Annotated in this window: 51 protein-coding genes and 1 pseudogene (2 of these 52 cut by a window edge); 32 read left to right on the top strand and 20 right to left on the bottom strand. The window is 62.9% G+C overall.

Annotated elements, in window-relative coordinates; genetic code table 11:
- Positions 1-16, top strand: partial view of a DMT family transporter gene (locus HWX91_RS34375; protein ID WP_028197324.1) — the 3' end only. Its footprint begins 872 nt before the window's first position; 16 of the gene's 888 nt are visible here — the last part of the coding sequence; its start codon lies beyond the left edge, outside the window; the stop codon is at positions 14-16.
- A gap of 137 nt (positions 17-153) precedes the next feature.
- Positions 154-1,059, top strand: coding sequence for a sap1 transcriptional regulator SapR (gene sapR / locus HWX91_RS34370; protein WP_028197325.1), 906 nt, complete (start codon positions 154-156; stop codon positions 1,057-1,059).
- A 36-nt stretch (positions 1,060-1,095) separates the two neighbouring features.
- Here sapR and HWX91_RS34365 read toward each other — a convergent pair whose 3' ends face one another.
- The 4 genes from HWX91_RS34365 to HWX91_RS34350 form a co-directional block, all read right to left on the bottom strand.
- The gene (locus HWX91_RS34365) at positions 1,096-1,836 is read right to left on the bottom strand and encodes an ABC transporter ATP-binding protein (protein ID WP_028197326.1); all 741 of its coding nucleotides are present in this window, start codon (positions 1,834-1,836) and stop codon (positions 1,096-1,098) included.
- Positions 1,837-1,857: 21 nt separating this feature from the next.
- Positions 1,858-2,700 (bottom strand): ABC transporter ATP-binding protein, encoded by an 843-nt coding sequence (locus tag HWX91_RS34360; RefSeq protein ID WP_028197327.1) that lies wholly within the window; start codon positions 2,698-2,700, stop codon positions 1,858-1,860.
- A gap of 10 nt (positions 2,701-2,710) precedes the next feature.
- Positions 2,711-4,534: an ABC transporter permease gene (locus tag HWX91_RS34355; RefSeq protein WP_028197328.1), complete on the bottom strand. Its 1,824-nt coding sequence runs from the start codon at positions 4,532-4,534 to the stop codon at positions 2,711-2,713.
- Positions 4,535-4,637: 103 nt separating this feature from the next.
- Complete coding sequence (locus HWX91_RS34350) at positions 4,638-5,834, bottom strand: ABC transporter substrate-binding protein (RefSeq protein WP_028197329.1); 1,197 nt, start codon at positions 5,832-5,834, stop codon at positions 4,638-4,640.
- A gap of 350 nt (positions 5,835-6,184) precedes the next feature.
- On the opposite strand from HWX91_RS34350, the gene HWX91_RS34345 reads away from it, so the two are divergent.
- The 12 genes from HWX91_RS34345 (at position 6,185) to HWX91_RS34290 (ending at position 18,034) form a co-directional block, all read left to right on the top strand.
- Positions 6,185-7,171, top strand: coding sequence for a LysR family transcriptional regulator (locus tag HWX91_RS34345; RefSeq protein ID WP_028197330.1), 987 nt, complete (start codon positions 6,185-6,187; stop codon positions 7,169-7,171).
- Entirely contained in the window at positions 7,168-8,679 is a 1,512-nt protein-coding gene (locus tag HWX91_RS34340) for an NAD(P)-binding domain-containing protein (protein ID WP_081833101.1), read from the top strand. Before HWX91_RS34345 ends, HWX91_RS34340 begins: the two co-directional genes overlap by 4 nt.
- 15 nt (positions 8,680-8,694) lie before the next feature.
- On the top strand, positions 8,695-9,255 hold the full coding sequence (locus tag HWX91_RS34335) for a CMD domain protein (RefSeq protein WP_028197331.1): 561 nt from the start codon (positions 8,695-8,697) through the stop codon (positions 9,253-9,255).
- Positions 9,252-9,866, top strand: coding sequence for a peroxidase-related enzyme (locus HWX91_RS34330; RefSeq protein ID WP_042275352.1), 615 nt, complete (start codon positions 9,252-9,254; stop codon positions 9,864-9,866). Before HWX91_RS34335 ends, HWX91_RS34330 begins: the two co-directional genes overlap by 4 nt.
- A 112-nt stretch (positions 9,867-9,978) precedes the next feature.
- On the top strand, positions 9,979-10,284 hold the full coding sequence (locus tag HWX91_RS34325; protein WP_028197333.1) for a hypothetical protein: 306 nt from the start codon (positions 9,979-9,981) through the stop codon (positions 10,282-10,284).
- Between the two features lie 246 nt (positions 10,285-10,530).
- Entirely contained in the window at positions 10,531-11,142 is a 612-nt protein-coding gene (locus HWX91_RS34320) for a GNAT family N-acetyltransferase (RefSeq protein ID WP_028197334.1), read from the top strand.
- 251 nt (positions 11,143-11,393) lie between these two features.
- Positions 11,394-12,245 carry a MerR family transcriptional regulator gene (locus HWX91_RS34315; protein WP_028197335.1) on the top strand — a complete coding sequence of 284 codons (852 nt, stop codon included), beginning with the start codon at positions 11,394-11,396 and terminating at the stop codon, positions 12,243-12,245.
- Positions 12,246-12,355: 110 nt separating this feature from the next.
- Positions 12,356-13,354, top strand: coding sequence for a sulfonate ABC transporter substrate-binding protein (locus HWX91_RS34310; protein WP_030100831.1), 999 nt, complete (start codon positions 12,356-12,358; stop codon positions 13,352-13,354).
- 165 nt (positions 13,355-13,519) lie between these two features.
- Positions 13,520-15,124 carry a flavin-containing monooxygenase gene (locus HWX91_RS34305; RefSeq protein WP_028197337.1) on the top strand — a complete coding sequence of 535 codons (1,605 nt, stop codon included), beginning with the start codon at positions 13,520-13,522 and terminating at the stop codon, positions 15,122-15,124.
- A gap of 48 nt (positions 15,125-15,172) precedes the next feature.
- Positions 15,173-16,081: an SDR family NAD(P)-dependent oxidoreductase gene (locus HWX91_RS34300; protein WP_028197338.1), complete on the top strand. Its 909-nt coding sequence runs from the start codon at positions 15,173-15,175 to the stop codon at positions 16,079-16,081.
- A 91-nt stretch (positions 16,082-16,172) separates the two neighbouring features.
- The gene (locus tag HWX91_RS34295; protein ID WP_028197339.1) at positions 16,173-17,054 is read left to right on the top strand and encodes a metal-dependent hydrolase; all 882 of its coding nucleotides are present in this window, start codon (positions 16,173-16,175) and stop codon (positions 17,052-17,054) included.
- Positions 17,051-18,034 (top strand): alpha/beta fold hydrolase, encoded by a 984-nt coding sequence (locus HWX91_RS34290; protein WP_028197340.1) that lies wholly within the window; start codon positions 17,051-17,053, stop codon positions 18,032-18,034. The genes HWX91_RS34295 and HWX91_RS34290 overlap by 4 nt, the downstream gene beginning before the upstream one ends.
- On the opposite strand, the gene HWX91_RS34285 is transcribed toward HWX91_RS34290, so the two are convergent.
- Positions 18,009-18,563: a putative glycolipid-binding domain-containing protein gene (locus tag HWX91_RS34285; protein WP_028197341.1), complete on the bottom strand. Its 555-nt coding sequence runs from the start codon at positions 18,561-18,563 to the stop codon at positions 18,009-18,011. The genes HWX91_RS34290 and HWX91_RS34285 overlap by 26 nt on opposite strands.
- Before the next feature lie 272 nt (positions 18,564-18,835).
- Here HWX91_RS34285 and HWX91_RS34280 point away from each other — a divergent pair, with 272 nt between their 5' ends.
- The 3 genes from HWX91_RS34280 to HWX91_RS34270 are packed head-to-tail and all read left to right on the top strand — an operon-like array spanning position 18,836 to position 20,857.
- On the top strand, positions 18,836-19,801 hold the full coding sequence (locus HWX91_RS34280) for an urea transporter (protein ID WP_042275356.1): 966 nt from the start codon (positions 18,836-18,838) through the stop codon (positions 19,799-19,801).
- Between the two features lie 45 nt (positions 19,802-19,846).
- Positions 19,847-20,623, top strand: coding sequence for a class II aldolase/adducin family protein (locus HWX91_RS34275; RefSeq protein WP_028197342.1), 777 nt, complete (start codon positions 19,847-19,849; stop codon positions 20,621-20,623).
- Positions 20,624-20,857, top strand: coding sequence for a 4-oxalocrotonate tautomerase (locus tag HWX91_RS34270; RefSeq protein WP_255246789.1), 234 nt, complete (start codon positions 20,624-20,626; stop codon positions 20,855-20,857).
- A gap of 112 nt (positions 20,858-20,969) precedes the next feature.
- Here the strand turns inward: HWX91_RS34270 and HWX91_RS34265 are convergent, their stop codons facing one another.
- The 7 genes from HWX91_RS34265 to garD form a co-directional block, all read right to left on the bottom strand.
- On the bottom strand, positions 20,970-22,181 hold the full coding sequence (locus tag HWX91_RS34265) for a porin (protein WP_028197344.1): 1,212 nt from the start codon (positions 22,179-22,181) through the stop codon (positions 20,970-20,972).
- A gap of 73 nt (positions 22,182-22,254) precedes the next feature.
- Positions 22,255-23,607 carry a TRAP transporter large permease gene (locus HWX91_RS34260; protein WP_028197345.1) on the bottom strand — a complete coding sequence of 451 codons (1,353 nt, stop codon included), beginning with the start codon at positions 23,605-23,607 and terminating at the stop codon, positions 22,255-22,257.
- 7 nt (positions 23,608-23,614) lie between these two features.
- A complete protein-coding gene (locus HWX91_RS34255; protein ID WP_028197346.1) occupies positions 23,615-24,094 on the bottom strand; it encodes a TRAP transporter small permease in 480 nt (159 codons plus the stop codon).
- A 142-nt stretch (positions 24,095-24,236) separates the two neighbouring features.
- Complete coding sequence (locus HWX91_RS34250; protein WP_028197347.1) at positions 24,237-25,229, bottom strand: TRAP transporter substrate-binding protein; 993 nt, start codon at positions 25,227-25,229, stop codon at positions 24,237-24,239.
- A 630-nt stretch (positions 25,230-25,859) separates the two neighbouring features.
- Positions 25,860-26,789 carry an SMP-30/gluconolactonase/LRE family protein gene (locus HWX91_RS34245; protein ID WP_028197348.1) on the bottom strand — a complete coding sequence of 310 codons (930 nt, stop codon included), beginning with the start codon at positions 26,787-26,789 and terminating at the stop codon, positions 25,860-25,862.
- Positions 26,786-27,628, bottom strand: coding sequence for an NAD-dependent epimerase/dehydratase family protein (locus HWX91_RS34240; protein ID WP_028197349.1), 843 nt, complete (start codon positions 27,626-27,628; stop codon positions 26,786-26,788). The genes HWX91_RS34245 and HWX91_RS34240 overlap by 4 nt, the downstream gene beginning before the upstream one ends.
- Before the next feature lie 52 nt (positions 27,629-27,680).
- Positions 27,681-29,270, bottom strand: coding sequence for a galactarate dehydratase (garD, locus tag HWX91_RS34235; protein ID WP_028197350.1), 1,590 nt, complete (start codon positions 29,268-29,270; stop codon positions 27,681-27,683).
- Between the two features lie 237 nt (positions 29,271-29,507).
- Between garD and kdgD the strand changes: the two genes are divergently transcribed.
- From kdgD to HWX91_RS34220, 3 genes are all read left to right on the top strand, one after another.
- A complete protein-coding gene (kdgD, locus tag HWX91_RS34230) occupies positions 29,508-30,425 on the top strand; it encodes a 5-dehydro-4-deoxyglucarate dehydratase (RefSeq protein ID WP_028197351.1) in 918 nt (305 codons plus the stop codon).
- Positions 30,426-30,639: 214 nt separating this feature from the next.
- Positions 30,640-31,992: an MFS transporter gene (locus tag HWX91_RS34225; RefSeq protein WP_028197352.1), complete on the top strand. Its 1,353-nt coding sequence runs from the start codon at positions 30,640-30,642 to the stop codon at positions 31,990-31,992.
- Positions 31,993-32,190: 198 nt separating this feature from the next.
- Positions 32,191-32,934, top strand: a complete 744-nt coding sequence (locus HWX91_RS34220) for a FadR/GntR family transcriptional regulator (protein WP_028197353.1) — start codon at positions 32,191-32,193, stop codon at positions 32,932-32,934.
- Between the two features lie 122 nt (positions 32,935-33,056).
- Here the strand turns inward: HWX91_RS34220 and HWX91_RS34215 are convergent, their stop codons facing one another.
- On the bottom strand, positions 33,057-34,640 hold the full coding sequence (locus tag HWX91_RS34215; protein ID WP_028197354.1) for an aldehyde dehydrogenase (NADP(+)): 1,584 nt from the start codon (positions 34,638-34,640) through the stop codon (positions 33,057-33,059).
- Positions 34,641-34,867: 227 nt separating this feature from the next.
- On the opposite strand from HWX91_RS34215, the gene garL reads away from it, so the two are divergent.
- The 3 genes and pseudogenes from garL to HWX91_RS34200 all read left to right on the top strand — a co-directional run.
- Complete coding sequence (gene garL, locus HWX91_RS34210) at positions 34,868-35,668, top strand: 2-dehydro-3-deoxyglucarate aldolase (protein WP_028197355.1); 801 nt, start codon at positions 34,868-34,870, stop codon at positions 35,666-35,668.
- A gap of 11 nt (positions 35,669-35,679) precedes the next feature.
- Positions 35,680-36,594, top strand: a complete 915-nt coding sequence (locus HWX91_RS34205) for a 2-hydroxy-3-oxopropionate reductase (protein WP_081833102.1) — start codon at positions 35,680-35,682, stop codon at positions 36,592-36,594.
- Between the two features lie 72 nt (positions 36,595-36,666).
- Positions 36,667-37,032: pseudogene (locus HWX91_RS34200) on the top strand (endopolygalacturonase); the annotation flags it as partial.
- 105 nt (positions 37,033-37,137) lie between these two features.
- Here HWX91_RS34200 and HWX91_RS34195 read toward each other — a convergent pair.
- Positions 37,138-38,430, bottom strand: coding sequence for an MFS transporter (locus tag HWX91_RS34195; RefSeq protein ID WP_028197358.1), 1,293 nt, complete (start codon positions 38,428-38,430; stop codon positions 37,138-37,140).
- A gap of 29 nt (positions 38,431-38,459) precedes the next feature.
- Positions 38,460-39,284, bottom strand: coding sequence for an NAD-dependent epimerase/dehydratase family protein (locus HWX91_RS34190; RefSeq protein WP_028197359.1), 825 nt, complete (start codon positions 39,282-39,284; stop codon positions 38,460-38,462).
- Positions 39,285-39,569: 285 nt separating this feature from the next.
- Between HWX91_RS34190 and HWX91_RS34185 the strand changes: the two genes are divergently transcribed.
- The gene (locus tag HWX91_RS34185) at positions 39,570-40,241 is read left to right on the top strand and encodes a DUF2867 domain-containing protein (RefSeq protein WP_244144175.1); all 672 of its coding nucleotides are present in this window, start codon (positions 39,570-39,572) and stop codon (positions 40,239-40,241) included.
- Positions 40,242-40,249: 8 nt separating this feature from the next.
- Here the strand turns inward: HWX91_RS34185 and HWX91_RS34180 are convergent, their stop codons facing one another.
- The 4 genes from HWX91_RS34180 to HWX91_RS34165 all read right to left on the bottom strand — a co-directional run bounded on the left by HWX91_RS34180 (position 40,250) and on the right by HWX91_RS34165 (position 44,908).
- On the bottom strand, positions 40,250-41,011 hold the full coding sequence (locus HWX91_RS34180; protein WP_028197361.1) for an IclR family transcriptional regulator: 762 nt from the start codon (positions 41,009-41,011) through the stop codon (positions 40,250-40,252).
- Positions 41,012-41,029: 18 nt separating this feature from the next.
- Positions 41,030-42,196, bottom strand: a complete 1,167-nt coding sequence (locus HWX91_RS34175; protein WP_028197362.1) for an acyl-CoA dehydrogenase family protein — start codon at positions 42,194-42,196, stop codon at positions 41,030-41,032.
- An 86-nt stretch (positions 42,197-42,282) separates the two neighbouring features.
- Positions 42,283-43,584, bottom strand: coding sequence for a CitMHS family transporter (locus HWX91_RS34170; protein WP_028197363.1), 1,302 nt, complete (start codon positions 43,582-43,584; stop codon positions 42,283-42,285).
- 178 nt (positions 43,585-43,762) lie between these two features.
- Positions 43,763-44,908 carry a CaiB/BaiF CoA transferase family protein gene (locus HWX91_RS34165; protein WP_028197364.1) on the bottom strand — a complete coding sequence of 382 codons (1,146 nt, stop codon included), beginning with the start codon at positions 44,906-44,908 and terminating at the stop codon, positions 43,763-43,765.
- A gap of 420 nt (positions 44,909-45,328) precedes the next feature.
- Here HWX91_RS34165 and HWX91_RS34160 point away from each other — a divergent pair, with 420 nt between their 5' ends.
- From HWX91_RS34160 to HWX91_RS34145, 4 genes are all read left to right on the top strand, one after another.
- The gene (locus HWX91_RS34160) at positions 45,329-46,741 is read left to right on the top strand and encodes a cytochrome ubiquinol oxidase subunit I (RefSeq protein WP_028197365.1); all 1,413 of its coding nucleotides are present in this window, start codon (positions 45,329-45,331) and stop codon (positions 46,739-46,741) included.
- A gap of 26 nt (positions 46,742-46,767) precedes the next feature.
- Complete coding sequence (gene cydB / locus HWX91_RS34155) at positions 46,768-47,772, top strand: cytochrome d ubiquinol oxidase subunit II (protein WP_028197366.1); 1,005 nt, start codon at positions 46,768-46,770, stop codon at positions 47,770-47,772.
- Positions 47,747-47,941, top strand: a complete 195-nt coding sequence (locus HWX91_RS34150; protein ID WP_028197367.1) for a hypothetical protein — start codon at positions 47,747-47,749, stop codon at positions 47,939-47,941. The genes cydB and HWX91_RS34150 overlap by 26 nt, the downstream gene beginning before the upstream one ends.
- A 342-nt stretch (positions 47,942-48,283) precedes the next feature.
- Positions 48,284-49,042, top strand: coding sequence for a response regulator transcription factor (locus HWX91_RS34145; RefSeq protein ID WP_028197368.1), 759 nt, complete (start codon positions 48,284-48,286; stop codon positions 49,040-49,042).
- 68 nt (positions 49,043-49,110) lie between these two features.
- Here the strand turns inward: HWX91_RS34145 and HWX91_RS34140 are convergent, their stop codons facing one another.
- Positions 49,111-50,892: an ATP-binding response regulator gene (locus HWX91_RS34140; protein WP_028197369.1), complete on the bottom strand. Its 1,782-nt coding sequence runs from the start codon at positions 50,890-50,892 to the stop codon at positions 49,111-49,113.
- A gap of 376 nt (positions 50,893-51,268) precedes the next feature.
- Between HWX91_RS34140 and HWX91_RS34135 the strand changes: the two genes are divergently transcribed.
- The 4 genes from HWX91_RS34135 to HWX91_RS34120 form a co-directional block, all read left to right on the top strand.
- Positions 51,269-52,060 carry a hypothetical protein gene (locus tag HWX91_RS34135; RefSeq protein ID WP_028197370.1) on the top strand — a complete coding sequence of 264 codons (792 nt, stop codon included), beginning with the start codon at positions 51,269-51,271 and terminating at the stop codon, positions 52,058-52,060.
- Positions 52,061-52,267: 207 nt separating this feature from the next.
- Positions 52,268-55,678 carry an alpha/beta fold hydrolase gene (locus HWX91_RS34130; protein WP_028197371.1) on the top strand — a complete coding sequence of 1,137 codons (3,411 nt, stop codon included), beginning with the start codon at positions 52,268-52,270 and terminating at the stop codon, positions 55,676-55,678.
- Positions 55,679-55,875: 197 nt separating this feature from the next.
- Positions 55,876-56,658, top strand: coding sequence for a substrate-binding domain-containing protein (locus HWX91_RS34125; RefSeq protein ID WP_028197372.1), 783 nt, complete (start codon positions 55,876-55,878; stop codon positions 56,656-56,658).
- A 135-nt stretch (positions 56,659-56,793) separates the two neighbouring features.
- On the top strand, positions 56,794-57,501 hold the 5' portion of the coding sequence (locus HWX91_RS34120; protein WP_028197373.1) for a hypothetical protein. Its footprint extends 69 nt past the window's final position; the window shows 708 of its 777 coding nt (coding positions 1-708); the start codon lies at positions 56,794-56,796; the stop codon falls past the right edge of the window.

Raw genomic sequence — 57,501 nt, 5'->3', positions numbered from 1 at the left:
GCGGCCGGCCGTCTGAGCGGAGCCTCGCCGGTGGCTCGTCCACGCGTGCGCATCCTCATTTTCAGGACGGCGCAAAGGCCTGACTATTCGTTGAATGCGGGTTGAATATGTCATCATCCCGATGATCGATCCACTACCCGCACCGCGACTACGATGCCGACCGCTTTTGCACAAACCGTCGAAGCCCGCTTTGCCGAACTCACACCGACCTCCAAGCGTGTCGCCAGTTACATGCTGGCGAATCTCGAACGGCTCGGCCTCGAAACCGCCGACCAGATCGCCCAGCAAGCCGGCACCAGTGGCATTTCGGTGGGCCGGTTCCTGCGCAGCATCGGCTACCAGAATCTCGACGATCTGAAGCGCGAACTGCGTGGCGCCCAGGAGCGCCCGTGGCTGATCACCGACCGGCTCGACGCGTTTCGCCGCACCGCCGGCCAGCACGGCGTAACGCCACCCGCGGCAAACGGCCCTGACGTCGCCCACGCTGCCCCGAACCCGGCTCTCGCCCACTCGCTCGAGCTTGAAATCGGCGCGATCCAGCATGTCTATCAGCTCGCGCAGTCGCCGGTGTTTGCCCGCGTGGCCGAACGCATTTCGAATGCGGACGCCGTCTATATTCTCGGCATTCAGTCCACGCGCGGCATCAGCAACGCGTTCTACAGCTACCTCGAGTACATCCGCCCGCGCGTGTTCTATTCCGACGGCATGTCGGGTTCGTATGTCGATTCGCTGAACTCCGAGTTCAAGTCGCCCTATCTGATCGTCACCGATACGCGCGCCTACTCGATGATCGCGCGCCGTTATTGCGAAGCCGCCACGCGCCGCGGCCTGCCCTTCGCGCTCGTCACCGATATCTACTGCCCGTGGGCTCGCGAGTTCGACGGCGATCTTCTGCAGGTGAAGACCGATGTCGGCCAGTTCTGGGATTCGCTGGCGCCGCTCACCTGCCTGTTCAATCTGCTGATCTCGGCGATTGTCGAACGGCTCGGGCCGGGTATCGACGAACGCGTTGCACGCAATCGCGAACTGCAAAGCGAATTCGATCAGTTCGATCTTTGAAGCGGCTGTCACCGTACTCGCGTACGTCGATCGCCGTCAGGATGCCGTCGTGGCCGCCGCTTCACCGCCGAGATACGCGTCGCGAATCCGCTCGTCGCCGAGCAGCGATTCGGCCGTGCCTTCGAGTACGACGCGGCCGGTCTGCAACACATAGCCGTAATGCGCGATCTCCAGTGCGAGGCTGGCGTTCTGCTCGACCATGAAAAAGGTCACGCCCTGCCGGTTGATCGTATCGATCAACTCCAGCACCTTGTCGACGTAGAGCGGCGACAAACCCATGGTGGGTTCGTCCATGCAGATCAGCTTCGGCCGGCTCATCAGCGCACGCGCCATGGCCAGCATCTGCTGTTCGCCGCCTGAGAGCGTGCCGGCCTTTTGCGTCAGACGCTCTTTCACGCGCGGGAAAAGACCCAGCACGCGCTCATAGTCTTCGTCGATCGCCGCGCGGTCGCGCCGCGTATAAGCGCCCATCAGCAGATTTTCACGCACCGTCATGTCGCCGAACAGCCGCCGCGCTTCCGGCACCGAGCCGACACCGCGCCTCACGATCTGCGGCGTGCTGAGGCCGCCGATCGCCTCGCCTTCGAACGTGATGCTGCCGGCACGCGGCTTGTGCAGACCGAGAATCAGCTTCATCGTGGTCGACTTGCCGCTCGCGTTGCCGCCGAGCAGGCTCACGATCTGCCCGCGCCGCACTTGAAAATTGACGTCGAAATGCACCTGCACGGGGCCGTAGAACGTTTCGATATGTTCGAGTTTCAGTAAAGCATCGCTCATCGTCGATATTCCAGCAAAAGTTCAGGCGGCCACGCGCACGGTCGCCGCGCCGCCGACATTGCGATGGCCCAGATAGGCTTCGATCACACGCGGATCGTTGCGCACCTCGCGTGGCAGGCCTTCGGCGATTTTCCCGCCGTTGTCGAGCACGATCACGCGATCCGACAGCCGCATCACCATGTCGAGCTTGTGTTCGATCAGCAGGATCGTCAGCCCGCGCGCTTTCAGTTGCTGAATCAGCACCAGCATTTCGGCGGTTTCGGACTCGTTCATGCCGGCCGTCGGCTCGTCGAGCAGCAGAATGCGCGGATGCAACGCGAGCGCGCGGGCAATCTCGACCCGCCGCCGGTTCGCATATGACAGGCTATGAGCCGGATGATCGATGCGCGGCGTCAGGCGTTCACCGAACCCGGCAATGATCTCGCGCACTTCGTCGCGCAGCGCCGCATCCTCACGGCGAACCGCAGCCGGTCCGAAGAGCGCGCGCGCGACTTCGGCAATGGCGCCCACGATCGGCCAACCCGTGCGGGTGACACGCAAACGCGCATGCGCGCCGATCAACACGTTATCGAGCACGCTCAGATTGCCGAATACCCGGCCATGCTGAAACGTCCTCGCCAGTCCGAGTGCGGCCAGCTTTTCCGGCCGCATGCCGGTAATGTCGCGACCGTCGAAACGCACGCTGCCCGCGTCCGGCGTATCGAGCCCGGTGATCAGATTGAACAGCGTCGATTTGCCCGCGCCGTTCGGTCCGATCACGCTGATCAGTTCACCTTCCGAAATCGATAGATCGACTCCGTTCACCGCGGTCAGTCCGCCAAAGCGCCGCGTCACGCCGCGCACGTCGAGAAGAGTCTGTGTCATGTGCGCTCCGTCATACCGTTCCCAGCAAACCCTGCGGCCTGAACCGCACGAGCAGCAGCAATACCAGCCCGTAGATCAGCATCCGGTAGTCGGCGGCCCAGCGGAAAATCTCGGGCAACCCGATCAGCGCCACCGCGCCGACAATGCCGCCCAGCACGTTGCCGAGCCCGCCGAGAATCACCATGGTCAAGGCGAGGATCGACACTTGCGAGTCGAAGGTCTGGTTGTTGATGTAGCTATACAGATGCGCTGCGATCCCGCCGCTGATCCCGGCGGCCAGACCGCCGAACGCAAACGCGATCGCCTTGTAGCGGTTCGGGCGAATTCCGTGCGAACGCGCCGCCACTTCGTCTTCGCGAATCGCACGCAGCGTGCGGCCCAGGTGCGAGCTCAACAGCCGCGTTTGCAGCAGTGCCAGCACGATCAGCACGCCTAGCGCGAACCAGTAAATCGCGCGGGCGCTATCCGGCGTCCAGCCGAACACCGACAGCGGCGCAATGCCCGCGATGCCGAGCGGACCACGCGTCAGGCTGTCCCAGTTGAGGATCACGAGGCTCACGACTTCGCCAATGCCCAGCGTCGCGATCGACACGTAGTGGCCGCGCAAACGGAACGCCGGATAGACCAGCAGCGTGCCGAGTGCGGCGGTGATCAACCCGGCGCAAAAAATCGTCACGACCGGCGACCAGCCGAGGTTCATCGACAGCAACGCCGACGCGTACGCACCAATCACCAGCAATGCGGCATGGCCAAGCGAAATCTGTCCGACCGTGCCCGCCACCAGCGTCAGGCTCAACGCCAACATTCCGTACAGCCAGGCATTGGTGAGCGTTTGCAGGAGATAGGACGACGTGGCGACGAACGGCAACGCGAGCGCGGCCAGCGCGAGAACGATCACCACGGCGCGCGGTACTTTTACCGCTTTGCCTGCGGACAGGAAGGTGCCGGTCATCGGCTCCGGCGGCAAACGGCGGCTGCCGCTAAAGAGTCCATTGGGACGCCACACCAGAAACATCAGGAGCAGAACGAACGCGAACAGATCGCGGTAACTGGTGCCGAAGATCGCTACGCCATAGCTCTCGACCAGGCCCAGCAGCAGGCTGCCGACAATCGCGCCCGGCACATTGCCCAGACCGCCGATCAGCAACGCCACCACGCCCTTGAGCGTGGCCTGGAAGCCCATCGCCGGATCGATGCTGTTGTAGTACATACCGACCAGCAGGCCGCTCACGCCGCCGAGCGCGCATGCGATCGCAAATACCGCCTGATTGACGCCATTGACGTTGACGCCCATCTGCTGCGCGGCGTCGCGGTCCTGCGCCGTTGCGCGTACTGCCCAGCCCAACCTGGTGAAACGCAAAAACACATAGAGCACGGCTGCCGCCGTCACGCCGATGCCGGCAATCAGCAGGTCCAGCGAGCCGATCGTCGCACCGCCAAGCCGAAAATGCCAATCGGGCAGCGTGCTCGGCACCGGCCGGGGATCGGCGCCGAACAGCAACTGCGCGCACTGATCGAGCACGAAGCTGATGCCGATCGTGGCGAGTAACGGAGCGATGCGCGCGGCGCCCTGCAGCGGCCGCAAGCCGATCCGCTCGATCGTGATGCCCAGCAGCCCGCAGCCGAGCACCACCGCCAGCAAGGCGAGCGGCAACGGCAACCCGAGCCGCGTCAGACACAGCCAGCCGATGAAGCTGCCGATCATGTACACCGAGCCGTGTGCGAAGTTGATCAGATGCGACACGCCGAAGATCAGCGCGAGCCCGACCGCCAGCAATGCGTAGATATTGCCGACGATCAGTCCATTGATCGTGTAGTCGAGCCATGAGGCCATAGCATTCAGATCCGGTGAAAACAGACAAACAGGCGGACACACAAGCCGACACGTAAGCGTCGCTTAGGCGTTACCTGTGCGTTGCCTGTGCATTGCCGAAGTGTTATTTCGAAGCGACCAGTGGCTTCGCACCGTCCCATTGCGTGAACTGGTTGTCCTTGACGACCAGATACACGCTGCGCGCGCCGGCCACGCGGCGTGTCTGCGGATCGAACTGCACCTTGCCGAAGATCAGGCTCGGCACATCCCTGATCTGCTTCAGACCGTCGTGCACCGCCTGACGGGTCACGCCGTAGCGGCGCATGACTTCCGCCGAGACGATCATCGCGTCGTACGCACGCGCGGCGAACGTATCGGGCTCACCGTTGTACTTCGCGCGATAACGCTGCACAAAGTCCTGTACTTCGGGCCGCTTGTCGCCTGGGAAGAAATTCGACTCGGTAAACACGCCGTTTACGGCCTCGCCGCCGAGTTCGAGAAATTTCGGCGAATAGACCGAGCCCACGGCCGCGATCGGCTGCGTCAAACCCGACGAACGCGCCTGGCGCACGATCTGCGCACCGTCCGCGTAGTACGAGATCAGCACGAGCGAATCGGGTTTCGCTTCGTTCACCCGCACCAGCGTCGCGCGAAAATCTTTTTCAGTCGGCTGATAGCCTTCTGCCGCGACGACCTGTGCGCCGTCCTGCGCCGCGGCCTTCGCGAAAATGTCCTTGCTGGTGCGGCCCCAGTCGGTATTCAGATAGAGCACCGCGATGCGCCTGAAGCCGAGTTCCTTCGTTGCGTAGTGCGCGAGCAGCGGTTGCTCCTCAGCCTGGCTGAGCGCGGTGCTCCACATGTAGTCGCCACCCTTCGTGAAGTCCGGGTGCGAATTGGTGAAGCCGAATTGCACGAGTTGTCCGCGCTGATAAATCGGCGAGGCCGCCATCGAAGTCGTGCTTGAGAGATCGCCTAACTCCAGCAGAATGCGCGGGTCGCCGACAAACTTCTGTGCGATCGAGACCGCCTGGCGCGGGTCGCCACGGCTGTCCTCGAAGTCGTAAGCGAGCGGCCGGCCCTTGATGCCGCCCTGGCTGTTGATCTGCTCAAGCGCAAGATCGAAGCCGCGCTTCCACTGCGTGCCGTATTGCGCGTCCTGTCCGGTGAGCGGCCCACTCACACCGATCAGATACGGCTCGCCCGCCGCGGCGCCGGCATGAGCCGGCAAGCTTGCGGTGAGTCCCATTACTGCGGCGAGCACCGGCAGCGTTTTCAGCCAGCGCGACCAGTTGGTTCGCGACGATTTGGATACGTGTTTCATGTTTGCCCCGACTGTCATCTTCAAAGTGAGGCCATGTAACCACGGTGAATTCCGGCAGCCCAACGAAGTTTTGGGAATATGGTTATCACGTCGACGAGCATGCCTCCGCTCGCGCAAGGCAACCCGGCAGACGAGCATTCACTGTCACTCGCCGAGTCGCGCGGGCATCTCATTGACGCAATTGATTTTTCTTCTTTTTGACAGACGCCGTGGGGAAGAAAACTCGAGGCGCCACGCGCTCGCACACCGATTCCCTTCGCATTTTTTCCGCTGTCGATATCGAAATTCATTATATAAATCGCGCATTCAGACGACCCTACAATGCGCAGATCGAATTGCCAGGGCGCGTCATGGAGCTGCATCAACTCGAAGCCTTTTCGGCGGTCATGTCCGCCGGCAGCATCACCGGTGCGGGACGTTTGCTTGAACGCTCGCAGCCGGCCGTCACACGCCAGATTCAGGAGCTCGAAGCGGATCTCGGCTATGCGCTGTTCAATCGCAATGGGCCGCGTGTCACGCCGACGCATCGTGCGTTTCTGCTTTACGAAGAAGTCGAGCGTTCGCTGGTCGGGTTGAAGACCATCGAGCAGCGGGCGCGCGCCATCGGTCTCGGCGAAGCCGAACCGCTGCGTGTAGCGGCCACGCCCGCGCTGGCCGCGTCGATCGTGCCGCCTGCCATCGCGATGCTGCCGCCGCTCGGGCACGCACCGCAATTCCAGTTGCGCAGCCTGTCGGCTGAACACGTCGTGCATGAAGTGCTGACCCGCACCGCGGATATCGGTCTGGTCACATTGCCGATCGGGCATGCGGGACTCGACATCCACTGGATCGCCGAGGCGCCTTGCGTGGCACTGATGCAGAGCGGCGACCCGCTCGCCACGCTGCCGCATATCACGCTGCGCGATCTCGCGAAACGGCGCATCGTCACCGTGGCGAACCGTTTCCGGCTACGGCATCGGATCGACGCAGCGTTCGCGGCCGCGCACATCGCCGCCGACGTATTTCTCGAAACCAATGCATCGCTGAACGCGGTGATGGCCGCTCGCGCGGGCGCCTGCGTCGCAATCGTCGACCCCGCCACCGGACTCGGCCTGCCCATCGAAGGCGTCACGGCGCGGCCGCTCGATTGCGCGATTCCTTTCTTCTTCGGCGCCGTCACGCCGGCGGGCAAACCGCGCCGCGCCGCCGTCGACGCGTTGCTGCAAGCCATCGAACATGCGACCCGCGAACTACTCGACGGCGTGGTTCTCCATCCGCCCCAGCAGCACGACGCACTGCTGCAACGCGAAACGCGTGCCCCTCGTACGCGCACCAAACATCCGGAACACACAGCATGAATCGCCTTGCCGATCTCGAAGCCCGCTTGCGTGAAGATCTGCGCTGGCTGGAATTACCCGCGCCCTCCTGGGTCCCGCCACGTTTCGCCGGTGCCGAACGCGTACTCGATGTCGCGGTGATCGGCGGCGGCATGGCGGGGCTCGCCGCGGCGGCGGAATTGCGCTGGCTGGGCGTCGACAATCTGCGGGTATTCGATCGCGCAGCACCGGGACGCGAAGGTCCGTGGGTATCGTTCGCGCGCATGGAAACGCTGCGCTCGCCCAAGCAGCTCACGGGTCCCGCGCTGCGCATGCCGGCTCTCACATTTCGCGCGTGGTACGAAGCGCAATTCGGCGAACCCGCGTGGGAGGCACTCTACAAGATTCCGCGCACCCAATGGATGGACTATCTGCGCTGGTATCGCGAGGTGCTCGATCTGCCGGTGCAAAACGACACCGCGCTCACCTCGCTGCGTCCGCGCGACGACGGTCTGCTTGAACTCGATCTGCACGATCTCGGGAAAGCAGGCGCACGGCGCACGCTGCTCGCGCGGCATGTCGTGCTCGCCACCGGCCGCGACGGATTGGGCGGCCCATTCGTACCGGTGATCGCCAATACGGTTGCGCGCCGCTACTGGGCGCATTCGGCGGAGGCTATCGATTTCGCTGCGCTGGCCGGCAAACGTGTCGGTGTTGTCGGCGCGGGAGCGTCCGCCTTCGACAACGCCGCGACCGCGCTCGAAGCGGGGGCGGCCGGCGTCGATCTGTTTATCCGCCGCGACGACATTCCACGCGTGAACAAGCTGACCGGCATCGGCAGTCCGGGGCTGGTGCATGGTTTCGCCGATCTCGACGACGCATCGAAGTGGCGCTTTCTGCACTATGCACAGACCGAGCAGACGCCACCGCCGCGAGACAGCGTGCTGCGGGTTTCACGCCATGCCAATGCCCGCTTTCATGTCGGTAGTCCGGTGGCGGCGCTCGACGAACTCGACGGCGCGCTCGTGGTAACAACACCCAAGGGCCGTTACGTGGTGGACTTTCTGATCTTCGCGACCGGCTTTCACTCGGATATCGCCACGCGTACCGAGTTCGCGCCGTTCGCCGGTTTTGTACGGCGTTGGAAAGACCGCTATCGGGCGGACCCGTCGCTGCCTTCGCACGAACTGGCGGAGTCGCCGGATCTCGGCGACGCGTTCGCGTTTCAGGAGCGCGAACCCGGCACCTGTGCGGCGCTGACGCAGATTCATTGCTTCAATCATGCGGCGAGCCTTAGCCATGGAAAGCTGTCCGGCGACATCCCCGCGATCAGCGAAGGCGCGCAGCGCCTCGCACGCGGCATCGCGAGCCGCCTGTTCGACGCGGATCGCGAGCGCCACTACGAGGCGCTGGTCGCCTTCGATAAAGCGGAGTTACAAGGGGATGAATGGACGGATGCGGATGCACCGTCCGGCACTGCGCGCGCTCATCTGCAAGCAGAGCATGCCGCTAACAATCCCGCTGACGATCCCGCCGAAAACACTGATTAACCCGCCGGAGCAGATATGACCGACCTCGCGTCACAGACCCAATCGTCCGCACTTTCAGACGTCGCCGGCACCGCCACCGTCGATACCGTCGACACCCTCGCCGGCCTGCAAGCCGGCAGCCCGCTCGCCGCGCTGCGCCATGCCCGCGACAAGGTCGCGCTGCACACGCAACGCAGCGAAGACGCGCTGCTCGATCCGGCGTTGCCCGATCTGTCGCTGCACGAGCGCTTGTTTGCCGCATGGTATGCCGCCCGTCTCTCGCTGGCCGACGATCTCGCCGACGCCTACGCGGCAAAGCTGATCGCTGCCGGCGCACAGCCGGTCACGCTCGATGCAATCGAAGCGGGTACGCTCGACCCCACCGCCGACGCGCGCCTGATCGCCATCCTTTCTCACGTCAAGCTATTGGTGCTCAGGCCGGTCGAAGCACGCCCCGAGCATCTGCGGACGCTGCAACAAACCGAGATCACGACACGCGGCATCGTCGCGCTGTCCCAACTGATTGCATTCGTCACTTATCAATTGCGCGTGGTAGCGGGCCTGAAGGCATTGCGCGCCGCCCAGGAGGCAGCATGAATCAGGTGAACACCAGTGCATCGCCGCTTGACCGGTTCAACGGCTTTACCTTCGATACGCTTGGCTGGCGCGCATGGCTCGACACGGTCAGCCTCGAGAACGCCACGCCCGAGCAGCTGGCCGTGCTCGATGAAAGCCATCCGCACGCGAAGACCTCCGACTACTATCTCCTGCTGGTCCAGCAGGCGGAAATCCTGCGGCAACGCTCCGGCGTTTTCAACGCGATCATGTATGCACCAGGCGGCTTGCCGCGCGCCGAGCGCGAACTCGCCAGCACCGTGGTCTCGCGCATGAACGGCTGCGTGTATTGCGCTTCGGTGCATGCACAACGATTCGGCCAGCTCGCGAAACGGACCGACGCAATCGAAGAGGTTTTCGAAGACCCGTCGAGCGCCGGCACCACGGCGCGCGAGCGAGCGATCATTCAGTACGCGATCGAACTGACCGATCACCCTGAAAATGTCGACGCAGACGCTATCAGGCGCCTCGAAGCGAATGGCCTGACGCAGGCGGAGATTCTCGACCTGACTCACGCGATCGCGATCTTTGCGTGGGCCAACCGGTTGATGCTCACGCTTGGCGAACCGGTGTTTCCGCAAGCGGGCGCGTGAGGTGCGGGCGCAGCGGCCCACGCCGTCCAGGCGCGACCGCCTGCACGCGCCGAAAAAGCCAAAGGCCGCATTGCGGTATCCTCAGCGGCTCGTTCAGAAGGAGGATGGATTCATGAAGTTTTCGATTTGCGTGGCACTCGCTGCCCTGACGCTGTCCGCCACCGCGTACGCGCAAACCTCGCAAACCTTTCGCTTCGGCGAAGGCCAGAGCACGCTGCCGTCCGGCAATGCCCATCCGGCACCCACGCCGGGCACGCAGGCCCAGCAGCCGCAACCGGTGCAAGCCCAGCAGCAACCGCAGCCCGCTGACCATGCCCCAGCCAAAAGCAACGCCAAGGCCAAGCCGAAGCACAAGGCAAAGCGCCACCGGCATTACCACGGGCATGTGAAACAACCGGACACCTACTCGCACAACTGACCGGCGCAACGCACCACACATCACACGCCGGCCGCCATGCGCCGGCTGCTGCGCGACGAGAATCCGTAGTGCCCGGCCGCGACATGTGGCCGGGCACGCCACGCGAGGCGCGGACCGTGCCGCTCACTTATGCAGGCGCCCATACTGCCTATAGATCGCGGCCATTTTTGACGCGCTTCAAATTCGCGGGCGCGGCGGGCATAGTAAAACGTATTCACAGATTCAGCGGCCACGACAGGAACACGTATGAGCACCACCCGCCCCGCCCCCTCCACACCCCATTCGACCGATTCAGCCGCCCCGACGCCACTGCCCGCCCCATTGATCCGCGACGCCACCGAGGCCGACCTGCCCGCGATCCAGGCGATCTACGCCCACCACGTGTTGACCGGCGTCGCTTCGTTTGAGGAAATTCCGCCTTCCGTCGACGATCTGCGCACACGGCTCGCATCGGTGCGCAGTCATGGGTTGCCGTACATGGTGGCCGAGATCGACGGCGAAGTCGCCGGCTATTGCTACGCGACGCCATACCGGCCGCGCGCCGCGTATCGGAACACGATCGAGGATTCGATCTACGTGAACGACGCGTATCGCGGACGAGGCCTAGGACGCGTGTTATTGCAGGCGCTGATCGAACGCTGCGAAACCGGACCGTGGCGCCAGATGGTCGCCGTGATCGCCGACGGCGGCAGCGGCGGCTCGCTGTCCCTGCATGCGCAACTGGGTTTCGAATTGACCGGCACATTAAAGGCGGTGGGCTTCAAGCATGGCCGCTGGCTCGACACCACGCTGATGCAACGGACCTTGGGGGCCGGCGATTCGACCGCGCCGGACGACATCGCGCAGGAACGCGGCTAAAGCCCGGCCGCTGGTTTCAATTCGTCCCTCAAGGTCAGGGCCGCTTGCGCAGCACCGCGGTGTAAGTCACCGGCCCGTCGTCCAACGGCACGCCCAGGCATTCCGGCATTTCACGTTCCGTCAGTGTCCTGAACGCCGATGAAGATTCATATCGCGACGCACCGCGCCGGGAGCCATGCAAATCATCGCGTTGCCAGCCGGACTCGCCGCCAAACTCGCCGCCGGGTTGGCCACCGCGTTAAAATCCCTCCATGCCCAATACGCCGCCCCCCTTTCCGCCCTTGCCCGACGCCTCGAGCGTCCCGCCAGGCGCCGCGCCGCGCAACGAATACACGGTCGACGAACTCGCACGCGTCACCGACACCACGGTGCGCAACGTGCGCGCCTATCAGGACCGCGGCCTGCTTGCGCCACCGGAAAAGCGCGGCCGCGTCGGCGTATATGACGACACGCATGTGTCGCGTCTGAAGCTAATCAACCATCTGCTCACGCGCGGCTACACGCTCGCGAACATTCAGGATCTGATCATGGCGGTGGACGAAGGCCACGATCTGCGTTCGATCCTCGGCCTTGAAACCGCGATCGGCGGACGCTGGTCGCGCGAACGGCCAAAGAAATACTCGCTGCTCGAACTGCTGCAGATGTTCGGCGACAAAGCCTCGCCGAGCGCGCTTGGCAAAGCGGTCGATCTCGGTTTGCTGGAGCGCGACGGCCTCTCCTTCGTGTCCGGCAACCCCACCGCGCTGGCCGCCGGCGCGACCATGGCCAAGGAAGGCATTCCGCTCGCCGACCTGCTCGACGCCGTGGGCGTCGCCCGGCCGCATTTTCAGGCGGTCGCCAAGGCACTGGTCGACCTGGTGGTCCGCCAGCTGGACCGCTACGACGCCGACGCGCTGCCGCCGCCTGCCGACGTGCCCGCGCTCGTCGACGCAATCTGGCGGGTGCGGCCGCTGGCGATGGTGCTGGTCGAAAGCGAAATGAACCGCGCGCTGGAAGAGGCTTCCGGCGATTACCTCGGCGACCGCGTCGCGGCGATCATGGAAAAGAAGCTCGGTCATCCGGCCGAAGCCACCGCGGCGAAGAAAGATAAATCCAGAAAATAGTCACTCCGCGTTCGCGCGCGCGTCATATTCAAATCTGCATTGCTTCGTTTGATCGGCGGGATGTCCGTGCGACGATCTTCGATCGATCGAACGCAATGGAGATTCGCAGGATGGCCCGTCATACCCGTATTTCGCTTCACATCGCCGCCACCTTGCTGGCGGCGCTCGCCACCTTGAGCGCGAACGCGCAGAGCAGCAACGGCAAGGCTAACGAGCCGGCCAACGTGCTGCGCATTGGTTATCAGAAGTCGGGCCTGCTCGCGATCCTCAAGGCGCAAGGCTCACTCGACGAAAAGCTCAAACCGCTCGGCTACAGCATCAAGTGGTTCGAATTTCCGGCCGGCCCGCAATTGCTCGAAGCGCTGAACGCGAACAGCGTCGACTTCGGCTATACCGGCGCGCCGCCGCCCGTGTTCGCGCAGGCCGGCGGCGTGCGCTTCGTGTACGTCGGCGCGGAGCCCTCGGGGCGTCATGCCGAAGCGATTCTGGTCCGAGGCGATTCGACGCTGCACAGCGTGGCGGAACTGAAGGGCAAGCGTGTCGCGTTGCAGAAGGGTTCGAGTTCCAACTACCTGCTACTCGAGGCACTGAAGAAAGCCGGCCTGCGTTACGAAGACGTTCGCCCGGTCTACCTCGCCCCCGCCGACGCGCGCGCCGCCTTCGAAAGCGGCACGGTCGACGCATGGGCGATCTGGGACCCTTATTACGCCTCCGCACAACAGACGCTGAAGGCACGCGCGCTGGTCGATTACTCGGAGCTCAATAGTCCCTATAACTTCTATGAAGCCACGAGCGAGTTCGCCCAGCAGCATCCCGACGTGATCCGCGCGATTCTCGGCCAACTTCGCGTCACCGGCCTGTGGGTCAACGACCATCCAGTGGAAACCGCCGCGCTGATCGCACCGAAGGTCGGTCTGGATCAGAAGCTGGTCGAAACCTGGGTGCGCCGCTATCCGTACGGCACCACCGCCGTGACCGACGAAATCGTGCGCTCGCAGCAGATCGTCGCCGACGCGTTCTACGGCGCGCATCTGATTCCGCAAAAAATCACCGTGAAGGACAATGTCTGGCAAAACCGCGAGGTGGCAGCCAGTCTGGCGGGCAAGTAGGCACTGGCGGTCTGAAAGGACAAAGGGCGCTCGAGCCTTACGCCACGGCCTTCTCCGCTCCATAGAGTTTCCCGTCTAACCCGTTGCTTGCGTCATCCGTTGACAGCCTCTATTGTTACATCAACCAATGTAACAGTTAAGAGCGAATAAAAGGAGACGGATCGGATGAACGCACGCATGATGCCCCTCGACGACGCGGCGCCCACTGCATCCGCGCCCATCGAAACCGATATCGCCATCATCGGCTCGGGCTTTGCCGGCCTGGGCATGGCGATCCGGTTGCGCCAGGCCGGCATGACCGATTTCATCGTCGCGGAAAAGGCCGAGTCGGTGGGCGGCACCTGGCGTGACAACCACTACCCCGGTTGCGCTTGCGACGTGCAATCCCACGTCTATTCGTTCTCCTTCGCCCCGAATCCGCGCTGGACCCGCATGTTCGCGCGTCAGCCGGAAATTCGCGCGTATCTGGAAGCGTGCACGCAACGGTTCGGCATTCAGCGTCATCTGCGCTTCGGGCATGAACTTGCCTCCGCGATCTACGACGAAACCCGCCACCGCTGGCAACTGATGTTCGCAAACGGCCAGCGCTGGTCCGCCCGCGTGCTGATTTCGGGAATGGGCGGACTCTCGCGCGCGGCCATTCCGAACATTCCGGGCATCGAGACATTCAAGGGTAAAGCGTTCCATTCCCAGCACTGGGACCATACGTATCCGCTCGAAGGCAAACGCGTCGCGGTGATCGGCACCGGCGCGAGCGCGATCCAGTTCGTGCCGCAGATCGCGCCGCGCGTCTCGCATCTGAACCTGTTCCAGCGCACGCCACCGTGGATCATGCCGAAGGCCGACCGCGCGGTGAAGCCGTTCGAGCAGTGGCTGTTCAGGCATCTACCGTTCACGCAGAAGATCATGCGTTCGGCGCTCTACTGCATGCTCGAATCGCGCGCTTTCGGCTTCGCGATTCATCCTTCGCTGATGAAGACCGCACAGAAAGTCGCTGAGCGGCACTTGCGCCGCCAGGTGCCCGATCCGCAACTGCGCGCCACGCTCACACCGAACTACACGATGGGCTGCAAGCGTATCCTGATCTCGAACGACTACTTCCCCGCGCTGTCGCGCCAGAACGTGTCCGTGACAACCACCGGCATTGCCCGCATAGAAGAAGACGCGGTGATCACGACCGACGGCGCGCGCCATCCGGCCGACTGCCTGATCTTCGGCACCGGCTTTCAGGTGGCCGATCCGTTCCCGGCCGGCGTGGTGCGTGGCCGTGGCGGCATCGATATCGTCGACACATGGCGCGATGGCGCACATGCGTATCTCGGTACGACGCTGCCTGGTTATCCGAACTTCTTCATGATCGTCGGCCCGAACACCGGCCTCGGCCACAACTCGATGGTGTTCATGATCGAATCGCAAGTCGAATACGTGCTGCGCGCGCTGAAGACGATGAACACAGAGCGCGCCGCCGCGATCGAAGTGCGCCCCCATGTCGAGCGCGCCTACAACGAGAAGATCCAGCAGAAACTCGGCCGCGCGATCTGGTCGACGGGCGGTTGCAAGAGCTGGTATCTCGATCCGAAGACCGGCAAGAACACCACGCTGTGGCCAGGATTCGCCTACAAATTCCGCCAGGCAACCCGCACCTTCAGCATGGACGACTACCTCGCGTATTCGCCCGCGGCGCAGCCGCTGGGCGGACACCCGAGCTCGCAGCCGCAGCCCGTGCATGCGCACGGCAATGCGGCGGCGACGTCGGCGGAAGCAACCTGAAAAACGATAACGACAAGGCACCGTTCAGAGAGGACAGGAGATAAGCCAATGAAGAACTTCACCGACAGAGTAGCCGCCATCACCGGCGCGGGCTCGGGTATGGGCCGTTCGCTCGCGATTCAGTTGGCGCGCGAAGGCTGCCACCTCGCGCTGGCCGACCGCAATGCCACGAGCCTCGCCGAAACCGCGCAACTCGCGCAGGCCGCTGCACCACATGTGGTCGGCTCGCCGCTGCGCATCACCACGCGCGTGCTCGACGTGTCGGACCGCGCCGCGATGTTCGACTGGGCCGCCGAAACGGCCGCGCAGCATCAGCGTGTGAACCTCGTGTTCAATAACGCGGGCGTGGCGCTGTCGAGCACCATCGAAGGCATGGAGTACGCCGACCTGGAGTGGATCGTCGGCATCAATTTCTGGGGCGTGGTGCACGGCACGAAAGCGTTTCTGCCGTATATCAAGGCGTCGGGCGCGGGGCACATCGTCAATACGTCGAGCGTATTCGGCCTGTTCTCGCAGCCCGGCATGAGCGGCTACAACGCGACCAAATTCGCCGTGCGCGGCTTTACGGAAGCATTGCGCCAGGAACTCGATCTGATGAAGTGCGGCGTATCGGCGACCTGCGTGCACCCGGGCGGCATTCGCACGAGCATCGCGCAGTCGAGCCGGATCTCGTCGAACATGGTCGGCTTCATGCTGGAAAACGAACAGCAAGGCAAGGACGACTTTGAGAAGTTTTTCATCACCACCGCCGACGAAGCCGCACGCGTGATTCTCGACGGCGTGCGCAAGAACAAGCGGCGCGTGCTGATCGGCCGCGACGCGCGCGCCGCCGACTGGCTCGCGCGTACGTTGCCGGCGGCCTACCAGGCGCTGGTCGTGATGCAGACGCGCCGCATGAAGCGCATTGCGGAAAAGCGCGCGCGCCGCGCCGCGCAAATGGACGGGCGGCGTGCCTGATGCGCAGGCCGTCATCTCACACCATGCAGACCGTCCGATCAGCACATTCAGCACATTCAGCAGCATATAAAGGATCACAAGGAGAAAGGCCATGATGCCGGTTCGCCGCGACCTCCGTTTCAATTTACCGCAGGAACGTGCCTGCGATTGGCACGTGCAGGGCTCGCACGTAACCCACTTCTTCAACGCGCTTTCACTGCTGTTCCCGGCCGGTGAGCGCTTTTTCATGGACAGCGTGCGCAACTACCGCGACCAGATCGACGACCCCGTGCTGAAGAAGCAGGTGCTCGGCTTCATCGGTCAGGAAGCGATGCATACGCGCGAACACATCGAATACAACGATCTGCTGCAGGAAGCCGGCTTACCCGCGCATAAGCTCGACAAGCGCCTGTGGGCGATTCTCAACTTCGGCCGCAAGATCCTGCCGCATTCGTATCAACTCGCGGTCACGGTCTGCCTCGAACACTACACCGCGATGCTGGCGGGCCTGCTGCTGGAGGATGCATCGCGTATCGGCGGGTCGGTCGAAGGCTATACGCAGATGTGGACGTGGCATGCGCTCGAAGAAACCGAACACAAGTCGGTTTCCTACGACGTGTGGAATACGGTGCTGAAGCCCGGCCTCGGTCGCTACCTGCTGCGCACCGGCACGATGCTCGCCACCACGCTGACCTTCTGGCTGATCGTGTTCGACTACCACGTGCGCCTGCTGATCGCCGATCGCAAACGCGGCGGCCATATCCGCGGCATGTGGCGCGTCGTGAAGTATCTGTACGGTCCGCGCCACGGCGTGTTTCCGCGTATTGCCGGGGAGTGGCTGAGCTTTTTCCGGCCAGGCTTCCATCCGTGGGATCACGACAATCGTGCGCAGCTATCGCGCATCGACGGCCTCGTGGCCGCGGTTGACGCCACCAACGCGGCCACGCCAAGCGCCCGCAAAGCCGCCCGGCGCGGCGTGCAGGCGGCCGCGTGATACGCGACACGCTGTCGGTCGAAGCCGGCGACGTGCGGCTCGCGGTGTACGTGAGCGGACCGCGCGACGCACCGCCGCTCGTGCTGGTGCACGGTTATCCGGATTCGGCCGCGGTGTGGGAACCGGTGCGCGCGCAACTCGACGCGCGCTACCGTGTCATCAGCTACGACGTGCGCGGGGCCGGCGCTTCCGGTGCGCCAGAAGCGCGCGCGGCTTACCGGCTCGAGCGGCTCGCCGCCGATCTCGCGGCTGTAGCCGATGCAACCTGCGGCACACGGCCGTTTCACCTGGTCGGTCACGACTGGGGGTCGATTCAAAGCTGGGAAGCCGTCACCGACCCGGCCTTCAAAGGCCGCATTGCGTCGTATACGTCGATCTCCGGACCGTGCCTCGACCATGCGTCGTTCGGCTTACGCGGCGCGAGTTCAGCCGCCGGCGTTGAGCGTGCGGAACAGCCCGGAGTCCATCAGACAACAAAGCGCCCATTTGGCAGCAGTCTTCGGCAAACGCTCAAGTCCTGGTACATCTTTTTCTTTCACCTGCCGTTGCTGCCGGAGTTGGTGTGGCGTACGGGCGGCGCACGCATGTGGCCGTTATGGCTGCGCGTGACGGAACGGGTGCGCCCCGAGCGGGACCCCGCGCAAATGCGCAACGCCATCAACGGCCTGAATCTCTACCGCGCCAATTTCATCGACAGGCTGCTGCATCCACGTGCACGCCATGCACATGCGCCCGTGCAATTCATCGTGCCGCTGCGCGATCGCTACGTCGGGCCCGAGCTCTCCGTGGGGCTCGAAGGCTGGCTCGGTGCATACGGCCGCACCGAAATCGATGCCGGTCATTGGGTGGTACTGCGCGAGCCCGAACGCATCGCGGCAGGCATCGAGCGCTTCGTGGAACTGCACCAGGTCCAGCGTCCATCGGAAGGCGGCGGTCCCGACACCTCGACGCAGGTCAACGCTCGCGCGGCAGGCGTGTAAATAGCGTCGGATAGTCGATCACGAGGCCGTCTTCATCCACCGTCAGGTCCGCGGTGAAATTGCGGAAGATGCCTTCGTAGCGATACACCCGATTCAACTCGATGCACGAATACGCCTGTTCGGCACGCGTGACCTGCAAATCCGGCGTCGAAATATAGGCGACGGAAATCGGCTTGCGCTCGCCTTCGGCCAGTTGCAGACGGCGGATCGGCAAGGTATTCGTATAGGGCGTGGCGGCGATATCGATATCGATGCACCCTTCAATCGCCTTCAGCACGTGGCCATCTCCATCGCGCCAATGGCCGGCACCGTCGCCGTGCAATTCCAGCTCGGCGCCGCCGACGATCTTCAGCCACGCATAGGTCGTACGCCATTGCTCGTCGCTGCGTACCTTGTAGTGCAGGCCGTACGCTTTGCCGTAGCGCTGCCCGACCAGGACGCTTTCCACTGCGAAGCCGTCCGCGCGCGCCTCGAACGCAAGATGTTCGAAACCGTCGCCCTCTTCCGATGCCCACCGTAGTTCACGCATCAGTCAGTCTCCTTCTGGAACGAAATGAACCGGAACGGCATGCGCGCCGGATTCTTATCCTAGCGCGAAAGCTTTCGGTTCGCCGAACGCGCAATTTTCCAGCTCATGGCGCCATGCAGCATACGTGTCGCAAATAGCCACTATCAACATCTGACGATGCCTGATGTGAGGCAAGTGGCCTATGCTCGCGGTTCACCGTCAACCTGGCCCGCCGCGCGCGTCTGAACCGCACGCGGCAGCGTCACGCCGCCTCGAATTCGCCGCCCCTGATCATGCTCGCCCCTGCAACCGAAGCACAATCCGCCGCCATGCGCACCCTGTTGCGCAGTTTCGGCCAGATCGTGCTGCAGCCGAACGCGTTCACCGGCGCGTGCCTGCTCGCCGCATGGCTGCTATGCGATCCGCGCCTCGCCTGCGCGGCGTTGATGGGCGCAGTCGCGGCCAACGTCAGCGCGGTGTTGGCCGGATCTCCGGAAGACGACACGCAGGCCGGTCTGCACGGCTTTAATGGTGCGCTGGCCGGTCTCGCCGCATTCAGTTTCATCGCCGCCAACGCGACCGCCGCCGCTGTGGCGATTCTGGCCGCGACAGGGGCTGCGTGGCTGCTGGAACCGTGGTCGCGCTGGCTGCGTGCGCGTGGGCTCGGCTATTTCTCCAGCCCCTGTTTGATCGTCACATGGCTCTGGTTGCCGCTGGCGACACGCGTCACGCAGCAAACGCTCTCCCTTACAGAGCACGCACCTCGGGCGGCGCAATTGAGCAGCGGCGTACTCGCCGGATTCGCGCAAACCGGTTTTGCGTCTGGCGCGCTGCCGGGCTTGCTCGTGTTGATCGGCATTGCGGCTGCTTCAAGACGGCATGCGTTGTGGGCGCTGGCCGGCGCGGCCCTAGCAAGCGCCGCGCATCTGTTGCTCGGCGCGAGCCCGGGCTCGTTCGACGCCGGCCTGTTAGGATTCAATGGCGTGCTGACGGCGATCGCGCTGGCCGATTCCGGCATCGCGGCGACGCTTGGGGGCGTGATGCTTTCCGTGGCGCTGCAAATGACTGCCACCTACTATGCGTTGCCGGCCATGACTGCGCCGTTCGTACTCGCGACGTGGAGCATGCAGTGGCTCGCTGGCCGATTCGCGCATGCCGCGGCAGTGTCCGAACCGGCCGCGCATGGCGGAACCGGACGGCGTGTCACGTCGCCGGCTTCGGCCGGAACGTCGTCTGCATCGGTCAGACGCGCGGGTTAGGCGCAACCGCAGCCCGAACCCACCAGGCAATCTCAGGAGACACACATGTCGTTCACCCATACGCCCACCGGCCGTGTCACCGAGGCAGGGCCGAGGTCCGAAGCCGAACAGCAGACCCGCGTCGACCTGGCCGCCGCCTACCGCCTCGCGGCGCTCAACGGCTGGGACGATCTGGTCTACACGCATATCTCGGCCAGCGTTCCCGGCGAACCGGGCCACTTCCTGATCAATCCGTTCGGTCTCGCGTTCGACGAAGTGTGCGCGTCAAACCTGGTGAAGATCGATATCGAAGGCAACGTCGTGGGCGCGAGCGAACATCCGGTCAACGCCACCGGTTTTGCGCTGCACGCCGCCGTGCATGCGGCCCGCGCCGACGCGTTCTGCGTGATGCACTTGCACAATACCGCGGGCGTGGCGGTTTCCGCTCAACCGGCCGGATTGCTGCCGGCGTCGCAGCACGCACTGCGCTTTTACGGCCACCTCGCGTATCACGATTACGAAGGCCTCGCCTTTACGCCGGCCGAGGGCGAACGACTCGTCGCGCATCTCGCCGACAAACCTGCCATGCTGTTGCGCAATCACGGCACGCTCACCGCCGGCCGCACGATTGCCGAAGCTTATGTGTTGATGGCGACGCTGATCAAGGCTTGCGAAATCCAGTTGCAGGCACAGGCGTGCGGCAGCGAACTCGTCGTGCCGAGCGATGCCGTAGCCGCTCGCACAGCCGAGCAACTGTTTGACGGCGGCGCAATCGAAGGCGCGCTGGAATGGCCCGCCTTGCTACGCAAGCTCGACCGGCTCGATCGCACGTACCGGGACTAGATTCATTTTTCAACGCTACGCTATTCACCACGGAGTCACGCAATGCCCACGTTTCATATCGAACTCTTCGAAGGCCGCTCGCTGGAACAGAAACGTCAGTTCGTCGAAGCCATTACCAAGGCGACTTGCGAATCGCTCGGCGTCGAACCGAACTCAGTGGATATCATTCTGACCGACGTCAAGCGCGAGAACTGGGCAACAGGTGGGCGTTTGTGGTCCGAAGCGGACGCATGAGGCAAGTGAAAATGCTGCGCGTATTGCACGCGCAGCAGGTCTTTCCGGCGACGCGTATTCGACTCGCGTCGCTGTGGCGGCATCAGCAGACGCCGCCACGCCACCAGACCGATCAGAACCGGTGGATGATGCCTACGCCTGCCGCAAACTGGCTGCGCGACGAGGACGGTGCGCCGTTCTGACCGTCGCCGATGTCGGCCGTTGCGTTGATGATGCTCGTGGACGTACCGGCCTTGTTTGGAGCCAGAGTCTGGCCACCCGCACGTTGGTAAGCTTCCAGCGCGTACAGGCCGGTCCGCTTTGAGAGGCTGTAGTACTGCGAGAGATTGAACTGCTGATAGCTCGCCGCGCTCGTGATGCCATTCGCCTGCGTTGCGCGCGTGTAGCTATAGCCGGCGGCCAGGTCCAGCGCCGTCAGCGGCTTGTAGTGCAGCACAGCGCCAGCCGTATTGAAGATCGCCTCGTTGTGGAACGCCGAATTCACGCCCGGGACGTATTGCACGTTCGAGTACGAGAACGAGATGTCCCATTGCGAGCTGAACGCATAGCCGCCCGTCACCGCCACGCGCTGCTGCGCCTGCGCCGTCTGGTAGCCGTTGTTGATACCCGACACAGCCGTCTGCGCGCCGGCATTCGAGGTCGTGGAATCAGCCCCCCACGCGCCGCCGCCCAGCGTCGAGTTGTTGATGCGCTGATAGCCCGCCGCGATCCCGAACGGACCGTTCAGGTACTGAACCGCCGCGCTGATCGTCGAGCCGGCATTGGTCCTGCCTGCCACGCCGCCCAGCGAATACGAACCGCTCACCGTCAGGCCATGCATGCTCGGCGAGGTGTACACCAGCGAGTTATTCGCGCGGTACAGCGTATCCAGCGAATCGATATCGCCCGGGTGTGCGCCGTAAGCGCCCGTCAGCCACGTGGTCGGGCTATACGGCGACAGCAACGTGTAGTACGAGGTGTACTGGCGGCCTGCCGTCAGCGTACCGTAGCTGGCATTGGTCACGCCGACATACGCCTGACGGTTGAACGCCAGGCCGGAAACGGACTGCGCGCCGGTTGCACTGTTAAAGCCTTCTTCCAACTGGAAGATCGCCTTCGTGCCACCACCCAGATCTTCGCCGCCCTTCAGGCCGAAGCGGCTGCCCGCCCAGATGCCGTTCACCATCTTGATCACCGAGCGGCCGCCCGACGTCGAACCGAGCGACGTCTGGCTGCTCTGATAGCCGATCCCCGTATCGACGATACCGTACAACGTCACGCTGCTCTGAGCGTGCGCGCCGAGGGCGACCAACCCAAGGGCCGAGGTTGCGATTGCCTTTTTCATTTCTGCTCCTCTGTAAAAAAACTTATTCTTCGTGTCTGGCAGTCCTCTACAGGCGCCGACTCCTGATCAAGCGTTAAAACACCGGGTGGCCATTGATCAGGCTAGGCAACCACGTCGAAAACAACGGTACGTACGTCACAATGTTGATCGCGCTGAAGATCGCCAGGTAGTAAGGCCACGCCACCTTGGTCGTCTCACCGATCGACACGTTGCCGATCGCGCAACCGATGAACTGCACCGAGCCGATCGGCGGATGCACGAGACCCAACGCACAGTTCAGCAGGATCATGATCCCGAACTGCACCGGGCCCACGCCGGCGTGCATCGCCATCGGCAGGAACAACGGTGTCGTGATCAGGATGTGCGCCGCCATGTCGACGAAGGTGCCGAGAAAGATCTGGATGATGTTGATGTAAAGCAGCATCAGCCATGCGTGACTCGTTGCGCCGTCGAGCATGTGCTCGATTGCGTCGGGAATCTCCAGATAGGCCATCTGGTAGCGCAGCATGTTCGACACGCCGATCAGCAGCAGCACCACGCCGGTGGTTTTAGCCGCCTTGGACAGCGCATGAAAGAGCTTCTGCCTCGTCATCGTGCGATACACGACGATGGTCAACACGAGTGAGTAAGCCACGGCAATGGCTGCCGCTTCCGTCGCGGTGGCAATCCCTCTTGCCACGCAGAACAGAATGATCGCGATCACCATCAAGCCCGGCAACGCGCCCAGAAACGTGCGGACCACCGCGAGCCAGCCGGGAAAACGCTGCAATTCGGTCGAGCCGTCAGGACGGCGCGGATAGCCGAACTTGACCGCCTGCCAGTACGCGGCGATAAGCACGAAACCCATCACCCACAGCACCGGCAACAGACCGGAGAACAACAGATCGCCGATCGACACGCCGCTCAGCCGCTGACCGTTCAACGTGCCAGTAATGCCTTGAGCCGCGAACGCGTAAATGATCATGTTCGTCGAGGTGGGCATCAACGCGCCTGCGAGCGACGAATGGGTCGTCACGTTGACCGCGTAGGCCGCGCTGTAGCCTTCACGCTTCATCAGCGGAATGACCACGCCGCCCATCGCGGACGTGTCCGCCGTCGGCGAGCCGGACACGCCGCCGAACAACGTGCACGCAACCACGTTCGCCATGCCCAGGCCGCCGCGGAAATGGCCCACGGTGGCCTGCGCGAAACGCAGGATGCGGTCGGCGATACCGCCGTGCAACATCAACTCGCCCGAGAAAATGAAGAATGGGACGGCGAGAAACGAAAACGCATTCATCCCCGAAATCATCGACTGCATGGCGGTGGCCGCCGGCAAGCCTTCATACAGATAAGTCAGGACGCACGAAAGTCCCAGCGCAAACGAAACAGGAACCCCGAATACGAGGAAAACGAGGAAACTAACTGAGAGGATGGCAAGTTCCATGATTCTTCTATTTGTGTTTCTGTGCGAAAAGCCCCAGCAGATTCTCTAGCGAGAACAGAGCGATGCAGGCGCTGGCGATAACCGGGATCACATAACGAAGCGCTTCCGGAAGACCGAGAATTGGAATCTTGTCGTCCATCGTCGTCTCGGCCATCTGCAGGCAGCCGAAGAAAATCGCCACGGCCAGCACGATCAGACAAAGATGCTGGAACGCATGCGCGACCACCTGGCCGTTCGGCGGCAATTTCTTGACTAGCGAGTCAAGCCCGATATGACCGCCTTCGCGAACCTTGAGCGCGGCGCCGAACATGGCGATCACGATCACCAGCAGCAGCGCAATGGGTTCGACGAAATCCGGTGCATCGCTGAAAACATAGCGCATCACCACGCTATAGATCACCAGCAGGCACAGCGTGGCGAGACTCGCCGACGCCACGACAACCAGCACGCGAAAGAGAACATCATTTGGGCGCTTCATGAAACTCATTGACCCCATCCTTGCCTACATCGGACCTGGTTTTAATATTCAGGAATCCTTCCGCCCGTCACCGGACAGATCAGGAAACCACACGGCACGAAAGACCCGCAGCAGGTGCTGTCAGGCCTTTCGCCACCGCGTTGCTTCCAACTTATTTGATTGCCTGGATTTCGTCGACGAGCTGCTTCATTTGCGGAGTCTTTTCATACTTCGCCCAGACCGGCTGCATCGCCTTCACGAAAGCCGGACGGTCGATCTGCGACGCGGGGATGAGCGTCGCGCCGCCCTTGGCGACTGTCTTGGCCGCGTCAGCCTCGCGCGCGGTCCACAGCTTCTCGTAGTACGGCACCGAGTCGGCCGCTGCCTTCTTGATGATGGCCTGCTCCTGCGGCGTCAGCGTGTCCCATACCTTCTTGGAGAACACCAGAACTTCCGGGGTCATCGAATGCTGGGTTTCGGAATAGACCTGCGCGACCTCGAAGTGCTTGGTTTCTTCGTACGACGGCAGGTTGTTCTCAGCGCCATCCACGAGACCCGTCTTCAGGCCGGTATAGACTTCGGCGAACGGCATCGGTGTCGGCGTGCCGCCCATCGCCTTGATTTCGTCGACCATCAGGTCCGAAGGCTGCACACGCACCTTGAGGCCCTTCATGTCGGCAGGCGAATGGATCGCCTTCTTCGCGTACATCGAGCGCGCGCCGCTCTCATAGAACGTCAGCGCGATCATGCCCTTCGCCGAGAAGGCGTCGAGAATCTTCTGGCCTTCCGGGCCGTACATCACTTTGCGGAAATGGTCGATGTCGCGAAACAGGAACGGCAGCGACGGGATCATCGATTCAGGCACGATCTCGTTGAATGCCGCGCCGTTGGCGCGCGCCATATCCAGTGCGCCAATACGCACCTGATCGATCGTGTCGTTTTCGGAGCCCAGCGCGCTGTTGCCGAAGACCTTCACGGAATCCTTGCCACCGGTTGCCTTGCTGATTTCTTCGCCCATGTACTTCACGGCCATATTGGTCGGATAGGTGTCGCCATGCACGTCCGACACGCGGAACACGCGAGCGTGTGCCGACACGGTGCTGAACGCCAGCACGGAGGCCGCGACAATCATCGAGACACGGGAAGAGGCAAACTTCTTGTTCATCGTGACATTCCTTGAAAAATAGATCATCCAATCGATTGCGGCGGGCCGCGTGCGGATGTTGCGACATGGTTTTAATGCGTCTCCCGGCTTCAAAAAATGCCGCGCTTTTTCTCTGCCGTACGATCACCCCACTTTCGGGGAGAGAGTGATAACGTGCGGATCTGTGCGTTTTTTCCCCGGCACAGATGCTCAGCACTCCTCTCTGACAATCAGACTTCCTTGCTTCAACTGCATCGGCTGAACCTCGCGCGCGTCGATCGCGCGCGGAGAACGCCGCTCTCCTTGTGCAGCGGCCAAACGTGTCTCGAAATGAAATTGTTTGGCCCTACATGTTGTACGACGACATATGAAGTCTATAAAACGTAAGCTAAGTTGTACAGCCGGTATTTACCCGCACGAAGGCAAGTTGAACGTAAGAGTTTCCGAGTTTAAATTCGGCAAAAAGCTAATACATACAAGGATATAAGCCGATCTCCTATCTTGTGGATTTATATTTTTCGTAGAGAGGAAGATGACCCGAAAGTGGCATTTATGCCACTATGTTGTACGACGAGCGATGAATAAATAACGACTACTGTTGGGCGCCGACATGCTAATGCCCCGGCGCCCAGTCACATGGGCGTCATTTCTTCACAGTTCGCCCGCGTACTCAGGCTCGGGCAGCCCCGTCACACCGGGGCGGACGGCTAACAGATGGCCGTCGTGTTCGCTCGCGCCGGTCGCGGGGCGAATCGACGTCACGAACAACGTATCGAGGTTGTTGCCGCCGAATGCGCACATCGACGGCTTGATGGCCGGCACGGCAATCTGCCGATCGAGCTTGCCTTGCGGGGTAAAGCGAAACAGCAGACCCGCGTCGTTCGCGCAGATCCAGTAGCAGCCATCCACATCCACCGCCGCGCCGTCGGGACGTCCGGCGTAATCGTGCAGGTCGGCGAATACGCGCCGGTTGCGCGGCTCGCCCGTCTCGACGTCGTAGTCGAATGCCCAGATCTGCCGGCGCAGGGGATGCGAGTCCGACAGATACATCGTGGCCCCATCGGGCGACCATGCCAGACCATTTTGCGTGATCAAGGCGTCGACAAAAGGCTCCGACAACACGCCGCGCTCATCGAAGCGATAAAGCGCGCCGGCGGGATTTGCCGCTGCCATGTCCTGAACCATCGTGCCGGACCAGAAGCGCCCTTGCCGATCACACCGGCCGTCGTTGAAACGCATATCGGCGAACGGGAAGACCGGTGCGGCAAGCCTCCGTGGCGTCACGGCCAGCGGTTCGGTACCGGACGTACCCTTGGTCAGCGTGACCGAGAACAGCGCCGTCTCGCAGCCCGCCAGCACCGTGCCGTGCCGATCGAACGCCAGACAGGCCACTTTCTCCGGCAATTGCCACTCGGCGCGCTCCGCCGAAGCGGGCCGCAGCCGCACAATCTTTTGCGCCGGAATATCCACCCAGTAGAGCGCCTGCTCCGCCGCGCGCCACACCGGGCTCTCGCCGACCGACGCGGGCGCCTGGTTTGCCGCTTCGACACGCTCCACACGCGGGTTTGCCACGCCGCTCATCGCTTAGGCTCCATCGGACCCGCCAGCACAAACGGGCCGCCCTGGAAACGCTGGGTCGGATCGTCGAGCTCGGCGGTGGGCGCCGCGACCGGGAAGAGATGCTCAAATTCGATCGAACTGTCCTGCGGGCGAAAACCGAGAAACGCCGCCTTGGTGTTGTCGACCCATTTGGTCCGGTTGTCGGAAACGCCATAAACGATTGCGTGCCCGACCCGGTTGGTAAACAGTGAGCAACGCACCAGTTCGATAAGGTCGCGAAAGCTCAGATAGGTGACGAGCATGCGCGGATTTTTTGGCTGCTCGAACGACGAGCCGATCCGCAAGCACACTGTCTCGAGACCGAAGCGGTCGAAGTAATAGCGCGACAACGACTCGCCGAAGCACTTCGTCACGCCATACAGGCTGTCGGGACGCAGCGGCGCATCGATATCGAGTACCGACGTGGTGGGATGAAACCCCACCGCATGATTCGAGCTCGCATACACGATGCGCTTCACGCCCTGCTTCTGCGCGGCCGAATAGAGGTTGTACAGGCCGCGGATATTCGCTTCGAGCAGGTCTTCGAACGGCGCCTCGACGGAAATGCCGCCGAGATGAACGACTGCGTCCACACCTTCGAGCAGCGCGTGAACCGCGGCTTCATCGGCGAGGTCGACAATCGAGGCCTCTTCATGCGCCGCGACGTCTCCCAGCGGCGCGATATCGGTAACGCGCACGATATCGGCCCACGCGGCGAGCGCGCCGCGCACTTGCTGGCCGAGATTGCCGGCAGCGCCGGTGAGCAGAAGACGGCGGAAAGGCTTTTGCGCCGCCGTGCGGTCAGGGTTCGAGTCAGTCATATCTCAGTCTTTGTCGTGATTGCCAGCAGTACGATGAGCTCTGGCGGAGCTGTCAGGTCACCGGCGCCGGATTGAACAGCGTCAATGCATTGTGGAGTTTGAGCTTCTCCGCGCAGGTCTGTTTACGTCCGCTAGCGACGTCGAGCATCAGGCGGAACAACTCCCAACCCACGTCCTCAATTGTCGCTGCGCCGGTTGCAATGGTACCGGCGTTGATATCCATCAGATCGTGCCAGCGGCGCGCGAGATCGGAGCGCGTCGCGACCTTGATGACGGGCACTTCCGCGAGGCTGTACGGCGTGCCGCGGCCAGTCGTGAACACATGCAGGTTGATGCCCGCGGCGACCTGCAGCGTGCCGCAGATGAAATCGCTAGCCGGCGTGGCGGCATAAATCAGGCCCTTCTGCCGGACCTTTTCACCGGGCGACAACACGCCGGAAATGGCCGAGTTGCCCGACTTGATGATCGAGCCCATCGCCTTTTCGACGATGTTCGACAACCCACCCTTCTTGTTGCCCGGCGTGGTGTTGGCGCTGCGGTCCGCGCCGCCGCGCTTCAGATAATCGTCGTACCACTGCATCTCGCGGATGATCGCGGCAGCCACCTCCGGGTTGGCCGCGCGCGCCGTCAGTTGATCGACCCCGTCGCGCACTTCGGTCACTTCGGAGAACATCACCGTGGCGCCGGCGCGTACCAGCAGATCGGTGGCGAAACCCACCGCGGGATTCGCGGTCAGCCCGGAAAATGCGTCGCTGCCGCCACATTGCACGCCAACCACCAGATCGGCGGCCGGGCAGGTTTCGCGGCGGCGATTGTTGAGCCGCTTCAGATGGCCGTCGGCCATTCTCATGATCGACTCGATCATCGACTGGAAGCCGACGTGCGCGTCGTCCTGAAGCACGACCACGCCGCCGTTCAGATCGGCCTCGACGTCGCCGATGTCGGCCACTTCGGCGACATTCGCCGCCGCGGCAATCGGAATCGTACCCGGCGGCATCAGGCGTTCGGGCTGCAGCTTCTCGCAACCGAGGCTGACCATCATCACCTCGCCGCCAAAGTTCGGATTCAGGCTGATGTTGCGCACGGTACGGATCGGCACCATCGCGTCCGGCGCGTCGATCGCGACGCCGCAGCCATAGGTGTGCCCGAGGCTCACGACATCGTCGACATTCGGATAGAGCGGCAGCAGTTCGGCCTTGATACGCGTGACCGCATGCTGAACCACGTCGGCCACGCATTGCACCGTGGTCGTGATCGCCAGAATGTTGCGCGAGCCGACCGAGCCGTCGGCATTGCGATAACCCTCGAAGGTGAAGCCTTCCAGCGGCGGCATGTCCGGCGCCTTGATGGTGGCGATCGGCAGATCTTCCAGCCCGGGCGGACTCGGCATACGGATCACGTGTTCGTTGATCCAGCTGCCCTTCGGCAGCGCCTTGAGCGCGTAACCGATCACCACGTTATAGCGGATGACCTCGTCGCCTTCCGCGAGATCGGCCAGCGCGACTTTGTGCCCTTGCGGAACACGCTCGCGCAGTGCGAGGCCATCGGGAAACACGGCGCCCTCTCCCAGACCGCCGTCGTTGACGACGATCGCGACATTGTCATTGGGGTGAACGCGAATGTAGAGCGGGGTTTGTTCCATTACATCGATCCTTGTGGCGATTTCACGCCTGCTACGGCAATAATTCATACGTCATCCTACAACATGAAAGATTGCCGAGAGTTCCGTATTTACCCTATGACGAGCATTATGCCGTCAAAACACTGTTGAGTTAGTCGATTCGTTGTTGTACGATGACGTATAAGGATTCTCAATTTCCAAGTACAACCTTTTACGGCCCTCGCTCACGGCCCCTATTCGACGCCCTGGATATTCATCATGACGACACCGCAGGAACTCAAGCAGATCGTTTCCGAAGGCCTTCTGTCCTTCCCCGTTACCGACTTCGACGAACAAGGCGATTTTCGCTCCAACACCTATGCCGAGCGCCTCGAATGGCTCGCACCGTACGGCGCTTCGGCACTGTTCGTTGCCGGCGGCACGGGTGAATTCTTCTCGCTCACGCATAACGACTACTCGAATGTCGTGCGCACTGCCACTGAAGTCTGCAAAGGCAAGGTGCCGATTCTCGCCGGCGCCGGCGGCCCGACCCGTGTGGCGATCGCCTACGCGCAGGAAGCGGAGCGCCACGGTGCAAACGGCATTCTGCTGATGCCGCACTACCTGACCGAAGCCTGCCAGGAAGGCATTGCGACGCACGCGGAAGAAGTCTGCAAGTCGGTGCCGAACATGGGCGTGATCATCTACAACCGCGCCAACTCCAAGCTTAACGCCGACATGCTCGAAGGGTTGGCCGAGCGCTGCCCCAACCTGATCGGCTTCAAGGACGGCGTGGGCGAGATCGAGAACATGGTGTCGATCCGCCGCCGCCTCGGCGACCGTTTCTCGTACCTCGGCGGCCTGCCGACCGCTGAAGTCTACGCTGCGGCCTACAAGGCGCTGGGCGTGCCGGTGTACTCGTCGGCCGTGTTCAACTTCATCCCGAAGACCGCGATGGACTTCTACCGCGCGATCGCCGCGGACGACCACGCTACCGTCGGCAAGCTGATCGACGAATTCTTCCTGCCGTATCTGAAGATCCGCAACCGCCGCCAGGGCTACGCGGTCAGCATCGTAAAGGCCGGCGCGAAACTCGTCGGTCACAGCGCGGGTCCGGTGCGTGCGCCGCTGACCGATCTGACCGAAGAAGAAATGGCGCAACTCGACGTGCTGATCAAGAAGCTCGGCGCGCAATAACGTGTGAAGCTGCGCGTGGCCTTGCAAATGATGGGGCGCACATGAGCTCGCACGTGAAGCCGCGCATGCAGTAAGGCATGCAGCAGCGCACGGCAATGACGCACCAAGGCGCCCGGCATTGTGAAGCCGGATCGCGCACAAGGCACCGCAAAGAGCGCCCGGGACGGCAACGTCGCCGGGCGTTTTTTCACTGATAACAATTCTGGAGATGGCGATGGAAATAAGCCGCACCGCGAGCGCTGCGCACGTCGCAAAGCGCACCAAAGTCCGCTACGCGATTCTGCTGCTGATCTTTCTGATCACGACATTCAATTACGCGGACCGCGCCACGCTCTCGGTCACCGGGTCCGCGATGCGCGCCGAGTTCGGGCTCGATGCGATCAGGATGGGCTACATCTTCTCCGCATTCAGCTGGGCCTATGTGTTGTCGCAACTGCCGGCAGGCTGGCTGCTCGACCGCTTCGGCGCACGGCGCGTCTACGCGGCAAGCATTTTCCTGTGGTCGCTGTTCACGCTGCTGCAAGGCTCGATCGGTTTGCTGGGCAGCGCGGCGGCGGCCGTCATCGCGCTGTTCGTGCTGCGCTTTGCCATGGGCGCCGCTGAATCGCCGGCCTTCCCGGCCAATGCCAAGGTCGTGGCCAGCTGGTTTCCGACCAACGAACGCGGCACCGCTTCGGCCATTTTCAATTCGGCGCAATACTTCGCGGCGGTTATCTTCACGCCGCTGATGGCATGGCTGACCCACGCGTTCGGCTGGCATACGGTCTATCTCGTGATGGGCGCGGCCGGCCTGTTGCTCGCCCTCACCTGGCTGAAGGTGATGAAGAACCCCGCCGACCACCCACGCGTGTCACGCGCCGAACTCGACTACATCGAACAGGGCGGCGGCGTGGTGAACGGGCACAAAAAAGCAGTTCAGACCGAGGACATCGCCGGCGCCGGCGGCTGGTCGCTGGTGCGTCAACTGCTGGGCAATCGCATGCTGCTCGGGGTCTATCTCGCGCAGTACTGCATCAATGTGCTGACCTACTTCTTCCTGACGTGGTTTCCGATCTACCTCGTCCAGGCGCGCGGCATGACGATTCTGCAAGCGGGTCTCGTCGCGTCGCTGCCCGCGATCTGCGGATTCTCCGGCGGCGTGCTCGGCGGCATCCTGTCCGACGGGCTGATCCGGCGCGGGCACTCGCTCACCGTCGCACGCAAGGTGCCGATTGTCGGCGGCATGCTGCTGTCGGTGTGCATTATCGGCTGCAACTACGTGTCGACCGACTGGATCGTCGTCGCGCTCATGTCGCTGGCGTTTTTCGGCAAGGGCATCGGCGCGCTCGGCTGGGCCGTCGTGGCGGATACCTCACCGAAGGAAGCGCTCGGTCTGTCGGGCGCCATCTTCAATATGTTCGGCAACGTCGCCGGCATCGTGACGCCGATCGTGATCGGCTACCTCGTCGCGAAGACCGGCTCGTTCAACGGCGCGCTGGTTTTCGTCGGCCTGAATGCGTTGCTGACGGTGTTCAGCTACCTCGTGATCGTGAAAGACATCAAACGGGTCGAACTCCGCCTGAGCTAGCGCTCAGGCTGTTATCGTACTTCCCGGCCCGCCGCCCGAACAAATCGGCTTAACCGCCTGGCGCCTGAAACCGGGCGTCGGCAACACGTCTGGCGTCGACGCCGAAAATGATCCCGCATTTATATAATCAGTCGTCAGACGACGGTATAATGAATCGCAGGAAGTATCTGCAACTATCTGATTCGAGGGGCGTTTTCGATGGCTACACCACTGGCATCCGCGGCACCGCCACGACGCGCGCGCAATCTTGCCGAGTTTGTCGTCAGCTACGTCACCGAGCAAATCGCGTCCAACGCCTTGAAGCCCGGCGACAAGCTGCCGACCGAGTCGCAACTGATGGTCACGCTGAGCGTGAGCCGCACCGTCATTCGCGAGGCAATTTCACGCTTGCAGGCGGGCAAGATCATTGAGACGCGTCACGGCATCGGCAGTTTCGTGCTGGAGCCGCAGCGCGAAAAGCTGGGCATCGACATGGTGCCGGCCACCACCTTGCGCGACGTGCTGTCGATCCTGGAACTGCGCATCAGCCTCGAAACGGAATGCGCCGGCCTTGCCGCCCAACGCGCCAAGCCGGACGACCTCGCGCGCATGCGTACCGCGCTCGACGCGATCGAAGCCACCCGCCACAACGGGCTGGATAGCGTCGACGCCGACCTGCAGTTCCATATCTCCGTGGCGCGCGCCACCGGCAACCGGTATTTCGTCGACATCCTCACGCAAATGGGCAGCGCGCTGATCCCGCGCAACCGGCTCGATTCGGCGGGAATCGCGCGGGCCGAACCCGATGCGTATCTGTCGCTCGTCAATCTGGAACACGAGAGCATTCTCGAAGCGATCACGCGCCACGACGCCGAAGGCGCGCGTGCCGCGATGCGCATGCATCTGTCCAATAGCCGCGAGCGGCTGCGGCGCGCCAATGAAAACGCGGAAGCAAATAGCTGAAACGTTGCGCTGCACGCAAAAAAATGGACGGGATATCCCGTCCATTTTTTTATCTTGCGCGGCGGCGCCACTCCTCATGCGCCGCTCACACATTACTTAGCTATGCCACTTAACTGCGCCACTTAACTGCGCGTAATCTCGCCATCGCGACGGCGCCACAAATCCAGCGGATTGCTGTCGGCGAGCGCCACCGGCAACAGATCGGCCGGGAAATCCTGATAGCACACCGGCCGCAGGAAGCGCTCGATCGAGGTCGTCCCCACCGACGTCGCACGGCTATCGGAGGTGGCCGGGAACGGCCCGCCGTGCACCATCGCGTGCGAAACCTCGACGCCGGTCGGGAAACCATTGACCAGAATCCGGCCCGCCTTGCGCTCGAGAATCGGCACCAGCTTCTTCGCCGCCGGCAGATCCGCGCTATCCATCTGCACCGTGGCGGTCAACTGACCGGCAAAATGCTCGGCCACCGCGAGCAATTCCTGCTCGTCCTTGCAACGCACGATGGTCGACGCCGGTCCGAAAACCTCATCCTCCAGCGCCGGTGTGGAGAGGAACGTCAGCGCATCGGTCACGAACAACGCCGCGCGCGCCTGCGTCGGACCCGTTGCATCGACGCCTTGCGCAACCGTTTCGACACCGCGGGTTGCCGCCAGTTTGCCCTCGCCCTCTTCATAGGCGGCGTGAATGCCGGCCGTGAGCATGGTCTGCGCCGGCTTGCCGCTCAGTGCTTCGGACGCCGTGGCAATGAAGCCTTTGAGTGCGTCGCTATCCACGGCGATCGCGAGCCCCGGGTTGGTACAGAACTGCCCTGCGCCCAACACCAGCGAATCGACAAAGCCACGCGCGATGGCATCGCCGCGTTGCGACAATGCATTCGAAAGAAGAAACACCGGGTTGATGCTGCTCATTTCCGCGTAAACCGGAATCGGCTCGGCTCTGGCCGCCGCGACGCGCATCAGCGACGTACCGCCCGCGCGCGAACCCGTGAAGCCCACCGCCTTGATGGCCGGATGCGCGACCAGCGCTTCGCCGACCGAATTGCCCGCGCCGACGATCAGCGAGAACACGCCTTCCGGCAAGTCCATATCCATCGCGACCTGTTGAATCACTCGGCCGACCATCTCCGAAGTGCCGAGGTGCGCACGGTGCGCCTTCACCACCACCGGACAACCCGCCGCGAGCGCTGCTGCGGTATCGCCGCCCGCCACCGAAAACGCGAGTGGGAAGTTGCTGGCGCCGAACACTGCGACCGGGCCCAGCGGAATCTTCTGCATCCGCAGATCGGAGCGCGGCAAAGGCTTGCGCTCGGGCAATGGCGAATCGAGTGTGGCTGCGAGCCATTGGCCGGCGCGCACGACTTGCGCGAACAGTTTGAGCTGGCCCGTCGTGCGGCCACGCTCGCCTTCGAGACGCGCTTTCGGCAGGCCCGACTCTTCGTGCGCACGCTGGATCAGCGCGTCGCCGAGCGCCGTGATGCCATCCGCGATACGCTCGAGAAACTCGGCACGCACCGTGAGCGGCAGATGCCGGTAGGCGTCGAACGCTTGCTGCGCGAGTTCGCAGGCGAGTTCGACATTCGCGGCCGAGCCGCTGCCGAACACCGGCTCGGCGATCTCGGCGCCCGTGGCGGGATTGAACGCGCGCAAGGGTTTTTCCTCGCCGCGCACTGCTTTGCGGCCTATCAGCATTTCGCCGGTAATAGACATTTCGCTTTCCTTGGATGGACGTCTCAGATATAGGTCATCCTACAACATCGGACACCCCTCGCGCAACCCGAAACCCTTGTCGAATGAGGAATTCGGGTTTACGTGGCAGTTACAAGCCCACAGGCCAATGCTAATCTTTGCCAAGACGTACGACAACTTATAACATCCACTTCAGCAACGGCCGGTGCTTGCCCCGCTTACTCGCAGTTCAAGGAGACATCATCCCCATGACAGCCGCCACGCCTTATCAGCCCTTACCCAATAGCTTTCGCCACGCCGTGCGCGGCGGCGAAACCCTGATCGGCTGCTGGGCCTCGCTTGCCAGCCCGATTGTCACGGAATTGCTCGGCGTGATCGGCTTCGACTGGATGCTGCTCGATGCGGAACACGCGCCGAACGACGTTCTCACTCTGATCCCCCAATTGATGGCGCTCAAGGACAGCCCGAGCGCACCGGTGGTGCGCCCGCCCGCCAACGACAGCGTATTCATCAAGCGGCTGCTGGATAGCGGCTTTTCGAATTTTCTGGTGCCGTTCGTCGACAGCGCCGAAGACGCGCGGCGCGCCGTCGCCGCAACGCGTTACCCGCCGCAAGGTATCCGCGGCGTCTCGGTGAGTCACCGGGGCAACCGCTATGGAACGGTCGCCAACTACTTCGACGTCGCCAATGACAACGTCTGCGTGATCGTTCAGATCGAAAGCCGCAAGGCCATCGACAACATTGACGAGATTCTCGCCGTGGACGGCGTCGATGCCGTTTTCGTCGGACCGTCCGATCTCGCGGTCGCCTACGGCCATATCGGCAACCCGAACCACCCCGACGTGCAGCAGGTGATCGCGCAGGTCTTCGAACGCGCTGAGGCGGCCGGCAAGCCGAGCGGCATCCTCGCCCCCGTGCAGGCCGACGCGGAGCGCTATCTTTCGATGGGTTGCCGCGTCGTCGCGGTCTGTGCGGATATGGGGCTGCTGAAAACCGCCGCACAGACGGTCCAACAACACTTCATGCAGAAACAGGCGGACCGGAAGTAACCACGGCCGCCATGACATCCACGGAGCATTCCATGCAAAAAGCAGGCTTTATTGGACTCGGCATCATGGGCAAGCCCATGGCCGCCAACCTTCTCAAGAACGGCGTCGCCCTTGCCGCGTTCACGCGCAGCGGCGTGCCCGATGAACTCACCCAGGCCGGCGCTACCGCATGCGACAGCCCGGCCGCCGTGGCTGCTCATGCCGACGTGATCTTCGTCATGGTGCCGGACACGCCGGACGTCGAACGCGTGCTGTTTGGCGAACAGGGACTCGCGGATGCGTTGCGCCCCAGACAGATCGTGGTCGACATGAGCTCGATTTCGCCGATGGCTACGCGCGACTTCGCGGCCCGCGTGCGTGAGCGCGGCGCGGACTATCTCGACGCACCGGTTTCCGGTGGCGAGGTCGGTGCCAAGGCCGGCTCGCTGACCATTATGGTAGGCGGCGAAACCGCCACCTTCGAGAGCGTCAAGCCGCTCTTCGACATGATGGGCAAGAATGTCACGCTGATCGGCGGCGTCGGCGCGGGCCAGGTGTGCAAGGTGGCCAATCAGGTGATCGTCGCCGCGACGATCGAAGCCGTCGGCGAAGCGTTGCTGCTCGCCTCCAAGGCCGGCGTCGATCCGGCGCGCGTGCGCGAAGCGTTGATGGGCGGCTTTGCGTCCTCGCGCATTCTCGAAGTACACGGCGAACGGATGACAAAGCGTACCTTCGACCCGGGTTTTCGCATCGAGCTTCACCAGAAGGACCTGAATCTCGCGCTCTCGACCGCTCAGGCACTTGGCGTCTCCTTGCCGAATACGGCCACCTGCCAGGCGCTCTTCAACGCCTGCGTGGCGCATGGCGGCAAAGCATGGGATCACTCGGCCATGGTTCGCGCGCTCGAAATACTCGCCAATCACGAAATCGGCCAGCAAACCGCCTGAAGCCGCCAGCCCGGCTCCCAGCGCCGCCCCACTTTCCATGCAAATAGAAAGTGGGCGCGGTGCTAGGCGCGAGCGTTCCGGGCTCGGTTCCCGGCAACGATCAACAACGTGAACATTTCGAATGTGAACGCGACCAACACCTCGGGTTCGGTGAGCTACGCGATGCCCGCGGGCTTCTCCGCGACGTCGGCTTCATGCTTCCAGGCGATCGTCGCGCAGGGTCCCGTGGCAGCGGACTACAACGGCCCGCTGCCGGTGCCGGCGATCCAGCCGATCACCGGCGTGACGATCTCGAACTGCAACCTGGGGACGCCGATCTGCACGGGACCGGCAACCACGACCACGCCCGGACCGGTCTTCGTGAACAACGTAAAAGCCATCACGCTCAGCAACGTGGTGATTGGCGGCATCACGTATAACAGTTCGCTGGTGGGCTGACGGATAAGCGGGAGGCAAAACAAATGGCGGCGCCCTCGGGCGCCGCCATTTTTCATTATCCGGAGTGCTTCGCGAGCTGGCGTTAAACGTTATTCACTTTGCCACTCACTTGGCCACCGCACTCACTGCCGTCCAGCGCGGCTCGGGTGTCTTGTCGCTGCTTCGGGCCAACAGACACACCACACCCGCCGCGATGATGTCGAACACCGCCAGCACCACAAACAACGGGCTGTAGCCGATCTGCGTGACCAGCACGCCGAACAGCGCCGTGAATGCCGCCGCGCCCAGGTAACCCGCCATGCCGCCCATGCCGGTGGCGGTAGCGACTTCGTTCTTGCCGAACATGTCGGAGGTGATCGCGTACAGCGCACCCGACAGGGTCTGGTGAGCAAAGCCGCCGACACACAGCAACGCAACGGCAGCATAAGGACTCGCCACCAGCCCGACGCAGGCCGGCCCGATCATGCAGAGCGCGCCAACCACGAAAACCAGCTTGCGCGACGTGAACAGCGAGACCTTCGCATACTTATGAAACAGCGGGCTCAGGTAGCCGCCGAGTACGCAGCCGATATCCGCCGCCAGAAAAGGCATCCACGCGTACAGCGCGACTTCCTTCAGGTTCATGTGCCGCTCGGTCATCATGTAGAGCGGAATCCACGCGTTGAAGGTTTGCCACGCCGGCTCGGAAAGAATCCGCGGAATACCGATTGCCCAGAAATCGCGGCTGCCGAGCATGGCAGTCCAACTGCGTTTGACCGAGCCGAGTTCGCTGTGCTTCGCCTCCTGCCCGCTGAGGATGTATTCGCGCTCGGCGTCGCTCAACAGCTTCTGTTTCTGCGGATGCCTGTACAGCAGCATCCACAGCGCGCTCCAGACAATCCCCGCCACGCCGACGATCAGAAACGCCCATTGCCATTGGCCGTGCAGCAACGCCCAGACAACCAGCGGCGGCGCCAGCAGCGCCCCCACGGACGAGCCGATATTGAACCAGCCGATCGCGACCGAGCGCTCCTTCGCCGGGAACCACTCGCTCGTCGCCTTGACGCCGGCCGGGATACCGGCCGCTTCGGCGATGCCAAGCACGCCGCGAAAGAACGCCAGGCTGCGCCAGCCCGTCGACCAGGCCGCCGCCGCACAGGCGAGCGACCAGGCCAGCGCGAACGCCGCAAAGCCGAGTTTGGTGCCGACCGTGTCGAGCACATAGCCCGCGACCGGCTGCATGAACGCGTAGCAAAGCTGCCACGCGACCACCACGTGCGAATACTGCGCGGTCGTGATGTTGAGGTCCTTCATCAACGTCGGCGCCGCCACCGACAACGTATTGCGCGCGAGGTAATTGATGATGAGTCCCGCTGCGACCAGGCTGACCATCCACCAGCGGATGCCCTTGATTTTCATGACTGTGTCTCCTCGTATTGCTTAACCAATCAGGACGGCCGGCCCGCGGCGACGGCGACGCCGTCGTCGCGCGAGTAATCGATGCCGACGAAGCTGCCGCCCTGGTAACGCTGACCCAATGCATCGAGCGGGTTCGGCTGCGCCAGGATTGCCTCGGCGTAGGCCTCGGCGTCCTGCGTCGGCCGATAACCCAGACGGCTGGCGCCGCTGTTGTCCCACCAGCTGCGCTGGTTGGCCGACACACCCCACACGGTGATGAAACCGACGTCCTCTGCTTCGACACAGCGGTCGAGAAAATGCAGCAGGTCGTCATGACCGAACCAGGTGCTCAGATGCCGCGGCTCGGTCGGCCGTTCGAGACAACTACCGATGCGCACGCAAATACTCTCGATGCCGTGCTTGTCCCAATACATGCGCGCAAGCGCTTCGCCCCACACCTTGCTCAGACCGTAGAAACCGTCCGGGCGCAGCGCGCAGTCGAGACTGAGATGTTCGGTGACCGGATACATGCCGATCGCGTGATTCGAGCTGGCGAACACCACACGGCGAACGCCCTGGCGGCGCGCGCCTTCGTACACTTCGACCAGCGCGCGCAGATTGTTGTCGATGATTTCCGGGAGCGGGCGCTCCACGCTCGTACCGGCGAAATGAATCAGCACATCGACGCCGGCCAGCAGGCGATCGACGACGGCGGGATCGCGCAGGTCGCCATGCATGATGTCCTCGCCTTCCACCAATGGCACTAAAGCCTTTGAACCCGCGGCCGAACGCAAGGGGATCCCGCGAGCGATCAATGCCGCGCGCACTACGGAGCCGAGTTGGCCGCCGGCGCCACTCAGGGCAATTTTCTTCATAAGTTTCCTTTACAGCGCTGGGCGCGATCGAGCCGGGTGACGGCATGCAGAGGAGCCGCGGCGGCACGGGACCGGATTGGCCCCTTAGTTGTACGATAACGTACTATTTACGATCCGCAGATGGATTTCAACCAGGCATTTACCCCTAGTAATTTGCACTGTTTGGCAAATTGTTGTTAGCAATCAAAGGCATGATGCTCGTTATATTTATATGACGTCATATAACATTGCGCGTGAATTGACGCAAACTCATGCGCCACCTGGTCAACACGTTCGGTAGGTTGAATGACACCGGTGCTCGAGCGCGCGCCGGCCGACGCGCGTAGACTTGACGCGTATTCGCGCGATCGAACCGCGGCGAGCCCGCAGCGACGCCGCCCCTTTTACCACGACCTATCTTCAGCTCCGCCGCTTCCCATGCCAGATACCAGCCGTTCCGTGCTTTGCGTCGCTGTGCCGGCCGAATCCGGCGTAGCCCGCCTTTACGATGCCCCGGACCTCGCGGATGCGTACGCCGTCCGCCTGCCGGACGGCACCATTGACGACCCGGAATTACTCGCGCGTTTTCTGTTTGCGCACCAGCCGCGATGGGTGGCGAAACTCCTGAGCCTGCGCGATGCGCTGGTCGCCCGTTTCGGAATCAAGACGGCAAAGGAGCTGCGCGCGGCTGGTTCGCCCAGCACGAGAGAACGCGTCGACATCTTCAGAATCTACACGCGTAGCGCGCGCGAGATCATCCTCGGCGAGAACGACAGCCATCTCGACTTCCGGCTTTCGCTGTTGCAGCAAACGCGCGATACGCACGAGGGCAGCACGCGCTATCTGATCCTGTCTACCGTCGTGCATTGCCACAACGGGCTCGGTCGTTTCTATATCATCGCCATCGCCCCGTTCCACCGCCTGGTGGTTCGCGCATCGTTGCGCCGCGCGGCGCGCATCGGCTGGCCGACGGCCTGAGCGGCGTCTTATTCGTGCGGCTGCTGCGGCTCGTGCTGCTCCTGAAGCTCGATCGCCCGCTTCACGCGCAGCAATTCGGCCGCATGGGCTTGCTGATCTTTCTGGATGCGCTCGGTTGGGCCCACCACCGAAAGGCCGTACAGCTCTCCCCCTATCGTCACGGCAACCGCGATCGCCGACAACTCCGGCGCGCTCTCGCCGAGATTGGCGCACCAGCCTAGCGCCTTTGCCGCCGCCGCTTGCGCGACCAGCGCGGGCAGATCGGCAACGGTCGCCGCCGTGAAGCGTTCGAACGACAGTTGCGTGCCGAGTGACTGCTGCGCGGCGGCATCGAGTTCACCAAAAATCGCCTTGCCGATCGAGTTCGCATGCAACGGACGCAACTCGCCCGGCGCGCGCGTGTAGCGAATCGCCTTGGTCGACTCGACCACATCGAGATACACCACGGCGGTACCGTGAATCTTGCCGAGCACCGCGGTCTCGCCGCTCACGTCGCGCAATTCGACGAGACGCGGATGCACCATCTCGACAATCGGATCGACCGCATTGATCGCGCTTGCGAGCAACTGCAAGCGACGCGTCGGATAGTAGCCGCCGCGTTTTCTGACCTCGTACAGATAACCGCGGCTCACCAGCGTGCGGGCGAGCGCGAGACAACTCGACACCGGCACGTTCAGCAAACGCGCGAGTTCGGTGAGCGGCAGCGGCCGTTGTTCGGCGGCGAACAGTTCGAACAGGTCTAAGGTGCGGGCAACGAGTTTGACATCCATGGCGGCGAGGTGAAATGCTCAGTACGACTTCGGCAGGCCCAGCACTTTCTCCGCGATGAAACACATGATCATCTGCGGGCTCACGGGCGCGAGCCTCGGAATCATACACTCCCGCAGATAACGTTCGACGTGATATTCCTTCGCGTAGCCCATCCCGCCAAGCGTGGCGATCGCCGTCTGGCATGACTGGAAGGCGGCTTCCGCGGCGAGGTACTTGGCGGCGTTGGCTTCGGCGCCGCAGGCCTGGCCGGCGTCGTACAGCGAAGCGGCTTTGAACACCATCAGGTTGGCCGCTTCGAGTTGCATCCAGGCTTGAGCCAGTGGATGCTGAATAGCCTGGTTCTGGCCGATGGGCCTGCCGAATACCACCCGCTCCTTCGCGTACTGCGTCGCGCGCCTCAAAGCCGCCTGGCCGAGACCGATGGCCTCGGCGGCAATCAGGATGCGCTCGGGGTTCAGCCCGTGCAGCAGATAGCGGAAACCCGCGCCCTCGTCGCCGATACGATCCTGCACCGGCACGCGCAGGTTGTCGATGAACAGCATGTTCGAATCGACTGCCTTGCGGCCCATCTTCTCGATCTCGCGCACCTCCACGTGCTCACGGTCGAGGTCGGTATAGAACAGGGTGAGGCCGTCGGTCGGCTTGGCGGCCTGCTCGAGCGGCGTGGTCCGCGCGATGATCAGCATCTTGCTCGCAACCTGCGCCGTGGAGATCCAGATCTTGCGGCCGGTCAGCACATAGTGGTCGCCGTCGCGCACAGCCTGGGTTTTCAGATGCGTGGTATCGAGCCCGGCGTCCGGTTCGGTTACCGCGAAGCACGCTTTGTCCCGGCCCTCGATCAGCGGCGGCAAGAAACGGCGCTTTTGCTCGTCGTTGCCGAACACCTGCACCGGATTCAGCCCGAAAATATTCATATGCACCGCCGAGGCTCCCGACAAGCCCGCGCCCGAGCCACTGATCGTGCGCATCATCAGCGCGGCCTCGGTCATGCCGAGACCGGAGCCGCCATATTCCGGCGACATTGCGATCCCGAGCCAGCCGGCATCGGCCAGCGTGCGATGAAAGTCATGCGGGAAACCGCCGTCGCGATCGCGGGCGAGCCAGTACTCGTCGTCGTATTTTTCGCAGATCTTTTCGATCGCGGCCTGGATCGATTGCTGGTCTTCGGTGAGGTCGAAATTCATATCTACGTCCTGGGTCGTCACTGCTGGATCAAAACTGTTCAGTACCTGCGCCTCGCCCACCATCTGCGCGACGCGCTCAAAGCCATTCAAAGCGGAAACACGCCAACCAGCACCGCGGTCAACACCATGATGAGGGTGGCGGCGAACAGAAAGGGAATCGTGAATTTCTGGTGCTCGGCGAGTTCGACGCCGGTCAGACCGACGATCAGAAACGTCGCGGGCGTCAACGGGCTAACCGGGAAACCGGTCGTCATCTGACCAAGCAGGGCGGCCTGCGCCATCTGCACCGGCGGCACACCGAGTATCTTTGCGCTCTCCGCCAGCACCGGCAGAATGCCGAAGTAAAACGAATCCGGATCGAACAACAGACTCAACGGCATCGAGACGAGCCCGAGCACGAACGGCATATGGCGCGCATGGTCGACCGGCACGTGCTGCACCACGACCTGCGCCATCGCCGTGAGCATACCGGTGCCGGACATGATGCCGGTGAACGCGCCCGCCGCGAGCAGAACGCTCGCCATCATCAGCGCGGCTTTGGCGTGCGCGTCGATACGCTCGCGCTGCTGCCTGACGTCCGGATAGTTGACGATCAACGCGGCAACCGTGCCCAGCATGAACATCACCATCGGGTCGACAATGCCCGACACCAGCGTGACCAGCACGATCAGCGTCAACGCAAGGTTGATCCAGAAGCGGCCGGGGCGGCGCAACGCCAGTTCCTCAGGCGAGAGTTCGCGAGGCGTGACCGAAACCGTTGCCGCACTCGCACGATCGAGACCGAGACGCTTCTCTTCGCGTTTGCCGAGCACATAGGCAGTGCCGAACACGAAAATCAGGCCGACGATCTGCACCGGAATCATCGGATAGAAAATCACCGTGCCGGGAATATGCAAGGCGGCCGAGGCGCGCAGCATCGGCCCGACCCACGGCAGAAAATTGACACCCGCCGCCATCGATGCCACACACGCGAGAATCCGCTTGTCGATGCCGAGCCGTGTGTACAAAGGCAGCATCGCGGGCAGCGTGACAAGGAACGTCACCGCACCGGAACCGTCCAGGTGAATCAGCAGCGCGAGCAAAGCCGAACCCATCACAATGCGCGTCGGATGGCAGCCGACCACGCGGAGTACGCCGTTGATGATCGGATCGAGCATGCCCGCATCTGTCAGGATGCCGAAGAATAAAATCGCAAACACGAACATACCCGCTACCGGCCCGATGTTCTGCACGCCGTGCACGATGTACTTGCCTGTGGACAGCCCAAAGCCGGCGACGAGCGCCGCCACGATCGGCACGACGATCAGTGCGACCAGCGGCGAAAGGCGCTTCGTGATGATCAGCCCGAACAACGCGACAATGGCAACCGTGCCGATCAGCGCGAGCATTGCGTGGCTCCTTGCGTGCTGTGCGTCCACTCACCGGGCGCGATGAAACACGACGTAAAACCCGACGGCGAGCGTCGTCCTGCGCGGTCAATGCACATGCTGTCTCCTTGGCGGCACGCGGCCGCTCTTTGTTGTATCGACGGGGTGAATCCAGATTGAGCGAGGTGCTGCGAAAACGTCAGTCGTTCGCACCCGGTTTGCCGAAGACCTGCTCGGCGTGCTCATTGAGCGCCGGAGGCGTGCTGCGGTAACTGGCCGGCGTGCGGCTCAGCTTGATCGGCGACGCGATGCCTCTGTACGTGCCCATCTCCACGCGCATGCCGCGATGCGCCGTATGCGGATGCTCCAGCGCCGCACCCAATCCGAGCACCGGCGCGCACGGCACGCCACGGCGAATCAGCGTGTCGGCGAGCAATTCGCCTTCCCATGACGCAAAGTGTTTCTCGAGTTCCGCGCGCAATTCACGGCGATGCGCGCTGCGCTCCTTGTTGCTGGCAAAACGCGGATCGTCGACGAGCGCCTGCGCATCGATCACGGCGCACAGTCCCGCGAACTGCGCGTTGTTGCCCACGGCCAGAAAAATGTCGACGCTGCCGGTATGAAACATGTCGTACGGCGTGATGTTGGGATGCGCATTGCCACTGCGTTGCGGCTCTTTGCCCGAGTAAAACCAGTTCGGCGTATGCGGATGCAGAATCGACAGCGCACTGTCGAACAAGGTCGACTCGACGAACTGACCGCGCCCGCTCGTCTCGCGTTCGCGCAGCGCCATCAGGATGCCGAGCGCCGCGTTCAGTCCGGTGACCAGATCGACGATCGGCACGCCGACGCGCAACGGCGCGCCGCCCGCCTCGCCGTTCACGCTCATCAAGCCGGTGAGCGCCTGGACCGCCGCGTCGTAGCCCGGCAACGCGCCGAGCGGGCCATCCGCGCCGAAGCCGGACACGCGGCAATGCACGAGCCGCGGAAAACGCGTCTGCAACGTGTCATAGCCAAGCCCCCAGCGTTCCAGGGTGCCGATCTTGAAGTTTTCGACGAGCACGTCGGCCGTCTCGAGCAGCGTGAGCAGTTTCCGACGCTCCGGCTCCTGCGTCAGATCGAGCGTGACGCCGAGCTTGTTGCGATTCACGCCGACGAAATACGAGGCCGTATCGCCGTCGAACGGCGGCCCCCAGGTGCGGGTTTCGTCGCCGTTAGGCGGTTCGACCTTGACGACCTCGGCGCCGTGATCGGCGAGGATTTGCGTGCAGTACGGACCACCTAGCACGCGTGACAGATCGACGATGCGGAGCCCCGCGAGCGAGCCGGGTGTGAGATTGAGCAAGGCTTGTCTCCTGAGTGGCCGAAGGGTATGCCCCGGCCGTTTATTCCTGCGCATGAATAAAACTTTATGCCCAGAAAATATCGAAGTCAAGCGGCTTGCGAGGCAACACCGCATCGCTGCCATCGATTACGAAGGCGCCTCGTCCATTGTTGCAGCGCGGTCTATTGCCGCAGTTTCGTAACGCCCACGCGAAACGCCGGCAAGCACGCAATTAGGAAAACTTGATACCTATCAATGATTTGCCGTCTCAAAATCGAAAATTCGCGTGAAACAAGGTGGTTTTTTGACGCACGTCGCGTCGCAGCAAAAAACTTCGCCTTCCCCTACTCTTGCGCCATCTGCCTAGCGCAGTGCGCACCGACAACGGTCGACGCGCGTAGTCCGCCTTCGGGCACGACGCACCTAAGCCACTTCACGCTCATGAACTCCGCAATCTCGGCATTCGATCTCGCCCGCATTCAGTTTGCGTTCACCGTTTCGTTCCACATTGTTTTTCCGGCGCTCAGCATCGGCCTCGCCAGCTTCATCGCCGTCCTTGAATGGCGCTGGTTGAAAACCGGCAAGGCGTACTACAAAGATCTTTGCCTGTTCTGGTCGAAGATCTTCGCAGTCGCCTTCGGTATGGGCGTCGTCTCCGGCGTCGTGATGAGCTATCAGTTCGGCACCAACTGGTCGGGCTTTTCCAGTTTCGCCGGACCTGTCACCGGACCGCTGCTGATGTACGAAGTGATGACCGCGTTCTTCCTCGAAGCGGGCTTCCTCGGCATCATGCTGTTCGGCTGGCAGCGCGTGAGTCCACGCGCCCACTTCGGCGCCACCTTGATGGTCGCGATCGGCACCCTGATCTCGACCTTCTGGATTCTCGCGTCCAATAGCTGGATGCAAACGCCGCAAGGTTTTGAAGTCGTGAACGGCCATGTGGTGCCGCTCGACTGGTTCAAGATCATTTTCAATCCGTCGTTCCCGTACCGTCTCGCCCATATGGCGCTGGCGGCGTTCATCGTCGCGGCGCTGGTGGTGGCCGCGGTCGGCGCGTGGCATCTGTTGCGCGGCCGGTGCGATCCGGCCGTCAGGAAGATGTTCTCGATGGCGCTCTGGCTGCTCCTGATCCTCACGCCGATTCAGGCCTTCGTGGGCGATCAGCATGGTCTGAACACGCGCAAGTATCAGCCGGCCAAGATCGCCGCGATCGAAGGTCTGTGGGAAACCGAGAAAGGCGGCACGCCGCTGAATCTGTTCGGCATTCCTGACATGCAGGCGGAGACCACGCGTTATGCCGTGTCGATCCCGCACTTGGGCAGCCTGATCCTCACGCACAGCTGGGACGGCGAGATTCGCGGTCTGAAGGAATTCCCGCCGGAAGACCGGCCGAACTCGACGGTGGTGTTCTGGAGCTTCCGCATCATGGCCGGTCTCGGCGTGCTGATGATCGTGATGTCGGTGGCCGCATGGGTGCTGCGCCGCCGCCAACGCCTGTTCGAAGCGAAATGGTTCCAGCGCGTGGCCGTCGTAATGGGCCCGAGCGGTTTCATCACGTTGCTGGCGGGTTGGGTCACCACTGAAGCAGGCCGTCAGCCGTGGGTGGTGTACGGCGTGATGCGCACCTCGCAGGCGGTGTCGCCGCTCACCACGCAGCAGGTCGGTATCTCGCTGATGGCGTTCGTGGTGGTCTATTTCCTCGTGTTCGGCACCGGCATCTACTACATGCTCAAGCTGATGCGCGCGGGTCCTGCACTGCCGGGACACACCCCGCACGGCGTACCTGAACACGCGCCGGATCAGACCGCGCGCCGCCCGCTGTCCGCCGCCGATCAGATGATCGACGCCACCTGACTTCACTTGCCGGAAAGAGAAAGAAAATGGACGTAACCGTAGCGTGGGCCGCGATCATCGCACTGGGCCTATTCATGTACGTGGTGCTCGACGGCTTCGATCTGGGCATCGGCATCGTCTTCCCGTTCTTCCCCGATGAGAAGGAACGCGACCTGATGATGAACACCGTCGCCCCTGTGTGGGACGGCAACGAGACCTGGCTGGTGCTCGGTGGCGCGGCGTTGTTCGCGGTGTTTCCGGTGGTCTACTCGACCGTGCTGTCCGCGCTGTATCTGCCGCTGATTTTCATGCTGGTGTGCCTGATTTTCCGCGGCGTGTCGTTCGAGATTCGCGCCAAGGCCAAGCGCACGAAACATCTGTGGGACCTGGCCTTCATTGGCGGGTCAGCGGGCGCCACCTTCTTTCAGGGCATCGTGCTGGGCGCATTTTTGCAGGGCATTCCGGTGATCGACGGCGGCTACGCGGGCGACGCCTTCGGCTGGCTCACGCCGTTCAGTCTGCTGACAGGCCTCGGTCTGGTGATTACCTACGCCTTGCTCGGTTGCTGCTGGCTGGTCGCGAAAACCGAAGGCGATCTGCAACGCCGCCTGCATCGCGTGGTGTGGCCGCTGACGCTCGTGCTGCTGGGGTTCATCGCGATGGTCAGCCTGTGGACACCGCTGCAAGATCCGAATATCGCGCAACGCTGGTTCCACGACAATCTGTTCTACCGTCTGCTGCCGGTGCCGTTCCTTGTCGCGATCTGCGCGTTCTTCATGCATCGCGCGGTACGTGCACGGCATCACAACACGCCGTTCGTGCTGGCGCTCGTGCTGGTGCTGCTCGGCTATGCCGGGCTGCTGGTGAGCTTGTGGCCGTATGCGATTCCGTCGAGCATGACGCTCTGGGAAGCCGCCGCGCCACGCTCGAGCCAGATGTTCACACTAGTCGGCGCGGCGGTCATTCTGCCGATCATCATCGCTTATACGACGATGGGTTATTGGGTATTTCGTGGCAAGGTGCGTCATGGCGACCAACATCACTATCACTAAGGACGCGGGCGCCGACATCGCCCGCAACAACGCGCCTCACCCGCCCGCGCGCCGACTGCCCGGCTGGCTCTGGTTCATCGCGCTGTGGTGCTTCGGCGTGGGTTCGGCGGTGTCGCTCGGTTTCGCGTTCAAGCTGCTGATGAACGCGACGTTATTCGCGGTCAAATGAAATGATGTATTGGCGTGATCCAATCCGGCGCGCATAACCTGCGGCTTCCCGCGTAGAACGCTTCAAAATTGTGTCATTCGGTTCGTCTTCCTACCAAGCCGGAACCTATGCGCGGGAGACCTGCCTTACACAATAAGCTGGTGCATCGAACCAGCCGGCGATCATATAAATAAGACTGTCAAATTATGCGGCGGGCCGCGAAGCCCGCCGCGCCATCGATCGGCATATGATCGCGGGGTAACGGGCAATGACGCCAGACGAAAATAGAAGTAAAACGGCAAGAGCAGCCAGAAGCACGGCGGTGGTAGTCCACAACGCGCAGGTCCGACTCGCGGAGACATTATGAAGTTTCTTGTGGCCGACGACCATGAACTGATCCGGCAAGGCGTCAAAGGGTTGTTGCGCGGTCTCGATCCCGACGCGCAATTCGACGAAGCCGACAGCTGGGAAACCCTTGCCGCCGCCGCGCGGCCCGACGCCGACCACGACCTCGCCATCGTCGATCTGCACATGCCCGGCATGGGCGGCGCTTCGTCACTGGAGATGCTGTTGAAGGCGAACCCCGCGCTGCCGGTCGTGGTCCTCTCCGCTGAAGAATCGCCCGACGAAATGCGCGCGGTGCTGGCCGCCGGCGCGCTCGGTTTCGTGCCCAAGCGGCAACCCGCCAGCGTCATGCTCAAGGCGATCGAACTGGTTCTGTCGGGCGGCGCCTATGTGCCGATGGAAGCGCTCAGCCTGCTGGGCTCGCGCGAGACGCAAGCCGCCCCGGTGCATGCCGACGCGGCGGGCGAGCTGGCCGCTCCGGGAGCCACCCATGCCCCGGCGCAAGGCGGCGCCACAGTTACAGAGCCGATCGCGCAACTCCAGGCGCTGCAACCGCACCAGCAGCATTTGCTGGAGAACCTGTCGCCCAGGCAGCAGGACATCATGCGGCTCGTGCACCGCGGCTGGACCAACAAGATGATTGCGCGCGAACTGGGTGTGGCGGAAGGGACGGTCAAGGTCCACCTGTCGGTGATCTTCCGGGCGCTCGGCGTGCACAACCGGTCCATGGCGATCGCCGTGATCAACGGCTGGCTCGAGGCTGGGAAAACCCTGTAATCCTGCGACCTGCAACCGTGTAAGCGCGGCTCGACGGGCGGCGCTCGTGCCGCCTTGCATGCCGCACTTTAGGCCGCTCGCCCCTTGTCCAGTTCCGCCTGCTGCCACAGCATTTCCAGCGTGCGCCGCAGGCGCGCCGGCGTAACCGGTTTGTGCAGTACCGGAATGCCCTGCAAGGCCAGCGCCGCCAGTTCCGCCGACGCCATGTCGCCCGTGATCAGCAGGGTCACCACGCCCTCATGCCCCGCCCGTGCGAGTACATTGCGCACGGCCGCGAGCGCTTGCGCGCCGGTTCGGTGATTGGCCAGCTGGTAGTCGCATAGCACGGCATCCGGCACGAAACCGTCTTCCAGCGCGACCAGCGCGTCGACCTCGTCGCGTGCCCCACGCACGATACACCCCCAGCGCCCCAGCAGACTCGCGAGACCTTCGAGTATCGACGGTTCGTCGTCGATACATAGCACGCGCCGCCCTTGCGCCGACGGCCCACTCCCCACGGTCTCGTTCAGGCTCGCGATAATCGCCCTGGCGTCGCCCGTGCGCACCGGAAAGCGGAATGTCGAGCCACGCCCCGGCGCCGAGCGGAATTGCAACTCGCCTTCGAGCATCTCGACGAGGCGCTTCACCGTCGGCAAACCCAAACCGTGCCCCTGGCGCGCGTCGCGCTGCGGATTGGCAACCTGGTAGAACTCCTCGAAGATGCGTTCGTGTTCCTCGGCCGGAATGCCGACGCCGGAGTCGCGCACCTCGATATAGCCGCCCGTAGGCCGCCCGGCGCGGCGGAACCCCACCCAGATCGCGCCTTCGTCGGTATAGCGCACCGCGTTCGAGAGCAGATTGCTCAGCACGCGTTCGATCAGCACCGGATCGTCGTGCAGGACCATCGAGGTTGGCGCGATCCGCAACGCGAGGCCCTTGGCCGCGGCCTGCGGGCGGTACTGGCTGCCAACCCGTTCGAACAGTTCCGCAAGCCGGAAATGCAAACGGATCACCTGGGTCACGCCGCTTTCGAGCCTGGCAAGATCGAGCACCTGGTTGAACAACTGGTTCAACGCTTCGACGTTGTAGACGATGTGCTGGGCCGTCTTCGCATGCTGCACAGGCGTCGCCGCCGTGTCGTTGAGCGAAGCCGCCAGCAGGCCGATCGCATGCAGCGGCTGCCGCAAATCATGGCTCGCGGCCGCAAAAAATCGCGTTTTGGCAAGACTCGCCTCTTCGGCGACACGCTTTTGCGCCGCCAGCGACTCGGCCAGATATTGCTGATCGACACGCGCCTGCACCACCTGGTGGAACAGCTTGCGATAGCTCAGCGCGTAGACGTTGATCGCGCAAAAGAAGAACGCGAGGACGATGGCGAGAATCGTGCGGTCGAACGTATGCGTGCCGAAGTGCAGCACGATCGACGGCAGCAGCAGGAACGGAATCGAGGTCGAAAAGTTAAGCAGATCGAAGCCGTTCGACATGAACACGCCGGCGGCCAGCGTGACGAGCATCACCGTATGAAGCAGCGGCAAGTCGGTTTGCGGGCTCTGGAACGCGAACCACACCGCGAGCCCCGGCCCGCTATACAGCAACACACCGCGCACCGCATGCAGGTTGATCCAGCCGCGCGGTGTGACGAGCTGCGGGTAGCGGCGATGACAGATCCACAACGCGAGTCCGGCGCAATTGGCCACCGCATAAAACCCGAAGCACGCCACGAACAGCCGCGGCGACGGAATATTCGGCCAGTAGATCGCCACCAGCACCGCGATCGAGAACCAGTGGGAAAAGAAAGCGATCGGATCTTGCGCGTAAAGCACGCGCACCAGGTCTTCGTCGATTGCACGCTGGATGGGTGCGGCCCGCATCATGCGGTCTCCTCTTGGTCGGGCACGGCAGATTCGATGGCGTTGGACGGAAGTTCAGCGACGCGGACATCGTGCAGGCCCGGCGCGCGGGAGGTACGGCATCAGGTATTGCGGTACTCGACCGCGCCGTTGCGGCCTTGCGGTGCAACCCACGGCTTTCAGAAGGCACACAGGCAAACAGGCAAAACCAGCCGGACGCACGAATGGTTTACCCGACAGTTTACCCATCAGCTACCACTTAATCCATATAGGCGAAGCCGCCGCCGGAAACCATACTGACGTCACTTTCAAGCGCGGTTTAACAATTCCAGCTTGCCTTCCTTGCCTGCAGTCGAGGCTCCCCGCGCTCCCTGTCTTTCCCCTTATGGAGGTTTTCATGGGCGCAGTTCCGAGCCACGCGTTCGTCCGCAATCTCGACGATGCGATCCTGCCCGACCTGTGGCGCCGCCGCACCCAGTTGTCCGGCGACGAAATGGTGTCGATGGTCGATCTGGTCAAGCGGGCGCTGCGTACCTATCACCCGCTTGAACTCCAGGCCCTCGGCGAGGACAAGGAAGAACTGGTCGCACAGTTCATCTACGCGAAAGTACTGCGCCTCGCACCCGGCCACACGGAGACCAACGCCTGCGCCGACAGCGCGCCGTCCAACGGCTACGCACTGTGCGCGTATTTTCGCCGCTACCTGATCGACTGCCTGCGCAGCGCCGGCCATCAACGCAATGTGTCGATGGAAAACGAAGGCATGGCGCAGGAAATCGATCTGCACGCGCAGGCACTGGAAGACCCGGTCGAAAGCGTGTTGCTGCAATACGGTCTCGACGAAGCCGGCGTGCGGCTCGCGGCGCGCGCCTTCATCGACAGCCTCGACGAGCCGGAGCGCATCGTGCTGGCCGGCAGTCTCGGCTGGTGCTCGGAAGGCAAAGGTGGCTTGTCGGCAGTCGCAGCTCAGCATCGGGTGCCCTCATATCACTATCGCGCCGTCAAACTTGGCGTCACCATGAAAAAGACGGCCGGCGCCGCCGAATTTTCCAATACCAAGATCGGCCGCTGGCTGACCGACGCGCTCGGCATCGAAATCGACGTCGACAATCGCGCCGTGATTCTGCTCGCGCTGAACCTGCTCGCCGCCGAATCGAGCGACAGCGAAATGAATGAAGTAGCCGCCTAATAGCCTCTTCAAGGACCGGCGTGGAGCGGCAGCGGGTTTCTTCTTCCTTGTGGAAATCGCGACCGGCTCCACGTACGCGCCCCGTACGATGCGCCTTTTTTTGACATCGCGCACCGCCTGCGATAAAAAAGCCGCTGCCGCACGCCGTCTTCCTTCCGAAGTCCGGGTTCCCCTACCCGGCATCTCCTTCCTGACGAGGTGGTCCTGATGAACCGCTTATCGAGCGTCCTGACAGCCATGCAGCCGCATTACGATGTCGTGGTGGTGGGTTCGGGTTATGGCGGTGCGATCGCCGCGAGCCGTATGGCGCGCGCCGGCAGAAGCGTGTGCGTACTGGAGCGCGGACGCGAATTCATGGCCGGCGAATATCCGCGCACGCCGATCGAAGGCGCCGCGCAGATTCAATACAACACCGCCCTCGCGCAAATCGGCTCGCCGCTCGCGCTGCTCGAAGTGCACGTGAATGACGACGTGAATGCGGTGGTCGGCTGCGGCCTGGGCGGCACCTCGCTGATCAATGCGAACGTCGCGCTCAAAGCCGACCCGCGCCTATGGGATGACGAACGCTGGCCCGAGGCGCTGCGCGCCGACCAGGCGGGACGCGACAAAGGCTACGAACTCGCCCACGCGATGTTGCAGCCGTCGGCGGTGTCCGGCGATTTTTTGCAGTTGCCGAAACTGCAGGCGCTCAAACAGTCCGCGCAGGCGCTCGGCATGGCAGATCGCTTTTACCCGCCGGAGATCACCGTCACCTTCGAGGACCGCGTGAACGCCGCGGGCGTCGAACAGAAGGCCTGCGTCGGTTGCGGCGATTGCAACTCGGGTTGCAATTACGACGCGAAGAATTCCACGCACATGAACTATCTGCCCGATGCGGTCGCGCACGGCGCCCATATTTTCACGGGCACGGCGGTGCATTCGGTGCTGCGCGACACCGCCACGCAAAAGTGGACCGTGCGCTTTCAGGAGGTCTCGCTTGGCCGCGAGAGCTATGACGCGCCCGATCTGTTCGTGAGTGCCGATATCGTCATCGTATCGGCCGGCACGCTCGGTTCGACCGCCCTGCTGCTGCGCTCGCGCGAGGCGGGTCTGAGCGTTTCGGGCAGGCTCGGCCAACACTTCACCGGCAACGGCGACGTCCTCGCCTTCGCGTACAACACCGAGGAAGCGATCAACGGCATCGGCTGGGGCGCGCACGAGCAAGGCGAGATTCCTGCGGTCGGACCAACCATTACCGGCATCATCGACCACCGCAATACGCCTGACGTGAAAGACGGCTTCGTGATCGAAGAAGGCTCGCTCGCCGGGGCGGTCGGCGCCGCGATGGTCGCCTTGCTTGGCGGCGCCGCGCCGCTCGAAGGCGTCAACATTCCCGCGCCGCGCGCCGCCGGCGAGCCGCTCGGCTACGATGCGCGCGTGATCGAAAGCGTTCTGCGAGGCCCCTATCACGGCGCCCTCAACCACACGCAAACCTACCTGGTGATGGCGCATGACGACGAAAGCGGCCAGATTACCGTAGACGATAAAGGCAGGCCGCGCATCGACTGGCCGAACGCCGGCAAGCAGCCGATCTTCCAAACCGTCGAAGAAACGCTCAAGAAAGCGCAGGCACCGTTCGGCGGCAAATACCTGCGCAACCCGATCTCCACCAGCCTGCTCGATAACCGCACCGTCACCGTGCATCCGCTCGGCGGCTGCGGGATGGGTGAGGACGCAACGCGCGGTGTCGTCGACCACCAAGGCCGGGTTTTCAGCGGCACCGCGGGCAATGCGGTGCACGATGGCCTGTATGTAATGGATGGCGCTGTGATGCCGATGTCGCTCGGCGTCAATCCGCTGCTGACGATTTCAGCGCTGGCGGAACGCAATTGCGCGCTGCTCGCCAAGGCGCGAGGCTGGAACATCGACTACGAGGCCAAGGGTGCGGCCCCCGCCCCGGCGCCTCAGCAGATTGGTCTGCGCTTCACCGAAACGATGATCGGCACCTATACGCCGACGGTCGTGGGCGACGTCACCGCCAGTCCGATCGAATTCACGCTGACGGTCGAATCGGACAATCTGGCCGAGATGCTGAGCAATCCACAGCATCTCGCCCACACCACCGGCACGCTGACTTGCCCCGCGCTTAGCGCGCAACCCATGACGATCGCCGACGGCACCTTCAACCTGTTCGTGGTCAATCAATCGGAGGTAGACGAGCGCAACATGAATTACCACATGACGCTCAACGCCACCGAAGGCAAGACGTACTACCTGAGCGGACAGAAGATCATCACCCGGACCTCGCCGGTCAATCTGTGGGAACAGACCAACACGCTCTACGCGGAAATCCGCGAGTCGGCGCAAGCGGATGCGCCGCCGATCGGTACGGCAACGCTGATCATCACACCCGAGAATTTCCTCAAGCAGCAACGCACGCTCGAAGTCACCAACGCACCCGATCTGGAATCGCGCCTTGAATGGACCCTGAAGTTCGGCAAGTTTTTCGCGGGTGTGCTGTTCACCGAATACGGCGGCGTGGCCGCGCCCTTGCAGTTTTATGATCCGCAAGCGTCGCCGCGCCTGAAGCGCGCGCTGCGCGCACCCGTGCCGCAAGTGGTCTTTTTCGACACGCCCGACGGCACCACGCTGCGGCTCACGCGCTACGCCGGGCCGGCCAATGCACCCCTGCGCCCCGTGCTGCTGATTCACGGTTCGGGCGTGTCGAGCCGGATCTTTTCCACCGATCTGACAGGCACCAATCTGGTCGAATATCTCTGCGCGGCGGCCTACGATGTATGGCTCGTCGATCTGCGCGTCAGCATCGAAATGCCGAGCGTGCTCGCGCCGACCAATGTCGACAAGGTCGCTCGCGAGGACATTCCGGCCGCGGTCGCCAAAGTGCGCGCGTTGACCGGCCTGCCGGAGATTCAGGTGCTGGGCCACTGCATGGGCGGCATGGCGTTGACCATGTCGCTGCTAAGTGGCCTCGAGGGCGTGCGCTCGGCGGTCATCTCTCAGGTCTCGGCGCATCCGGTGCCGGGCACCTTGGAAAAGATCAAGTGCGGGTTGCATATCCCGGACATCATGGCGCATCTCGGCGTGCACGACCTGACGGCCTTCACGGAACGCGGGACATGGCCTCAAAATCTGCTCGATGAAGCGTTGCGGCTTTACCCGCTCAATCACAAGCAGGGCTGCGGCAGCGCGATCTGCCACCGGGCCACCTTCCTTTACGGCCTGCTCTATGAACATGAAAAATTGAGCGAGACGCTTCACTCGAACCTGCAGGAATTGTTCGGCGTGCACGACATCGAGGTATTCAGGCATCTGGCCGCCATGGTGCGAGCGGGCAAGGTTGTCGATGCGGCCGGCAAAGACGTTTACCTCACCGGGACGGGCGGCATGAAAGGTCTGGAGGGCATGCGTCTGCCGATCGGCTTCATCCACGGCGAAAAGAATGAAACCTATCTGCCGCAGAGTACCGAGTTCACGTTCGACCTGCTGGTCAGGCACTTCCCCGAGCAGCCGTATGAGCGCCATCTGATTCCCGGCTACGGGCATATCGACTGTATCTTCGGCAAGAACGCGGCAGTGGACGTGTATCCGGTGATTGCACGGTATCTGAACGCGCATTGACGAATGCCGGAACGCGCCGCCGCTACAGGATCGGAGAATCCGGCGGCAGCGTACCCGGGTTGCAAGCCGTGCGCCGTTCGGGCTGCTGTTCAGGTATGGTATGTATATGGGGGCGGGTCGCCGCGATTGCGGCCAGCGCACCCGGCGCGGTGAGTCCGTCACGCGCTTATCCACATCGAACTGCCATGCTTATCCGGATGAAAACCTTTTTTCTGACTACGTTGGCCGCAGGACTGCTGGCCAGCACCGTTGCGACAGCAAACGTACAGGCCGCCGAACTCCACGTGATGACCTCGGGCGGCTTCACCGCCGCCTATAAACTGCTCGGCCCCAAGTTCACGGCCGCAACCGGCAACACGCTCGACACGATCCTCGGGCCGTCAATGGGCAAATCGCCGGAAGCCATTCCGAACCGGCTCGAGCGGGGTGAACACGCGGACGTGGTCATCATGGTCGGCTACGCGCTCGACGATCTGATCAAGCAAGGCAAGGTGATTCCCGGATCGCGCGTCGAGCTTGCCGATTCCCGCATTGGCATGGTGGTGCGCAACGGCGCGCCGAAACCGGATATCAGCTCGGTCGATGCGCTAAAGGAGACCTTGCTCCATGCCAGATCGATCGCCTACTCGGACAGCGCGAGCGGTGTCTATATCGAGCGCGAGCTCTTCAGCAAGCTTGGCATCGAAGCTCAGGTGAAGAGCAAGGCGAAGATGATTCCGAAGATTCCGGTCGCATCGGTGGTTGCCAACGGCGATTACGAACTGGGATTCCAGCAGGTCAGCGAGTTGCTGCCGGTGCCGGGCGCCAGCTTCGTCGGAAAGATTCCGGAGTCGGTGCAATCGGTTACGCGCTATGCCGCCGGCATCCCGGTGGGCGCCGAACATCCGCAAGAAGCAAAGGCGTTGCTCGACTACCTCGCCTCGCCCGCTGCACAGCCCGTGGTAACGTCGACCGGCCTGGATTCGGTCGCAACGCATTGACGCAGCGGCCTCGGGCTGGCCGGCAAACGTGTCCGGCCAGCCCGTCCACTTTGCATGGCCGGACATAAGCAGCCCCTCACGGTCGATGGAAGCCGGGCTGTAGCCTTCACACTTCAGAACATTTCAAAGAAAACCATGGAACAGTTGACCTTCGGGGCTTGCGTCAAAAAAGGCTGGATCAGTTCGTGGCAAGCCGTCACACAGATGCCCTGGTTGTTCCTCGGCGTCTGCATCGTATTGGCTTGCACCTCGCTACTGACAGGAGAACGCCCCGCCGTCATTGACACGATGGATGCGACGACGCGTGCGGGCCACGGCCTGCTCTCGCTGGTCTGGTTCTTTCTGCAACTGGCGGTATCCGGCACGCTGACCATCAAGGTCCATCGTTTCGTGCTGCTTGGCGAAGGCACGCAGCCGCTAGTGCCGCTCAACGGCAAGCCGCTCTTGCGCTATGCGCTGGTGTGGCTCGCCATCATGCTGATCGCGCTGGCGATTACAGGATTCACCTTTTTCGCCATGCGCGCGCTGAAGATGGGGTTCCTGATCTATGTGCCGCTGCTGCTCATCTATCTGTTCGTGCTTATCCGTCTGAGCCTGCTTTATCCGTCCATCGCGCTCGGCAGCCGGGTTGCGCTGCGGGCAGCGTGGCGGGACAGCCGTGGACACGTATGGAGCATCATCGGCGTGGGCTTCGTGACTTATGTGCCGCTCTTTGTGGTCACCGCCCTGATATTCATGCTGGTCGGCCCGACGATGATGGCCGCGCACCAGACCCAGGGCCTCGCCGTCTTCGCGATTATTCAGGCGCTGCTCAATGCTGTTTTCGTCGTATTCGCCGCAGCC

Origin of the sequence: Paraburkholderia fungorum, from assembly GCF_902833645.1 — a bacterium.
In the GTDB taxonomy this organism is placed as follows: Bacteria; Pseudomonadota; Gammaproteobacteria; order Burkholderiales; family Burkholderiaceae; genus Paraburkholderia; species Paraburkholderia fungorum.
This window is presented reverse-complemented; position numbering and strand designations above follow the sequence as displayed.

What these genes read in the sequence shown, in the direction of transcription:
- HWX91_RS34350 (WP_028197329.1), bottom strand. Translation starts at nt 5,834, where the DNA reads ATGAAACACGTATCCAAATCGTCGCGAACCAACTGGTCGCGCTGGCTG.
- HWX91_RS34190 (WP_028197359.1), bottom strand. Translation starts at nt 39,284, where the DNA reads ATGAAGAAAATTGCCCTGAGTGGCGCCGGCGGCCAACTCGGCTCCGTA.
- HWX91_RS34255 (WP_028197346.1), bottom strand. Translation starts at nt 24,094, where the DNA reads ATGAGTTTCATGAAGCGCCCAAATGATGTTCTCTTTCGCGTGCTGGTT.
- HWX91_RS34280 (WP_042275356.1), top strand. Translation starts at nt 18,836, where the DNA reads ATGCTCGCCCCTGCAACCGAAGCACAATCCGCCGCCATGCGCACCCTG.
- HWX91_RS34170 (WP_028197363.1), bottom strand. Translation starts at nt 43,584, where the DNA reads ATGCTCGCGCTGATCGGCACGGTTGCCATTGTCGCGTTGTTCGGGCTG.
- HWX91_RS34360 (WP_028197327.1), bottom strand. Translation starts at nt 2,700, where the DNA reads ATGACACAGACTCTTCTCGACGTGCGCGGCGTGACGCGGCGCTTTGGC.
- HWX91_RS34220 (WP_028197353.1), top strand. Translation starts at nt 32,191, where the DNA reads ATGGCTACACCACTGGCATCCGCGGCACCGCCACGACGCGCGCGCAAT.
- HWX91_RS34300 (WP_028197338.1), top strand. Translation starts at nt 15,173, where the DNA reads ATGAAGAACTTCACCGACAGAGTAGCCGCCATCACCGGCGCGGGCTCG.
- HWX91_RS34130 (WP_028197371.1), top strand. Translation starts at nt 52,268, where the DNA reads ATGAACCGCTTATCGAGCGTCCTGACAGCCATGCAGCCGCATTACGAT.
- HWX91_RS34140 (WP_028197369.1), bottom strand. Translation starts at nt 50,892, where the DNA reads ATGCGGGCCGCACCCATCCAGCGTGCAATCGACGAAGACCTGGTGCGC.
- HWX91_RS34135 (WP_028197370.1), top strand. Translation starts at nt 51,269, where the DNA reads ATGGGCGCAGTTCCGAGCCACGCGTTCGTCCGCAATCTCGACGATGCG.
- HWX91_RS34345 (WP_028197330.1), top strand. Translation starts at nt 6,185, where the DNA reads ATGGAGCTGCATCAACTCGAAGCCTTTTCGGCGGTCATGTCCGCCGGC.
- garD (WP_028197350.1), bottom strand. Translation starts at nt 29,270, where the DNA reads ATGGAACAAACCCCGCTCTACATTCGCGTTCACCCCAATGACAATGTC.
- HWX91_RS34355 (WP_028197328.1), bottom strand. Translation starts at nt 4,534, where the DNA reads ATGGCCTCATGGCTCGACTACACGATCAATGGACTGATCGTCGGCAAT.
- HWX91_RS34150 (WP_028197367.1), top strand. Translation starts at nt 47,747, where the DNA reads ATGGCGACCAACATCACTATCACTAAGGACGCGGGCGCCGACATCGCC.
- HWX91_RS34305 (WP_028197337.1), top strand. Translation starts at nt 13,520, where the DNA reads ATGAACGCACGCATGATGCCCCTCGACGACGCGGCGCCCACTGCATCC.
- HWX91_RS34315 (WP_028197335.1), top strand. Translation starts at nt 11,394, where the DNA reads ATGCCCAATACGCCGCCCCCCTTTCCGCCCTTGCCCGACGCCTCGAGC.
- HWX91_RS34205 (WP_081833102.1), top strand. Translation starts at nt 35,680, where the DNA reads ATGACATCCACGGAGCATTCCATGCAAAAAGCAGGCTTTATTGGACTC.
- HWX91_RS34160 (WP_028197365.1), top strand. Translation starts at nt 45,329, where the DNA reads ATGAACTCCGCAATCTCGGCATTCGATCTCGCCCGCATTCAGTTTGCG.
- HWX91_RS34335 (WP_028197331.1), top strand. Translation starts at nt 8,695, where the DNA reads ATGACCGACCTCGCGTCACAGACCCAATCGTCCGCACTTTCAGACGTC.
- HWX91_RS34215 (WP_028197354.1), bottom strand. Translation starts at nt 34,640, where the DNA reads ATGTCTATTACCGGCGAAATGCTGATAGGCCGCAAAGCAGTGCGCGGC.
- HWX91_RS34260 (WP_028197345.1), bottom strand. Translation starts at nt 23,607, where the DNA reads ATGGAACTTGCCATCCTCTCAGTTAGTTTCCTCGTTTTCCTCGTATTC.
- HWX91_RS34175 (WP_028197362.1), bottom strand. Translation starts at nt 42,196, where the DNA reads ATGAATTTCGACCTCACCGAAGACCAGCAATCGATCCAGGCCGCGATC.
- kdgD (WP_028197351.1), top strand. Translation starts at nt 29,508, where the DNA reads ATGACGACACCGCAGGAACTCAAGCAGATCGTTTCCGAAGGCCTTCTG.
- cydB (WP_028197366.1), top strand. Translation starts at nt 46,768, where the DNA reads ATGGACGTAACCGTAGCGTGGGCCGCGATCATCGCACTGGGCCTATTC.
- HWX91_RS34330 (WP_042275352.1), top strand. Translation starts at nt 9,252, where the DNA reads ATGAATCAGGTGAACACCAGTGCATCGCCGCTTGACCGGTTCAACGGC.
- HWX91_RS34240 (WP_028197349.1), bottom strand. Translation starts at nt 27,628, where the DNA reads ATGACTGACTCGAACCCTGACCGCACGGCGGCGCAAAAGCCTTTCCGC.
- HWX91_RS34365 (WP_028197326.1), bottom strand. Translation starts at nt 1,836, where the DNA reads ATGAGCGATGCTTTACTGAAACTCGAACATATCGAAACGTTCTACGGC.
- HWX91_RS34180 (WP_028197361.1), bottom strand. Translation starts at nt 41,011, where the DNA reads ATGGATGTCAAACTCGTTGCCCGCACCTTAGACCTGTTCGAACTGTTC.
- HWX91_RS34340 (WP_081833101.1), top strand. Translation starts at nt 7,168, where the DNA reads ATGAATCGCCTTGCCGATCTCGAAGCCCGCTTGCGTGAAGATCTGCGC.
- HWX91_RS34310 (WP_030100831.1), top strand. Translation starts at nt 12,356, where the DNA reads ATGGCCCGTCATACCCGTATTTCGCTTCACATCGCCGCCACCTTGCTG.
- HWX91_RS34275 (WP_028197342.1), top strand. Translation starts at nt 19,847, where the DNA reads ATGTCGTTCACCCATACGCCCACCGGCCGTGTCACCGAGGCAGGGCCG.
- HWX91_RS34295 (WP_028197339.1), top strand. Translation starts at nt 16,173, where the DNA reads ATGATGCCGGTTCGCCGCGACCTCCGTTTCAATTTACCGCAGGAACGT.
- HWX91_RS34325 (WP_028197333.1), top strand. Translation starts at nt 9,979, where the DNA reads ATGAAGTTTTCGATTTGCGTGGCACTCGCTGCCCTGACGCTGTCCGCC.
- HWX91_RS34125 (WP_028197372.1), top strand. Translation starts at nt 55,876, where the DNA reads ATGAAAACCTTTTTTCTGACTACGTTGGCCGCAGGACTGCTGGCCAGC.
- sapR (WP_028197325.1), top strand. Translation starts at nt 154, where the DNA reads ATGCCGACCGCTTTTGCACAAACCGTCGAAGCCCGCTTTGCCGAACTC.
- garL (WP_028197355.1), top strand. Translation starts at nt 34,868, where the DNA reads ATGACAGCCGCCACGCCTTATCAGCCCTTACCCAATAGCTTTCGCCAC.
- HWX91_RS34250 (WP_028197347.1), bottom strand. Translation starts at nt 25,229, where the DNA reads ATGAACAAGAAGTTTGCCTCTTCCCGTGTCTCGATGATTGTCGCGGCC.
- HWX91_RS34285 (WP_028197341.1), bottom strand. Translation starts at nt 18,563, where the DNA reads ATGCGTGAACTACGGTGGGCATCGGAAGAGGGCGACGGTTTCGAACAT.
- HWX91_RS34245 (WP_028197348.1), bottom strand. Translation starts at nt 26,789, where the DNA reads ATGAGCGGCGTGGCAAACCCGCGTGTGGAGCGTGTCGAAGCGGCAAAC.
- HWX91_RS34265 (WP_028197344.1), bottom strand. Translation starts at nt 22,181, where the DNA reads ATGAAAAAGGCAATCGCAACCTCGGCCCTTGGGTTGGTCGCCCTCGGC.
- HWX91_RS34225 (WP_028197352.1), top strand. Translation starts at nt 30,640, where the DNA reads ATGGAAATAAGCCGCACCGCGAGCGCTGCGCACGTCGCAAAGCGCACC.
- HWX91_RS34320 (WP_028197334.1), top strand. Translation starts at nt 10,531, where the DNA reads ATGAGCACCACCCGCCCCGCCCCCTCCACACCCCATTCGACCGATTCA.
- HWX91_RS34185 (WP_244144175.1), top strand. Translation starts at nt 39,570, where the DNA reads ATGACACCGGTGCTCGAGCGCGCGCCGGCCGACGCGCGTAGACTTGAC.
- HWX91_RS34195 (WP_028197358.1), bottom strand. Translation starts at nt 38,430, where the DNA reads ATGAAAATCAAGGGCATCCGCTGGTGGATGGTCAGCCTGGTCGCAGCG.
- HWX91_RS34145 (WP_028197368.1), top strand. Translation starts at nt 48,284, where the DNA reads ATGAAGTTTCTTGTGGCCGACGACCATGAACTGATCCGGCAAGGCGTC.